This window comes from Sphaerisporangium sp. NPDC049002 (assembly GCF_040649355.1).
In the GTDB taxonomy this organism is placed as follows: Bacteria; Actinomycetota; Actinomycetes; order Streptosporangiales; family Streptosporangiaceae; genus Sphaerisporangium.
Map to the genome: position 1 here is coordinate 1 of NZ_JBEZFH010000007.1, position 56,076 is coordinate 56,076.

The following is a 56,076-nucleotide window of genomic DNA, read 5'->3' on the forward strand; positions in this document are numbered from 1 at the left end:
CGACACGCGGGGTGGTCCCATCACTGGCAACCGGGTGGTCCCATGCTCGTGGCAGAAAACCACCCTCGGTGGTCCCATAAGCCTGGCCGGCGACAACGAGCTGGCAGCGCATCTGGACACCGAAACGCGGCTTGAGAACCGAGCACCCTCGGCGCTGCGGTTCTAACAACCAAGATCACGTCGCGCGGATGGGCGAGGGTATAGCAGTCCGGTGCGACGGAGCCCCCCACGGGGAAGCACTGGGTGGGGGGCTCATCAATCTTTCGGCAAACGCCATGCAGGACCATAACCATGCTGCTCGGTGGGCTGGTGCTGAGGGACGAAGCGCCGGACCTCCGATCGCCCCCAACCCCGTACGTAGATCAGCCACCCTGTGGCGATCGTGAGGGCGTGGTGGTGGCTGCCTGACTGGTACAGGCTGTGTGCTGTCGGGGGCCGTCGCCTGAGGACGGCGCGCCCCCGGGACCGGCCCCAAGGCCGCATGCCCGGGGAGCGCTGGCCGCCCGCAGGGCGGCGGCCCCCGGCGAGCGAAGCGAGCCTTTAACCCTGTAGAGAAGATCCTCGCCGAAACGGCTCTGCCCTCGGCTGAGTTGTATGCGTTGTGCTCGGTGTCCGTGGGGATCGGGGCTGTGATGGCACCCGGCGCGAAGGCTCTCAAGTGTCCTGCCAGCACAGCAAGCCCCCTGTAAGCGGCCTGCAATTGGAGCTGTAAGCAGCCTGCAATGGGACGGGTTTTCACTGGTAGCACGAACCCCGGAGCAAGAGCCGGGGAGCACCCCTCAGTCTGGGAGATCCAAAATGCGTCGCTCCGTCCGCACCCTTCTCGGCATCGCCGCCGCCTCAACCGTCCTCGCCGTCGGCGTCCCTGCCTTCGCCTCCTCCGCGTCGGCGTCCACCCAAGGAACCGCGCGCAAAGTGTTGCTTGAGGACGACTTCTGGGGCTACAACTACTCCAAGTACTTCCACGGCTCGCCGGCCAAGGCCAAGGGCCACGTCTACGAAGAGAACGACGGCAGCTTCCACGTCGAGGGCAAGCTGTACGACAAGAACTCCCCGAACTGGCTGTGCGGCTACGTCCAGGTCAAGTTCGAGAACGAGGACGGCGACGAGTCGACGTACTGGGCGAAGAAGTGCGGCTCCAGCGGCTACCGCTACTTCCACTTCTACGAGGACGACGTCGACAACATCCAGGTCCGGGTCTGCTACTACGACAACAACCACGGCACGAAGAAGTACTGCGGCCGCTGGGACTACATCTACGAGGCAGACGAGCAGTAATCCTCAACGCCGAACGCGAGAGACCGATGGAAAACAGGGCAGCCCGCCCGGAAGCCACGAAGGCCTCCGGGCGGGCTGTCTGTTCCATGGGTTCATAGAAGGAACGGGGATCTCACGCCGCTTCCACGAGGCCGAGCCTCGCGTGCATCCGTTCTCGGACCTGCGGCCATTCGGTGCTGAGGATCGAGTAGTAGGCGGTATCTCGGACCGTGTCGTCGGCGCCTCGGCTGTCCGCCCGCCGCACCCCGTCGAGGTGTGCGCCGAGGGCCTCGATGGCGGCCCGGGAACGTACGTTGCGTACGTCCGCCTTCAGGGTGATGCGGTGGACCTGCCAGGTCTCGAAGGCGAGCGAGAGCATGAGGTACTTGCTCTCCCGGTTCACGCTGGTGCCCTGGGCCGATGCGGCCAGCCAGGTGTAACCGATGTCCGCCACGGACGGGACCTCGCCCACCACGCCACGCGCGCCGGGAGGCCAGGGCAGGGGGCCCTGCCAGTACTCCAGGTGCATCAGACGGGTGGCACCGACGATTCTGTCGGTGTGCAGCCACCGGATGGCGAAGGGCACAGTTCGGCCCTCCGCCTGCTCAGCCAGAGCCGCCTCGACGTACGAGGTCATCTCTTCCCGGCCAACGGGAACGCGAGTGAAGGCGTAGGTGGAGCGGTCTTCACTCGCCGCGGCGACCAGGTCGTCGACCACCGCGTGGCTGAGAGGTTCCAGGCGCACGGAGCGCCCGGACAGGGTGACAAAAGCGGGCATGAGCACATGATGGGGGCTCTCTTGTAGACGCTGCACCAAATCGGATGGAACATCTTGGGGGGCGTCCGCGAGAGCAGTGATCCGAAACAAGAAATCGCAGGTCAGGCGGGTGATCCCGGCCGTCGTCGGCAGGGGGTGAACAGTAAAAGTTCGGTAATGCAGATCACGGAGTCGCCGGGGCCAGCGAGCCGGGAATCCAGGCCACGAATCGCCTCCTTTCGCTGAACCCCGCGAGCGCCTCTTCCAGGTGCCCGAGAGAGGCCGCGACCCAGGGCAGATCGAGCGGCCGCTCGGCGTTCAGCGTGGCCAGCCGCTGCTCCTCGCCCTCGCCGTACAGCAGGCTCGTGGCGACCCGCACGCGGTGGTTCCCGGGCGCGTCGCCGAACGCCGAGCCCGGCAGCACGCCCACCCCGTGCCCGTCGAGCAGCGCGGAGGCGAGCTCGGCGGAGGTGGTGAACCGACGAAGGGGCGCGAGGTCGGGGTAGAGGTAGAACCCTCCCTGCGGGTACGTCAGGCGGGCGCCCGCCCTCGCGAAACGGTCGGCCACCGCCCGCGCCACGATGCCGTGGAGCCTCCTGCTCGCGGTGACGCGCTCGACGAGCTCGGGCGGCTCGGTGTACGCGTACGCCGCCGCGTGCTGCACCGGGGTGGCCGGGCTCGACCAGATCTCGGAGGCGACGGCGAGAAGCCTGTCGCGCAGGGGCGCCGACGTGAGCCGTGCCACCCCGATGCGCCACCCGCCGATCGCGAGGCTCTTGCTCAGCCCGCTGGTGACGACGGTCCGCTCGGGTGCGATGTCGGCCGGGCTCAGGAATGCCGCGCTCTCGTCGTGGACGAGGTCCCGGTAGATCTCGTCCGAGATGATCATCAGGTCCAGTTCACGGGCGACCTGGACGAGACGGGTGACGGTCTCCGGGGCCGCCAGCCTGCCCGTCGGGTTGTCGGGCAGGGTCAGCAGGACCGTGTTCACCGTACGGCCCTGAGCGCGCGCGTGCAGGACGGCGCCCGCCACCTGGTCGGGATCCGGCGTCCCCCCCTCGCCGGGGGGCGCGGGAACCAGGATCGGGCGGACGCCGGCGAGCTCGGCCTGGGCCGCGTAGCTCACCCAGCTCGGCATCGGCAGCACGATGTCGCCGCCGATCGCGAGCAGGAGCGCGTACAGCAGGGGCTTACTTCCGGGGCCGCAGACGACCAGTTCGGGATCGGTGGGCAGCCCGCGCCGGGCCCAGTAGCCCGCCGCCGCCTCGCGGAGGCCGTGGGCGCCGGCGACGGGTCCGTAGCAGTTCTCCTGCGAGGCCTCGGCGAGGCGATCGCGCAGTGCCGGGTGGACGGGAAGACCTGCCTCGCCGAAGGCGAGGTTGAGGACCCGCTGCCCGGCGCGGCGTCTTCGGGCAATGTCCTCATTAGCCGCCAGAGTGGCAGAAAGCGTGATGTTCACGGTCATAACCTCCTGGTACGGGGGAACGTCCCCAAGCTTGAGCGGGTACACCCATCAGTACAAGCGAGGCTTTTCGTGGGTGACCATAAGGAGAAGCGATGCTCGACGTCCGGCGCCTGGCGTTGCTCCGCGAGTTCGCGCGCAGAGGGAGCATCGCCGCGACCGCCGCCTCGCTCGGGTACAGCGCGTCGGCGGTCTCCCAGCAACTGGCGGCCCTGGAACGCGAGACGGGTTCGGTCCTGCTGGACCGTACGTCCCGGAGTGCCGAGCTCACGGACGCGGGGCACCGTCTCGTCGAGCACGCCGAGCGGATCCTCGCCATGGTGGAGGCGGCCGAGTCCGACCTGTCCGCCCACGCGGCCACTCCTTCTGGTCGCGTCGTCGTGACCGCCTTCCCGACGGGTGCGGTGGCGTTCGCCCCGGTGCTCGCGAGGTCACTGCGCCGCCACACGTCGCTGTCGCTCCGGCTACGCCAGAGTCGCTCCGGGCGTGGCATGCGGGAGGTACAGGCGGGCGAGGTTGACATCGCGCTCGTGGACGACTGGTACGGGAGCCTCCGCGCCCGCGACACCGAGGCGTTGCGCGTCATGCCGCTGCTGGTCGATCCGCTCGTGCTGGTGGTGCCCCGGCGGCACCGCATGGCCGACCCGTCGGTCCCCGTCGACCTGTGGGCGCTGCGCGACGAGCCGTGGATGGCCACCCCGGACGGCGAGCCCTCCCGCATGGCGGTGGACAGGCTGCTCTCCGATGTGGGCGGCGCCCACCCGGTGCCGTGGGAGTTCGAGGGCCTCGGGACCATCCTGAGCCTCGTGGCCAAGGGCATCGGCATCGCCGCCGTGCCCGCGCTGGCGCTCGCCGCCGGCGTCAGGGGCGTCGCGGTGCGGGAGTTCCCCGGCGACCCGGTCACCCGCGAGGTGCAGGCCGTGGTCAGGGCGTCGAGCGTGAACCGCCCGTCCGTGGCCGCGACACTGCGGGCCTTGCACGTGGCGGCGCGCTATCTGGCCGCCGATCTGGCACCGGTGCGGTCCTCCGCCGAGTAGGGCATACGGAAACCGGTACGGCCCCCGCCGTGGTGCCTGGCGGGAGCCGTACGGAGCGCGGTGCGTCAGCAGTCGACCAGGTCGGGCTGCTGGTTGAGGATCTGGGCGCGTGCGGTGACGAACTCCGCGTGCGCCTTCTCGGCCGTCGGGTCGAACACGGCGACACGGTGGCAGTTCTGGAAGGCGAGCCGCACGCCGAAGTGCCGCTCCAGCGCACCGCGCATCGAGTCACTGGCCAGGCACCGCAGGAGCTGGCCGCGCGCCGCCTCGTCCGGTGGTGGCGTGTGGTTGTCCGCGAACTCGGCGCCGCTCTCCTGGCGTTGCCGCACCAGTCCGGTGATCAGGGTCCAGGCGTACGGGAGGGAGTCGCGGACGCAGGCAAGGAACGCCTCGTCGTCGACGTCACCCGCGCGTGCCTGGTCGATGAGCTCGTTCGGAACGGTCAGCGACATGCTTGGTTCTCCTCTCGGGAGGGACGAACTCGACGTTAGGCGTCGCGTCGCCCCGGCTCCAGGTGGCGTTATGGGAACAGTCGCGTAAGCGGCCGCCCGTCATCCGGCTCCGACGGTCGGGCGCTCGCCGAAGACGAAGTCGTGGTCGATCTGCTGGAGAAGGTCCTCGCCGGTGGCCCGGTTGGCCCACGCCCGCGCGTTTCGCGTGTGGAACTCGATCGCCTGGCGGCCGAACCTCTCCCAGTCCTTCTTCTGGGCGCGCAGGTGGCTCATGAGCACCGTGAGAGCCTCCCGGTTGGCCGGTTCGAGGTCGTCGAGGGTGAACGCGTGGCCCTGCTCCATGGACCGGACGGCCGGCGAGTGCTCCAGGCACACCAGCAGGTCGTCTCCGACCTGCTCCCGGAGGAAGGCGACGTCGGCCTCGGAATGGGCCTTGTTGCCGACCACCGCGATCGGCACGTCGAAGTCGCGGGCGTGGTCGCGGTACTGGCGGTAGACGCTCACGCCCTGTCTCGTCGGCTCGGCGACCAGGAAGGTCATGTCGAACCGGGTGAACAGCCCGGAGGCGAAGGAGTCGCCGCCCGCCGTCATGTCGACGATGACGTGCTCCTCGGGCCCGTCGACGAGGTGGTTGAGGAAGAGCTCGACCGCGCCGACCTTGGAGTGGTAGCACGCCACGCCCAGGTCGTCCTCGCTGAAGGGGCCGGTGACCATCAGCTGGAACCCCTGGACGCCGGTGGCGAACCGCTCCATGAAGAAGGGATCGGTGACGCTCACCAGCCGCGACCCCCGGCCGGGCGGAGTGGTCTTGACCATGGACGAGGCGGAGGTGACCCGGGGGTTGCCGCCCCGCAGATACTCCTTGATCTCGCCGATATGGGCGCCCAGCGGCTGGGGCAGCGCCGACGGGTCGAGCCCGAGCACCAGCCCGAGGTGCTGGTTGATGTCGGCGTCGATGGCGACCACCTGGCCGCACTGCCGCGCTGCGTACCTGGCGAACAGGGACGAAAGCGTCGTCTTACCGCTCCCGCCCTTGCCGACGAAGGCAACTCTCATAGGTCGGATCCAATCTGATTATGAAAACCATTGCAAGTACCGAGTGGCTCATCATGCCACGTGCCTGGGCTTTCCTCAGCGGTTCATGACCAGGCGCGAGAAGTTCCTTGTCACGGTTGTCCACAGGTGGCAGGGGTTGGTCCCGCGGGCCCCGGCCGTTGAGTAGGGTTCCTGTCGTCCCGCGGCACTTACTAAGGGGTGACAAGGTGGGGGCCACTTCCACTCCACCGGCGGCCGACGAGCGCGCCGACGAGAAACTGCGTGCCTGGCTGCTGCACGGCCTGCTCCATTCCGACCGCAAGTCCGTCGGCCACCACGCCGAGCCTGCGGCCCATGAGCAGCACCGGTGGTGGCAGGTCATGTGCCTCACCGGTGTCGACTACTTCTCCACGCTCGGCTACCAGCCGGGCATCGCCGCGCTGGCCGCAGGGTCGCTCTCGCCCATCGCCACGCTGCTGCTCGTCGCGCTCACCCTGTTCGGCGCCCTGCCGACCTACCGCGCCGTGGCCGCGGAAAGCCCGAACGGCCTGGGCTCGCTGTCCATGCTCGAAGGCCTGCTGCCGGGGTGGCGGGGCAAGCTCCTCGTGCTGTTCCTGCTCGGGTTCGTCGCCACGGCGTTCGTGGTCACGATCACCCTGTCCGCGGCCGACGCCACGGCCCACGTCCTGCAGAACCCCTTCGTCCCCGACTTCTTGGAGGGGTGGAAGGTCCCGATCACGCTGCTGCTCATCGTGCTGCTCGGCGTGGTGTTCCTCGGCGGCTTCAGCGAGGCCATCGGCCTGGCCGTGATCCTCGTGGCGGTCTATCTCCTGTTCAACGTCGTGGTCGTGGTCACGTCCGTCGTGCAGGCCATCGCCCATCCGGCCATGGTGGGCGACTGGCAGCACGCGCTCACCACCGAGCATTCAGGGCCGCTCGCGATGATCGGCCTCTCGCTGTTCGTGATGCCCAAGCTCGCGCTCGGTCTGTCGGGGTTCGAGACCGGCGTCGCGGTGATGCCGCTGGTGAAGGGCGATCTTGAGCAGCGCGTCAAGGGCGCCAGGCGGCTGCTGACCGTCGCCGCGCTGATCATGAGCGTCTTCCTCATCGCCAGCAGCTTCGCGACCAGCGTGCTCATTCCGGCCGAGGAGTTCAAGGAGGGCGGCAAGGCCAGCGGGCGCGCCCTCGCCTACCTCGCCCACCAGTATCTCGGCGACCTGTTCGGCACGGCGTACGACATCAGCACGATCGCCATCCTGTGGTTCGCCGGCGCGTCGGCCATGGCGGGGCTGCTCAACATCGTGCCGCGCTACCTTCCCCGCTACGGCATGGCGCCCGACTGGACGCGGGCGGTGCGTCCCCTGGTGCTGGTGTTCACCGGCATCGCCTGCGCCATCACGCTCTTCTTCCACGCGGGTGTGGAGGAGCAGGGCGGGGCGTACGCCACGGGGGTGCTGGCGCTGATCCTTTCGGCCGCGGTCGCGGTCACCCTGTCCTCCTGGCAGCACGGCAGGCGCGGGCGGGCCGCCGCCTTCGGCGTGGTGGCGCTCATCCTCGCGTACACCGCCGTCGCGAACATCATCGAGCGGCCCGACGGTCTGAAGATCGCGTTCTTCTTCGTCGTCGCCATCGTCGTCACCTCGATCATCTCCCGGGCCACACGCTCCACCGAACTGCGCGTCAGCGCCATCGAGTTCGACGAGAAGGCGAAGAGCCTCATCGAGGTCCCTGGCAAGATCCGCATCATCGCCAACGAGCCCGACGCGCGCGACGAGCAGGAGTACGCCGACAAGGACCACGAGACGCGGCGCAACCACCACCTGCCCGACGACGAGCCCCTGCTCTTCCTGGAGATCACGGTGGGGGACGCCTCGGAGTTCCACTCCGAGCTGTGCGTGCGGGGCGAGGAGCGCCACGGATACAAGATCCTGCGGGTGGAGGGCGCCACGGTGCCCAACGCGATCGCGGCGGTTCTGCTGCACATCCGCGACGAGACGGGCAAGCTCCCGCACGTCTACTTCCACTGGTCCGAGGGCAACCCCATCGCCGCGCTCCTGCGCTACCTGGTCTTCGGCGGGGGCGACGTCGCGCCTCTCACCCGTGAGGTGCTCCGCCAGGCCGAGCCCGACGACACCCGCCGCCCCCCGGTCCACGTCGGCTGACCCGGCCTGTGACCCGGGCCTGGTCCTTACGCGGGGTCAGGTGGCGTCGCGCGGGGTCAGGTTGCGTCGGGTCAGGTTGCGTCGGGTCAGGTTGCGTCCGGTGGGGTGGCGTCGGGTGGGTTCGTGGCGTCCGGTGGGGTGGTGTTCGGGGGTGGTGGGGGGAGGAGGTCCTGGGGCGTGGAGATCTGGAAGCCCCAGGCGTCCGTCGCCAGGCCGTTGAAGGCGTCGGCGATGGCCAGGGCCACCGCCCCGGTGTCGGCGAGTGCCTCGTCGCCGGTCAGGGTGATCGTGCCCTCGGAGTCCTCGAAGGGGCGCACGTCCACCCTGACCACCTCGGAGGCGTACGGCATGACGGCGCGCACGGCCGAAGGGATCTCGGTCGTGGGGGTGAGGGACACCAGGATGTCGGCTCCGCCGTACATGGCGAAGCCTTCCTGGTACCGGTGGGCGATCCCGTCGAGGAGCTCGGCGGACCCCGCCTCCTCCCAGGACGGCTTCAGCGACTCGGCCGGGCGCAGGCGGTCGCTCAGCAGCGAGATCATCTCCTCGTGCGGCGGCATCTCGCCGAGGTACGCGACCGGCCCCACGGAGTCGTCGTCGGTGGGGTCGCTCATCTCGCCCCTGGTCATCGCCCAGCCGCCGAGGCGGTAGGCGATTCCCTCCGCCAGTCGCTTGTCGAGACCGTTAACGGGCAGCGGGCCGTCGGCGACGACCCGCTGAGCCCAGAGGTGGTCCTCGTCGGTGATCAGGAGCTTGCGGAGCTCCTCCTCCGTCAGTTCGAGGCCGGCCTTCACCCGGATCCCCGTGAGCACGATGTCGTCGCCGTCGGCGTGCGCGTCCGGATCGGCCAGCCGCAGGACCACGAGAAGCGCCGCCGGGCTCGGCTTGGCGGGCAGCAGAACGGTGGGTCCCGTGCGCAGATGGCCGAGAAGAAGACGCTTCGAGAGCCAGCTCATGCACATCTCCTCGTGATCGAGATACGACCGACCTTAGTAGGAATTCATCGAGCGGTGATGCCTTGTCGCCGGTTGGTGGGGCCGATTTCCTTCACCGGCGCCGCCGACTGGCAGCGAACCTACCGGGAAGGTCATCTGGGGGTGGTAAGTCCCGGAGGACGGTAGTACTTGAAGACGGCCTCCATGGTGGGGCCGAGGCGTTCCCATTCGGCCGTGGTGGTGACCCAGTCGATGACGCTGAGGCGGTCGCCCGTGACGATCATCCTCTGGATCTCGTGGTAGGGCACCCCCTTGACGGCCCAGGAATGGTAGCCGGGCCCGGTCCAGGTGCTCTCCCACTCGGCCACGACGTCGCGCTTCGCGGGGACCTTCTCAAGGCGGATCTTCCGGTACTTCCTGACCGAGCTGGAAAGGGACGTCTCGACCTCGCGCAGCAGGTCCAGCGGGTCCCTCCCGCGAGAGTCGATGACCTCCAGCCCCAGGTAGGCCGTGCCCGTACGGTCGGCCCAGGTGAAGTGGTCCTCCTGGATGCCGAGCCGCCAGCCTCGCGGCACTCCCGCCTTCCACCCCCGGCCCGCGTCGTACCACCTCAGCCTCAACCGGCTCGGGGAGGGAGTGGGCGTCGCGACCGGAGTCGCGGTCGGCGTCGTGCCGGACGCGGGAGCGGTCAGCGGAGACGCGCCGTCGCGACCGGCGCTCGCCGTGCCGGTCGGCCGCAGGACGGCCCACCCGCCGATCGCGCCCGCGACGATCACGACCGCCGCCACCCCGGCGAGGAGCTTCGTACGGCTCCCGCCCCGGGTGGGCGCGGGCGAGGGCGCCGGATCGCCGGGCGACACGATGGCGTCGAGCAGGCGCTGGGCCTCGGCGGCGCCCATCCGTTTGGCGGGATCCTTGGCGAGCAGCCCGGCCAGCACCGGGCGCAGCTCGGCGGGCGCCTTGGTCAGCTCGGCGTCCTGGGTGAGGAGCGAGGCCACCGGTCCCATGGTGCTGTCGAAGGGGGGCTTGCCGACGACCGTGGCGAAGAGGGTCGCGCCGAGCGACCAGAGGTCGGCGGAGGGCGCGGCGGGCGCCCCGGCCGCGCGTTCCGGCGCGAGGAAGCCGGGCGATCCGATCGTGCCGCTCCGCTGGGCCAAGGGGTCGCCGAGGGACGTGGCGATGCCGAAGTCGCTCAGCACCACGCGGCCGTCGTAGCCGATGAGGATGTTGGCCGGCTTCACGTCGCGGTGCACCACTCCGGCGGCGTGCGCGACGGACAGGGCGGTGAGGACGTCGCGCCCGATCGTCGCGGCGCGGGAGACGGAGAGCGGGCCCTCGCTGGCGATCACCCGGTCGAGGGAGCGCGACGGCACGAGCTCCATGATGATCCAGGGCCGCCCGTCCTCCTCGGCCACGTCGAAGACGCTGACGATGGTGCGGTGGTTGAGCCGCGCGGCCGTACGGGCCTCGCGGGAGGTCCGATGGACCATCTGGAGCTGCTGACGGGAGTCGAGCCTGTGCGGGACCAGCACTTCCTTGACCGCCACCGGCCGGTCGAGGAGCGTGTCGTGCCCCTCCCAGACCATGCCCATGCCGCCCTGACCGAGTGCTCTCACCAGCCGGTACCGCTTCACCACCAGCTGCCCAGGAGTTCCCATCCGAAAATGCCCCTTCGCGGGCGATAGATAGAGATGTCAGCAGATCGGCAGTCTTCCACAAACGCCGGCTTTGGCGCGCTCCAACCGAAGGGGTCGTACAAGACGTACGGGACGGGCCGGCATCAGGCGAGAGGCGGGAGGGAGCCGCTGGCGATGTGGGCCAGCGTGATCTCCGTCAGCGTCGTGTTCTCGAACGTCCGCAGCGCCGTCCACACCTCGGCGAGCGGCCCGGCGACCCCGGGGAACCGCTCGCTGTGGGAGGGTACGCCCTCGATCACGAGGATGATGTCGGCGAGAGTGATCTCGGTGGCCGGCCTCGCGAGCCAGTAGCCCCCCTCGGGGCCCCGCTGGCTCTCGATGAGCCCCGCGCGCCGCAGCTGGAGCAGGATGTTGTCCAGGAATCTGCGGGGGATGTCCTGGGAGCTCGCTATCCGCTCCGCGGGCACGGGGCCCGGAGGAGCGGCGGCCAGCTCCGCGGCGGCGCGCAGGGCGTACTGTGTCCTGGCGGAGATCCGCATCAGCCTACGCGCTGGTCGAGCCCCCAGCGGCGCCGGAGAGCGTTGTCGGCCGCGCCGAAACACATGTCCACGACGATGCCGATGACGAGGATCACGATCATCGTGGCCAGCAGGCCCGGGGCGTCGGAGAGCTCCCTGGCGTTGTCGAGCTGCTCGCCGATCGACGTCTGGTTGGCGATGATCACCAGGAGCTCACCCGCCATCAGCGACCGCCACGCGAACGCCCACCCCTGCTTGAGCCCCGAGAGGAACGACGGCAGCGAGGCGGGCAGGATGACGTGCCGGTAGAGCGCCAGCCGCCGCAGCCCGAGGATGTGCCCGGCCCTGAGCAGGATCGGCGGGGTGTAGTCCACGCCCGCGATCAGCCCGTTCGCGATGGACGGCGCCGCGCCGAGGACGACCACGAAGAGGATCGCGCTCTCGCTCAGCTTGAACAGCAGGATCGCCAGCGGGAACCACGCGATGGAGGGCATGGTCTGCAGGCCCGTGATCAGGGAGCCGAACGCCGCCCGCAGGGGACGCACGCGCGACACGGCCGCGCCGACGATCAGCCCGACCAGCACCGCGACCGCGAACCCGGTGACGGCGCGGCGCATCGTCACGGCCACGGCCGTGTAGAACTCGGGGTCGCCGAGGCGGGTCCAGAGGTCTCCGAGGACGGCGACGGGGCCCGGGAAGACGTACTCGGGACGCCACCCGCTGAGTACGACCAGTTCCCAGATCACCAAGACCAGCACAACGGCGGAGATCATCGGCCAGGCGCGCGACCAGACCCTCGCGGCGACGCCGCGCTGCTCCCGGTGGGACAGCTCCAGCGCGTCCAGACCGGCGATCTGTTGGGAGATATCAGCAGTCATGACGCACCATCACTTCTCAGCGCCGGCGCCGACGGGCTGCTGCGCCGGCCGGGCGTGACGCAGCACCTCCTGACGAAGCCTGTCGGTGATGCTCCCGGCAAGCTCGGCCACCTCGCCGGAGTCCGTACGGCGCGGCCGGGGGAGCGTGACGGGGAACTCCTCGATCACCGTGCCCGGCCTGCTGCTCAGCAGCACCACCCGGTCACCCAGCCGCACGGCCTCGCGCACGTTGTGGGTCACGAACAGGACGGACAGCTCGCGCTCCCGCCAGATGCGCTCCAGTTCGTCGTGGAGCAGGTCGCGGGTCATGGCGTCCAGCGCGCCGAAGGGCTCGTCCATGAGCAGCACGTCGGCGTCCTGGGCCAGGGCCCTGGCGAGCGCGACGCGCTGGCGCATGCCGCCGGACAGCTCGTGCGGGCGCTTGGCGCCGAAGCCGCCCAGGTGGACGATCTCCAGCAGCTCCTCCGCCCGCGCGCGGCGCTCCTTCTTCGACGTGCTCCTGGACGAGCTCTTCACCCGGAGCGCCAGCTCGATGTTGGCCGAGACGGTGAGCCACGGGAACAGGGCGGGCTCCTGGAACATCATCGCGATGCGCCCGCCCTTGGTGTCGATCTCCCCGGCCGTGGGGCGGTCGAGCCCGGCGACCAGGTTGAGCATCGTGCTCTTGCCGCAGCCCGAGGCTCCGAGCAGGCAGACGAACTCGCCCTTGTCCACCGACAGCGTCACCCGGTCGAGGGCGAGGAGCTCCCGGCCGTACACCTTGGAAACCGCGTCCAGCCGGACCGCGGGCTCACGCCCGTCGGCCCGGCTGGGGCGCAGCTCCTGAATCGGAGCTGTCACTTCGACTCCTCACCCAGCGGCTCGCCGGCCCGTGACCGGGAGCGCCGCGTCGGCTCTTGTGGGGTGCAGTGCTTGGTCACTTGTCGCTCACCGCCTGCTGGCCCTTGGCGGCCAGCACCTCGTTGAGGATCGTGAGGTCGTAGATGCCGTTCAGGTCCACCGGGTCGAGCAGGCCGACCTGCTGGGCGTGCTCGGCGCTGGTCACCAGGGAGGAGGCGATCGGGTCGTTGGTGAAGGTGATGTTCTTGAAGGCGCTGTCCAGCACCTCGGTCTTGAGGGGCTTGCCGGACAGGTCCTGCAGCTCCGCGTTGATCGCTTCCTTGGCGCCGGCCGGGTCCGACTGGATGTAGGCGTTGGACTCGACGTGCGCCTCGATCAGCTTCTTCACCAGGTCAGGGTGCTCCTTGAGGAACTGCTGCCTGACGATGAGGTGCGTGATCACGAACTGCTTGTTCGGCCAGAGGTCGGCCTCGGTGACGAGGATCTTGCCCTTGCTCTCCTGGATCATGCGGCTCGCGAAGGGCTCGGGGACCCAGGCGCCGTCGATGTCGCCGGTGGCGAAGGTCTGCAGGGTCTGCGCGTTCTCCTGGGGGACGATCGAGACGTCGCCGCCGCCCTTGGTGTCGGTCTTCAGGCCCTGGTCCTTGAGCCAGAAGCGCAGCGCGACGTCCTGCGTGTTGCCGAGCTGCGGCGTCGCGATCTTCTTGCCCTTGAGGTCGGCGGCGCTGTTGATGGTCGGCTTGACGACGAGGTAGACGCCGCCCGACGCCGATCCGGCGACGATCTTGATGGCCTGGCCCTTGGACTTCGACCAGGCGTTGATCGCGGGGTTCGGTCCGATGTACGTCGCGTCGATGGCGTCGGAGAAGATCGCCTCGGTGGCCGCGGGGCCGGCGTTGAAGGTGGCGGTCTTCAGCGTCGCGTCGCTGCCCAGCGCCTTGGCGAAGAACCCCTTCTTGACCCCGACCAGCGCCGTGGAGTGCGTGATGTTGGGGAAGAAGCCGAGGCGGACCTCGGTCTTGGCCGCGCCGCCGCCGGAGGCGGAAGTGTCGCCTCCGCCGCAGGCCGCCGCGAGGGCGGTCACGGCGACCGCGGCCAGTGCTGCCGCCATCCCCCGGAGCCTGCGAACCTTCATGGACTACTCCTTAATTCCTACTTAATAAGTCGGGTAGGTGTATAAGACGATATGGCGCTCCTTCTGTCAAGCCGTGGTGACGGCACGGGCACGCGTTGTTACCGGTTCGTGTCCCGTGGAGTGACGCCATCGCCATTCTTTATGCGGATATATGGCGTTATGTCTGTTTCTGGAGGGTGCGGCTTCTTGAGGGCTCAGCCGACGGTGATCCGGTACGCGTTTCCGGTGGTCGCCTGGAACGCGGCCGTGTCGTCCTCGACGGCGCAGGGCACATGGGTGCGGCAGCCGCTCAGGAACGCGGGATTGCGCAGCCGTACCTCGCCGTCGGTGCCCGAGACGACGCGCACCTCGACGACCTCGCCCTCCTGCCAGGTGGCGCCGACCGTGTGGCCGCCCCGGGCGCGCAGGCCGTCGAAGGAGCCGTACGGCCACGCGGACGGCAGCGCGGGAAGCACGTCGATCACGCCCGCGTGGCTCTGCAGGAGCATCTCGGCGATCCCCGCCGTGGTCCCGAGGTTGCCGTCGATCTGGAACGGGGGATGCGTGCTCCACAGGTTGGGCAGGACGCCGTGCCTGAGCTGCTCGCGGAGCAGGTGGTGCGCGCGGTCGCCGTCGAGCAGGCGGGCCCAGAGGTTCATCTTCCAGGCCCTGCTCCAGCCGGGGCCGTCGTCACCGCGATGGTCCAGCGTGACCCGCGCGGCGTCGCCGTACTCGGTGCAGGGACGGATGCGGCGGCCCGGGTGCAGCGCGAAGAGGTGGGAGACGTGGCGGTGCGTGTCGTCCGGGTCGTCCCAGTCCTCCCGCCACTCCTGGAGCTGCCCGAACGATCCGACCCGCAGCCCCTCGTCCAGCTCGCCGAGGGCCTTGAGCACGTGGTAGCCGGGATCGACCCCGAGGTAGTCCGCGGCCTCGACGGTGTTCGCCAGCAGGTCCCACACGATCTGCTGCGACATCGCGGCGCCGGCCGAGAAGGGCCCGTGCTCGGGCGAGTGGCTGGGGGAGACGACGAGGCCCCGCTCCTCGGTCAGGTGGTCGAGCCAGAAGCCGGCCGTCTCGCGGAGCAGGGGGTACGCGTGGTCGCGCAGGTAGCGGAGGTCGCCGCTGAACAGGTAGCGCTCGTAGACGTGCTGGGCCAGCCAGGCGTTCGCCTCGGGGAACCAGAACGACGTCGGCCAGTCGTGCACCCCGGTGAACCCGAACGGGTTGGTGTTCTGGTGGACCACCCAGCCGGACGCGCCGAACATGGTCCTGGCGGTGATCCCCCCTGGAGCGCGCAGCCCGTCGACGAAACGCAGCAGCGGCGGCACGCACTCGCTCAGCCCGGTGACCTCGGCCGGCCAGTAGTTCATCTGGACGTTGATGTTGGTGTGCCAGTCGCCGTCCCACGGAGGCGTGGTGCTGTCGTTCCACAGGCCCTGGAGGTTGGCCGGCAGCGGGGAGTCCGACCGCGACGAGGCGATCAGCAGGTAGCGGCCGTAGGCGAACAGCAGCGTTTCGAGCGCCCGGTCGCGGGGGCCGCCGTCGCCGTACGCCGCGAGCGCCTGGTCCGTCGGTACCGCGTCCTGCGTCGCTGTCGCGAAATATCCGCCTATGTTGAGTTGGACGCGGTCGAAGAGGTCCCGGTGGTCGGCGACGTGCTCGGCCCTCAGTTCCGCGTAGCTCCGGGCGCACGCGTGGTCGACGCGCGAGGTGACCGTGACGTGCGGGTCGTCTCCGCGATAGCCCGGGTGCGCGTCCGCGTAGTCGGTGCCCGCCGAGAACACCACGGTCACGGCGTCGGCGCCGCGCACCGCCACCGCGCCTCCCTCGTCCGTACGGCTGCCACCCTCGGCCAGCACGCGGACCTGTCCCTCGAAGCGGAGCCCGTTGTCCTCCAGCGCTCCCCGGAGTGTCAGACGGCCTTCCCGCGCCCGTACCGGCGGGCAGAGCGGTGCGGCGGCGGCCGGCCGTACCGTGACGGACACCTGGCCGGGACGGTCGGCGGTGAGCCGTATGACGACCACCTGGGCCGGGTTGCTGGCGAAGTGCTCACGCGTGAAACGGACGCCGCCCGCCGAGTAGAGCACCGACGCGATCGCGGTCGAGAGGTCGAGCTCGCGGCGGTAGTCCGAGACGCCGTCCGGCGTACCGAAGTCGAGGAGAAGGTCGCCGAAGGGCTGGTAGGCGCCGAACCCGGGGATGTGACCGTCCATCCCGGCGAGGTTTCCGAGCAGGCGGGCCGCCTCGCAGGGCTCGACGCGCCCGTCCTCGGCGATCCGCCGCCTGACCTCGTCCAGCGCGCCCGGCCGGGGAGAGGGCCAGTCGCCGAAGCCGTACCCGTGCTCGGCGTCCTTCGAGCCAGGCCCGCCGGTCCACACTGTGCTCTCGTTCAGGGCGACACGCTCGGTTCCGAGCCGTCCGAACACCATCGCGCCGAGCCTGCCGTTGCCGATCGGCAGTGCGAGCCGTTCCCACGCGTCGTGCTCATCTGACTCGTCCGCGGGACGGTCGTACCACAGGGTCAGCATTTCTCCCCGATCAGCATAATGATCAAACTAAATCTTAACGGGGCGAATCAGAATTGGTTACAAGACGCGTTAAGTGTGGATTGTGGCTATTTGTCGGGGCACGGCGGCGGGACCGCGACACGCCTCGGCAGGGTCTCGCGGTTCCGCGGTCGTGCGGCGGGTCAGCTCACCAGGTGACGGGAAGCTCGACGAAACCGCCGGTCAGACGGCCGGTGCGGGTGCGCAGCCGATGCAGGGGCTCGGCCAGCTCCAGCGTGGGGAACCGCTGGAGCAGCGTGCCGAACACCACCCGGAGCTCGACCCGCGCGAGGTTCGCCCCGATGCAGTAATGCTGGGCGTATCCGAACGCGATATGAGGATCCGCGGCCTCTCGGCCGATGTCGAACACGTCGGGCGCGTCGAAGACGTTCTCGTCGCGGTTCGCCGCCGAGGTGAGGATGAGCACCGCCTCGCCCGCGCGGATCGTCACGCCGCCGACCTCGATGTCGGCCTTGGCGTACCGCACGAGCCCGTGGTCGGACGGCGCGGCCATGCGCAGGACCTCCTCCACCACGGCGGGCGCGAGTGAGGGGTCGGCGGCCAGCGCGTCGCGCTGGGCCAGGTCGCTGAGGAGGAACACGACGCCGTAGTCGATGCGGTTGACGGTCGTCTCGTGCCCCGCGAACAGCAGCCCGGCCCCGAGGTCGGAGATCTCCTTGTCGTCGGCGTCCATGTTGGCCATGTCGGACAGGACATCCTCTGCCGGGTGCCTGCGCTTCTCCAGCACCAGCCCGTGGATGTAGTCGCTGAGCTCGTCCATCGCCATGGAGGCCGCCACCGGGTCGGTCATGTTCGTCATGCCGTCGGCCAGCGCTCGGAACCGGTCGCGGTCCTCGAACGGCACGCCGAGCAGCTCGCAGATGACCAGCACGGGAAGCGGGAAGGAGAAGTGCTCGTGCAGGTCGACCGGCGGCGTCTTGGTGGCCATGCGGTCGAGGAGGTCGTCGACCAGGTCCTGCACGTGGTCGGTCAGGGCCTTCATCCGCCGGGCGGAGAACGCGGGAGCGAGGAGCTTGCGCATCCTCTCGTGCTCCTGCTTCTCGGTCGAGTAGTCGCCTCTCGGGCCGCCGAGGATCACCGAGCTGGAGATCCGCGGCGCGGCGTCGGGATCGGGGTGGGAGCGGCCGAGCCGGTCGTCGGCGAGGATCCGCCGCACCTCTTCGTAACCCGTGACGAGCCAGGCCTCGTCGCCCGCCTGGGTCCGCACCCGGCTGATGGGCGACTGCTTGCGCAGCTCGCGGTATGTCGGTGGCACATCCAGCTGGTTGCGTCGCGGAAACGGCAACTGGGGGAGATCGGACACGATGGGCGCCTTTCTCTCGCCGGCTCACGCCCTCAAGACGCGACCCGGATCGGCTGCTACACCGGATTAGCGTTCCCCGTAACCACTCTTGTCAAGACATGTCATGAGAACTGTGGTGAACCTGCACGGCCCGCACCTCAGATTTCCGGTCCCACGGACATGGATGGCTTCGCTGCCGAGGTCGAGGTGGCACAGATCACGAGGCGCATCGGCGGTCAGATCCGGTAGGCATCTGACCGGTGGCGGATGGACTCCACCGAGACAGTGCCGAGGCACCGATGCTCACCGGGGCATTTCCCTGTGTGCCTGCCGTCGTGGATGCGATAGAGGACCCGCCAAGTCGACCGGCGAGCTGACATCACGCCATCGAAGGGCTCCCGGAGTTCCTTACCCACACGTCGGGGATTCTGAGCCAGCGCGACTTCGAGGAAAGTGAGCACAGCGTCCGCGACAAAGAGGGGAAGCTGCTCGGCGATGGCGCGCAGAGCTGCGGGCCTCAGCTCGATTTCGAACCGTGGAGCATCGTCTGCATCGCTCACGCGGAGGCTCGCCGCGCGGCCAGTGCGGCCCGCGCCTCGTCTAGCGTGTACCCCTCGCCCCTGCGCTGGGCCTCGGCGGACTCGTGAAGGTCGGCAACCGCCGCCGCATCGGACAGGACCGAGAGGGTTTCCTGAGTGGCCTCCCATTCGGCGATGGAGACCACGACGACGTAGGGGCGGCCGTTGCGGGTCACAGTGAAATGATCCTGTGCTTCGGAAGCCTGCGCAGCCAGTTCGGTGAACCGGTTCTTAGCCTCTGTGATCGAAAGTGGCTCCATGGCTACAATTCTAGCTAGACACGTCGGGAAGGGCCAGTCACCAGGTGAAGGCGCCGGTGAAGGATGTGGGTGCCGGGCGGTAGCCGAGGTGGGTTCTGGCGGCGGTGATGTCGAGTGTGCGTTCCACGGACAGGTGGCCTACGGCGTACCGGGTGAGGCGGGGTGGTTCCGGGCGGCGGAGCAGGTGGAACGCGGTCTCGGCGACGGCTGCCACCGGGGTGACCAGGGCGGCGGGCAGATAGGCGGGTTGTGCGTCGATGCTTCTTTCCCGCAGGATCCAGCGGAGTGCGTCGTCGAGCATCACAGGCTCGGCGTCCGTCACGTTGAAGACGCCCGTCTCCACCGGGCCCGCGGCGGCGAGTAGGCAGGCCTGCGCCAGGTTGTCCACAGAGGTCAGGCTGATCCGCTGACGTCCGTCGCCCACCGCCCACAGGCGGCGTCCGCGCACCGCGCCGAGCACCCGGGGAAGCAGCGTCGTGTCCCCCCTGCCGTACACGGCGTGCGGCCTGAGTATCACCGCCGTGTCGCGCACCACGTGCTCGGCCAGCGCCTTCGACGCCCCGTAGGCGTTGACGTACCGGCCGGCCGGGGGCTCGTCCTCGCGTGCCATCACGGTGGGCCGGAACGGGTCGTACACGCTCGCGGTGCTGACGTGGACGAACCGGGCACCGGGGAAGGCCCGCCGGACCTGCGTCGTGCCGCCCAGGTTGACCTCGACGATCTTCCGTCTGGGTCCCCAGTCGGTCACGCTGCCCGCGCAGTGGATCACCGCGTCCACCTCGGGCAGGTCATCGGGCACCGGCCCGGTGATGTCCCACGAGCGGTACGACGCGCGCGGGCCGCCAAGATGGTCACGACCGAGGTCCGCCTCGGGGCGGCGGCCGAAGGCGTACACCTGCCAGCCCCGCGCCGCCGCGGCCCTGGACACCGCGCCCCCGACGAACCCCGACGTCCCCGTCACCGCCACCCTCATCGCGAACCTCTCGCCGGGAAGAAGCTCATCGCGAACCTCTCGCCGGGAAGAAGCTCATCGCGAAGGCCTCATCGCGGCGAGGGTGGCGCGGAGCCTGGCGCGGTCGAGTTTGTCGGTGCGCCCGCCGCGCGGGAACGTGTCGACGACCTCGATCCGGTCGGGAAGGGCGCCCACGTCCACGATCCGCGGGAGGCTCCCGCGCAGCCGGGCCGGGTCGAAGTCCGGGTCGGCGATCACGGCGAGCACGACCTCCTCGTCACCGGTCTCCGGGTCGGGGATTCCGATGACGGCGGCCTCGGCCACGCCGGGAAGCGCCGCCACGGCCGGCTCGTAGAGGCCGGGGTAGATGTTCACCCCGTCCCTGAGGATCATGTCCTTCTTCCGGCCCAGCAGGACCAGGCGGCCGTGCTCGTCCAAACGGGCCAGGTCGCCCGTGGCCACCTCCGTCAGCGGCGGCTCGCCGAGGTACCCCCGGGCGAGCTGGGGTCCCGAGACGAACAGCTCGCCGTCGTCGCCGATACGGACGGCCACGCCGGGCAGCGGCGTCCCGAGCAGGTCCCCCTCCGGGTTGGCGAGCTTCTCCTCCGCCGAGGCGACGGCGATCGGCAGGGCCTCGGTCATGGCGTACACGGACCAGATCTCGGCGTGAGGAGCCGCCGCACGGGCGCGCCGCAGTACGGCGGGCGGCGAGGGGGCGGTGCCGAGAAGCAGGCAGCGCAGCGTGCCGGGAAGCGCCGGGGTCTCACGGAGGATCGTGTCCAGCCGTACGGGCACGCAGAATGCGTGGGTGGCCCCGCGCGCGGCCAGCTCCTCCGCGTACGGCCGCGAGCCTGGCAGCGACCACGTGGCGCCCGCCATCAGCGCCGGCAGGCCCAGCATGAGCTGGTCGGTGTGGACGACGTCACCGGGACCCAGCGGGATCGCGGCCCGGAAGATCGCCGAGCTCTCCGCGAGCGATCCACGGGTGTGGACGACCCCGCGCGGCCTTCCGGTCGTCCCCGAAGTGAACGCGACGACGGCCGCCTGATCCGGCCGCTCGGCGCGCTGCCCGGGGACGGGCCTCCCAGGCTGCCCGACGACGGGCATGCCGGGTTCGGCGACGGGCCCGCCGGCCCGCGCGGCGTTCGCGGGCCGGCCGCGTTCCAGGGTGCGCAGCCGTACGGCTCCCCGGGGAACGCCCGGCAGCCACGGGCCCGAGTACAGGTGGCGCACGGGACGGCCCGGCAGGGGATCGCGCAGGTGCGGGAGGGTCAGCCCGCGACGCCGGGCGATCGCGCGCAGCGGCCCGCTCAGGGCGTACACCAGCGAGTCGGCGACCACCCAGGCGGGCTCCGTCACGGCGATCCGGGCGGCGGCGACGTCGGGCGCGAGGCCCGGGTCGGCGAGGACGAGCATCCCTCCGGCGGCGACGGCCCCGAGGGCCAGCGTGACGGCGTCCGGGCCGGGCCGTACCGCGAAGAGCACCCCGTCGCCGGGACGCAGGCCCGTCATGGCACCCGCGACGGCCTCGACGCGGCGGCGCAGCTCCCCGTACGTCAGCTCCCGGCAGTGCCCGTCGATGATCGCGACGCTGTGCGGCTCGCGCTCGGCGGCGTCCAGGACACCGGTGACGAGATCACTCATCGGCTCCCGACCTCCTCCGCGCATGTGATCCCTCTCCGCCGCGGCGGGCTCCAGAAGTTATCCACAGGTGTGCATAAGTAGGGATGAGCACTCCTCGGGCCGCCACGCGCCGTACGACGCGCACGTCATGGGACAGCACGACCCCGGCGACCGCGCGGATCTCGGCCAGCGCCAGCGGGTACCCGATGCAGAAGTGCGGCCCCGCGCCGAACCACAGCCGCCGCAGCTCGGGAGGATGCGCCGTCGCCAGGTCGAAGGGACCGTACGCGCGGGCGCAGTTGTGGGTCACGATCAGGATCCGGTCGCCGGGCCGTACGGCGACGGGCCCGACGCGCGCGGGGGCGGCCACCGAGCGCAGCATCACCGGCGTCGGGGTGGTGACCCGCATGGCCTCCTCGATCGCCCGGTCGAGATCGCCGGGGCCGTCCACCCGCGACCCGGTGTCGTGCAGCAGCGCGACCAGCCTCGGGACGAACGTGGCCACCGTCTCGGTGCCGGTCAGGAAGAACGCCCCCGCCGCCCCGCGCGCCTCGGCGGCGGACAGGCCGAGGGCCCGCATGCGTCCCATGACCGTGGAGTCCTCACCCCGCTCGTACGCCGCCACCGCGATGTCGCCGATCCGGTCCAGGACCAGGCGGGCGGCCGTGATCTGCCGCTCGGAGAGCCGGCGGGAGCGCAGCGACACCATGGACACGATGCGCTCGCCCTCGGCGAACAGCGACCGCGCGTCCTCGGGCGCCACCTCGCCCATGCCGATCAACCGGCAGATCACCGCGCCCGCCATGAGCCGCATCTCGTCCACGAGGTCGACCGTCTCGCCGCGCGCCAGCCGTGCCGAGAGGCCGGCCAGCGGGGACTCCAGCACGCCGGACACCAGTGAGGCGACCTGGGCCGGGGTGAACAGGGGGGCCAGCTTGCGCCGCAGCGCGGCGTGGGCCTCGCCTTCCATGTTGAGCAGCACGGACGGCCCGAGCACGGGGGTCCAGAGGTCGCCGGGCGAGCCGGGGCCGTCCTTGCGGAAGCGCTCGTCCATGAGCACCTCGCGGGCGGTGGCGGCGTCGTTGACCACCACCCCGACGCCGGGCACCCGTACGACCGGGCCGAGCCGGGCGAGCAGCCGCATCAGCGGATACACGAACGGATGGGCGGCCAGGTAGAGCCGGGTCTCGTGGTCCAGGAACCCGTGTCTCGTGCGGGCGGCGAGGCCGGGGCGGGTCGTGTGGCGCGTCGTACGGGGGGCGGCCGGGGGCCTCGTCCCGTCGGCCCGGAGGCGCGCGGTCATCGGACGTCGACGACGTCGGGACGGTAGTGGTGGTCGGCGTACCAGGCCAGCGTGCCCGCCAGCCCGTACGCGCGCAGCCGCCGCACGGAGCCGTAGACGACCACGTCCCGGCGCGAGGCGTACGCGGGGGTGAGCTTGCGCACCCGGTTGACCAGGGCGCGGTCCTCGTGGACCTCCTCGATCGCCGTGCGCGGGAACCCGCCCGCCCGCTCGTACAGCGCGGAGGTGATCCCCACGGTCGCGCCCGGCATCATGACGTACGGCCCGAGGTAGGCGGCGTCGCGGTTGCCCGGCCGGAAGCGTCCGAACGCCGCCGCCACGCCGACGACGAACGGGATGAGCCGGCGCTCCCACAGCTTGAGCCGGAACTCGTCAGTACGCGGCCGGAGCCGGCCGCCGACCATCTCCAGGCCGTCGCCGAAGCCCCGCTTCATCCCCCGCACCCAGTCGCGGCGCGGCACACAGTCGGCGTCCGTCCTGGCGAGGTGGGTGCCCCCCCGGGCGATGGCATGCCGCATCCCGGTGTCGGAGGCGGCGCCCGTGCCCTTGTGCGACTCCTGGATGACCTCGATCGTCATGGGCGAGGTCCTGGCGTAGGCCCTCACGACGTCGGCGGTCCCGTCCGTGCTCATGTTGTCGACGACCACCAGCGTGAAGCCGGGGTCGTCCTGGGCCTCCAGGGCGCGGAGCGTCGCCTCGATGCCCCCGGCCTCGTTGTAGGCGGGGACGATCACCCACAGGTCCATGCCGCCGCCCGTCACAGATCCGCTCACAGATCCGCTCACAGGTCCGCGAACAGCACGCCGAGGCTGATGCCGCCGCCCAGGCCGAGCAGGGCCACCCGGTCGCCCGGCCCGGCGCCCGAGGCGGCGAGTTGGAGGGGCAGGGTCGCCGAGGCGCAGTTCCCGTGCTCGGGCAGCGTCACGACCAGGCGGTCCTCGGGGATGCCGAGGATCCTCGTCAACGCCTCCAGGTACGGCAGCGCCACCTGGTGTACGGCCACGAGTTTGAAGTCGTCCCAGGTCAGGCCGGTGCGCTTGAGCGCGTCCAGGAAGATGTCCGGGCCGACCAGCTCGAAGGCCTCCCTCAGCCGCTGCCCGTCGCCGCGGAAGTAGGAGTACTCGGGGTCGCGCGGGTGGGCGGAGCCGCCGCCGGGCAGGGTGCCGATCGCCCACGCCGTCGAGTCCGCCGAGAAGTCGCGGTAGAAGATGCCGCGGTGCGGGTCGGCGGTGACCAGCACCGCAGCCCCCGCGTCCGAGAGCGTGTATCCCGCGAAGGCGTCCACGAACTGCGCGCGGCCCGCCACCCGCCACCGTACGGCGCGCGAGGGGACCTCTCCCGTGCAGACCAGCACCTTGCGGTGGCAGCCGGTGCGGACCAGCGCCTCGGCGACCTGGATCCCGTTGAGCATGCTGTTGCAGGCGTTCTTGACGTCGAACACCGGGCACGACATCCCGAGCTTCGCGGCGACGATGTGCGCGGTCGCCGGCTCGACCATGTCCTGCGACGCCGACGCGAAGATGAGCAGGTCGGCGTCGCCGATGTCGAGCTTGCGCGCCGCCGCGACCGCGAGGTCGGAAGCCTGCTGGTCGTCCGCCGCGACGTGCCGCCGCACAATCCCCGTCATGCGCTCGATGACGCCGCGGTAAGGGACATAGCCCTGGATCCGCGCCTCCACCTCGCCACTGGTCAAAGTGCTTTCGGGCAAGTACGTCGCGACGCCCGAGATACGGGCCTTCATCGCGCCCCTCCGTGTTGTCTAAGAATCGCCCCCGCTGTCGGTAATCTACCGAACTTTTCCTGCTGTCCCTCAATTCCGGCGGGCCGTCCCGGCGGTTTTGAGCGCCTAAATCATGAAAAATCGAAGTTGAGCGTGCTCGACGGGTGGGGGAAGCCGATAATCCCGGAGAAGGTCGAACGCCCAGGAGGACGTCTGTGACCGAACCGCGCCTTGAGCACGCCCACGACATCCGGCGGAGGCCCGTGCTCGTCCGTGTACTGACGGGTCCACCCGGTGCGTCACTGCTCGGCGCCACGGCCCTCACCGGGTTGCTGACCCTGTACGCCTTCAGCGTGCCCGGAGGCTACTTCCTTGCGACGCTGGCCGCGATGGCGGGCACATGTGTGCTCGGGATCGTCTGGATTCCCCGCTTCGTGGTCGCGGCGCTGCGGCGGGACGGCCGGCCGGGGCTCCGCCGGCACTGGGCCAGGTGGATCGCGGTGCCGGTCATCGGCGCGGTGGTCGTGGGCCTTGTCATGCTCGACCTGCCGTTCCGGGCACGGTTCGTGGTCTCCCAGCCGCATCTCACGCGACTGGCCCAGGCGGTGAACTCGGGAACGGAGCCCGAGCGGCAGGGCGGGAGACGGGTCGGGCTGTTCCCGGTGGACAACGTGCAGCGGTTCGGGGGAGGAATCCTGTTCGACATCGAGGGCGCCGGCTTCCTCGACTCTCACGGGATCGCCTGGAGTCCCCGAGGCGAGCCGGGGCCGGGCGAGGACGGCTACGACCGCATCCAGTGCGAGCACCTCACAGGACCCTGGTACACGTGGGAGGAACCGTGGTGAGCGGTAGGAAGATCCTCCAGTCGCCGGCATTCTGGGTGGCGCTCACGGTGCCGCTCGTCTTCGGGGTGCTGGTGTTGCCCTGGAAGTACGCCCTGGTGCCGCCGTTCGTCACGATGACCGCCGCCGTCGTCGCCGCGTACGGCGCGTCGGCTCGCGACGCGGCGACGGCGGAGGAGGTCGCGGCGGAGGACGCTAGTTCGCCGGGATGAGGCCGAGGCTGACGGCGATGATGACGAGTGCGCCGAGGAGCACCCGGTACACGATGAACGGGGTGAAGCGGTGCGTGCTGATGTACCGCAGGAACCAGGCGATGGCCGCGTACCCCACGGCGAACGACACGATCGTGGCGAGGATCGTCGGCCCCCAGTCGGGCGCCTGGTCGTCGCCGATCTTGAACAGCTCCAGCACGCCCGACATCAGCACGGCCGGGATCGCCAGCAGGAACGAGTACTCCGCGGCCTCCTCACGCCGGTAGCCGAGCAGGAGACCGGCGCCGGTCGTACCGCCGGACCGGGAGACGCCGGGGATGAGGGCCAGCGCCTGGGCCAGGCCGTACGTCAGGGCGTGCGGCAGGTTCAGGTCCTTGTCCAGGGTCAGCTCGTTGCGTGCCACGCGGTCGGCGACGGCGAGCAGCAGGCCGAAGACGATCAGGCAGGCGCCGATCAGGCGCAGGTCGCGCACGGTGGTCTCGATCTGGTCCTTGAACGCGAGGCCCAGCACGCCGATGGGGATGCTGCCCGCGATGACGTACCACCCCATGCGCGCGGCCGGCTCCTGCCGGAGGTCCGGGGTCCAGAGCGAGCGCGTCCAGGTGGAGACGATGTCCCAGATGCGCTTGCGGAAGTAGATCAGGACGGCGGTCTCCGTGCCCAGCTGGATGACGGCGGTGAAGGCGGCTCCCGGGTCCTTCCAGCCGAAGAAGGCGGAGACCACTCTGATGTGGGCGCTGGAGGAGATCGGCAGGAACTCCGTCAGCCCCTGCACCAGGCCCAGCACTAACGCCTCGAACCAGCCGATCAATGAACGCACCTTCCGGGGAGAGGCCGCGTGGGCGCGGTGAGACCAGGCCGCGCGGCCGCGTTGGCGGGGACCTGCGAGGCTAGCCGAATTCGGGCACCAGAGTGCTCGGCCAGGCGGGGCCGGTGACGCGGGCTCAAGGGGGGCCGGTGACGCGGGCTCAAGGGGGGCCGGTGACGCGGGCTCAAGGGGGGCCGGTGACGCGGGCTCAAGGGGGGCCGGTGATCGCGGGCTCAGACGGGGGTCAGGGAGCCCGTCAGCTCGCGGGCCAGCTCATGCATGCCGCACTGGCGGACGCCGTCGATCATCATGCGGAGGTCCTTGGTGACGCGGGTGGAGCATACGCCCTCGGCCAGCATGACCGCGCGACGGGCCTGCTCGGTGCCGGTGTCGCGGTCGCCCTCGCGGATGCGGAGCACCGCGAGCCGGGTGAGGCAGCGCAGCCCCGTGCGCGTACGGCTCTCGCCGAGCCTGTCGAGCGCCGCGGCCAGGCGCTCGCGCGCTCGCGCGTCGTCGCCGAGCTGGAACAGCGCGAGCCCGAGCGCGCTGTCGTGATGGCCGGGGGAGACGGTGATGTGGTGTGCCCAGTCGGGTGCGACCGCGGGCTCCTCGCGGGCCAGGGCCTCCTCCGCCAGGCCGATGTGCCGGAGGCCGCCCGGCCGGTCGCCCGCCGAGGCGCAGTGGCGGGCGGCGACGGCGTGCACGTTGGCGCGCTCGGCGCTGGAGATGCGCTCGTCCCCGAGCGCGAGGCGGAGGATCTCGACGCCGTCGCGGGGCCTGCCCATGTCGGCGAAGGCGACGGACAGATCGAGCATGGTGTGCGCCCGCAGGTCTCGGTCGGCCCCGCGCGCCGCCGCGTCGAGGGCGAAGGTGAGGAGCCGTGCCGCCCGCTCCATCTGGCCCTGGTCGTACGTCGCCCACCCGACCCGGTCGGCCAGCAGCCCGACTGCCGAACAGAGCCGCTCGCGCGTGGGCTCGGTCATGCGACGGTCTTGTAACTTCACCGCCCATTCGAGCGACCCCCGTGCCATGGCGATCGCCGCGGTGCCCCCGCGGGCGAGGTCCATGCGCATGTAGAGGTCGGCGGCGGCCTCGACGGCCTGCACCTCGGGTAAGCCGACATGGGTCGGCGGCTCGGTGCCGAGGCCTTCGAGTAGACGGGTAAGAGGCTCACCCGTGGCGACCCCCACGGACGCCGCCGCGATGACTGAGAGTAGGCCTCGCCGCTTCATGTCATCGACGGTACCCACTTCGGGGGGGCAGGCATCCGGCGTTCCTGTTGCGGCAAAAGGAACGGTCATGGTGCCCAGAGCGGCCTCGTAATGCCGAATTAACATGGGGGTGATCTCGCGGTCACCCCTCTCGGCCCGGCTGAGGTGACCTGCGGAAACACCCGATATCAGTGCGAGCTGGCCCAAGCTGAGGCCCGCACGCTGACGGGCGGCGCGCAGATCCTCACCAATGGTCATGGTCACTCCACGTGTTGCGGCAACGACGGTGCGGCACCACGGCAACGGTGACACCGAGTCATCAGGACCTAACACTGACCGTAGCGCGGAAGTAACTCGCGCAGACCGATGACGCCATAACTGGCGGACCCACAAGGGCGGTTCGTGTGCCTTGCGGGTCCTTTTGAGATTCGGAAACCGAGGTCCGGTCAGTGCGCGAGCCCACAGCATTTCCCGTCAGCCGGTACGCCGGCTCACCTCCGCCGTTATCCGGGCACCGTCAGCAGGAGGCACGATGAACCCCGCTCAGCTGGACGCGACCGGATGGACGGTCTTCCAGTCGGACACCGGACGCTTCTGGGCCACCCGGCTACGGTTCGACGACGAGATCGAGGCCGCGGGAGTGTGGCGGACGGTGGACGCCGACGACGAGACCGGCCTCGCCGAGCTGATCGCCGAGCAGGAGCAGCGCGCCCGGTCGGCGTCCTGAGCCGCCCGCCTCCGCCTCCGCCCGCCTCAGTCTCAGCCGGCCTCAGTCTCCGGACGGCCGGCGGCGCGGGCCGCGTCCCATCTCGTGACGACGGTCCGCATCTTGCGGCGTCAGAGGTCGGTGCGGGTCTCGGGGTGGCCGGTGAGCTCCCATTGGGTGTGGTAGACGCCCTCGCTGTCGACCTTGCGGTAGGTGTGGGCGCCGAAGTAGTCGCGTTGCGCCTGGATCAGTGCCGCGGGGAGCCGCTCGGCGCGCAGCCCGTCGTAGTACGCGAGCGAGCCGGCGAAGCCGGGGGCGGGGATGCCCCGTCTGACCGCGGCGACGACCACGTCGCGCCACCCGTCCTGGGCCTCGCCCATCTCGGCCGCGAAGTGGACGTCGGACAGCAGCGTGGGAGCGTTCGGGTCCGCCTCGTAGGCCGCGCGGATGCGGTCGAGGAAGCGTGCCCGGATGATGCAGCCACCCCGCCAGATGGTCGCCATCGCGCCGAGGTCGATGTTCCAGCCGTACTCCGCGCTTCCGGCCTGGATCTCGTTGAAGCCCTGCGCGTAGGCGACGACCTTCGAGGCGTACAGCGCCTGTTCCACGTCGTCGGCGAAGGAGGACGGGAGGTCGTCACCGGTGGGGCCGGGCAGGACGCGCGCGGCCTTCCGCATGTCGACGTGGCCGGAGAGGGAACGGGCGAAGACGGCCTCGGCGATGCCGGTGACCGGAACCCCGAGGTCGAGGGCCGCCTGCACGGTCCAGCGGCCGGTGCCCTTCTGCTCCGCCTGGTCGAGCACCACGTCGACGAACGGCTTGCCGGTGGTGCGGTCCATGTGCGACAGCGTCTCGGCGGTGATCTCGATGAGGTACGACTCCAGCCGGCCGGTGTTCCAGGTGCGGAACGCCTGCGCGATCTCGGCGGGCGTCATCCGCACGCCCTTGCGGAGCAGGTCGTACGCCTCCGCGATGAGCTGCATGTCGGCGTACTCGATGCCGTTATGCACCATTTTCACGAAATGTCCGGCACCGTCGGGGCCGACGTACGTGCAGCACGGCACGCCGTCCACCTTGGCCGCGATGTCCTCCAGGATCGGGCCCAGCGACTTGTACGCCTCGGGCGAACCGCCGGGCATGATGCTCGGGCCTTCGAGCGCGCCCTGCTCGCCGCCCGAGATGCCGACGCCGACGAAGTGGATGCCGAGCTCCTTGAGCGCCTGCTCGCGGCGCCGGGTGTCGAGGAAGTGGGCGTTGCCCCCGTCGACCATGATGTCGCCGGGTTCGAGCAGGGGCGCGTACTCCTCGATCACCGCGTCGGTCGACGCGCCCGCCTTCACCATGATCACCATCTTGCGCGGACGCGCCAGCGAGGCCACGAAGGCCTCCGGCGTCTCCGCGGGGATGAATTCACCCTCGTGGCCGAACTCCTCGATCAGCGCCTTGGTCTTCGCGCTCGTCCGGTTGTGCACGGCGACCGTGTATCCGTGCCTGGCGAAGTTGCGCGCCAGGTTGCGGCCCATGACCCCGAGTCCCGTGACGCCGATGACCGCCTGCTGTGCCATGTCCGATCACTCTCCTTCCGATCTAGCAATACGCCGTGGACGGCCGCCGGGTTCGATGGACGTCGGGACGGGCGCGGCATCGTGCCTTCGTGGTCGTTCCGGCTCCCGGGGTCGTCCTGCCGCGTCAGCTCAGGAGCCGGCCGATCGGCGTCTCGTCCAGGTGGCACAGAAGGTCCAGGCAGTCCTTGTACACGACCTCGGCTCCCGCCTCCAGAAGTGATCCGGTGTCGATGCCGCCGGACCGGAGGGCGACGCATCCGACCTTCGCCGCGCGGGCGGCCAGCGCGTCCCACACGCTGTCCCCCACCATGATCGCATTATTCGGTGGAAGGCCCGCCTTGTCGAGCGCCTGCCGTACCGGCTCGGGGTGGGGCTTGGACTTGTCGACGTCGCCCGCGTGCACGAGGGCCGAGACGGCGTCCTGCGCCCCCGTGACGCCTATCAGGCGCTCGGCCTGGTCCTTCGGGGCGCTGGTCGCCGCCACCACGAGCAGGCCGCGATCGGAGAGGGCCTGGAGCAGTTCGCCCGCCCCCGGCACGGGCCGTACCTCGTCGATGCGCGGCTTGTACAGCTCCGCGTGCGTGTCGGAGATGGCCTGGGCCTCCTCGTCCGACACGTCAGGAAGCAGGTAGTCGATCAGATCCCGATCAGCCCGGCCGATGGCTCCATGGATGTCCACCATGAGGACGTCACGACCCTGCCGCCTGAAGCCTTCCCACCACGCGGTCACGTGCAGGTAGTTCGTGTCGACCAGGGTGCCGTCGATATCGAAGATCACTCCGTGTCGCATAGTTCACCATCCCTGAGGTGCCCGGACACTCGCTTCGTCCCCCGTGCCGTTCTGGGGGATCCCGCCGGTCCACCGGCGGGATCGGGCCCTTCACCGAGGGCTTGACCCCACAACAGAGAGCAAGTGACACATGTCCGGATCCGTACCCCGGAGGGCGCGGATGCAACAAGGACGCCTGAGGAGCCGGGAAGGCGATGACGAGCGGGTCACTCGGCCGAGCAGGAGTCCTGCGTCGCGTCGATCCCCTTGAGCTCGTCCTCGGAGACGGGGGCGGCCTTCAGGCCCTTCCAGTCGGAGCCGATGACCAGTGCGAGCCTGGTCGTCGTGACGTTCTTGACCGGGAGGTTGCGCGAGACCAGCAGGTCACCGGCCAGCGTCGGCACCCGGCTCTGCCCGTCCGCGGCGTAAAGGATCGTCGTCTTGGGATACGGCTTGCGCTTCGTGTCGCCGACCTTCACGACGGTGTAGCCGCGCTGCTCCAAGGCGGCGGCGACCTGCGTGCCGAGGCCACCGCGGGTGGTGCCGTTCTGCACCGAGATCTCGATCTTGGACTTCGCGATCTTGCCCTGGCGGCCCGTCTTGATGTGCGAGCCCTCGATCTTCGTGTCGGTAGCCACGAGCTGGAAGAGCCGCTTGGCCTGCGGCTGCACCCACTCGACCCGGCCGGGCTGGGTGAGGGAGTAGCGCCATGGCGTGGTGACGAAGCGGATGTCCCCTGCGGCCAGGCCCTGCGCGCTCCCCGCCAGGTCCTTCATGACTCCCACGGTCAGCCCGGGGTCGGTCGTGACGGACTTGGTGGCCGCGTCGAGGAAGCTGAACAGCTTGGCGGGGTCGCTCAGCGTCGCCCCGCTCATCGCCTTCTTGATCATTGAGGCGAGGAACATCTGCTGCCGCTGGATGCGGCCGATGTCGGAGCCGTCGCCCAGGCTGTAGCGGGCGCGGACGTACCCGAGCGCCTGCTCGCCCTTGACGGTCTGCTTGCCGGCGGGCAGGTGCAGCATCGCCTTCTTGTCGTCGATCGCCTTCGGCACGCAGATGTCGACGCCCCCGAGGGCGTTCACCATGCTCTTGAAGCCGGTGAAGTCCACCTTGGCGTAGTGGTCGATGCGGATGCCGGTGAGCGACTCGATCGTCTTGTAGGTGCAGCCGATGCCGCCGAAGTTGAACGACTCGTTGATCATGCCGAGGTGGGCGCGCTGCCCCAGAAGCCCCAGCTTGGGCTTGGGCGCGCAGGCGGGCAGCTGGACCAGCGAGTCACGCGGGAAGCTGATGAGCAGGGCGTTGTCGTGGTTGGGCGACACGTGGGCCAGGATGATCGTGTCGGTGCGCTCGCCGACCTCCCTGTGGCCGTACTTCACGTTGGCGCCCGCACGCGTGTCGGAGCCCACGATCAGGATGTTCAGGGCCTTGCTGAGCTTGGCCGGGCGCGTGCCCAGATCCTTGGCGTCGACCTCGATGTGTTTGATGTTGCCGCTCAGCTTCGTGTAGGCGCCGACCAGCGTGGCGCCCCCCGCCACCGAAACGCCCGTGACCGCCGCGACCAGGCACCACAGCCACGCCAGGAAGGGCCGCTTCGCCCTGTCGGCCGGACTGTCCGCGGACTCGTCCACGGGCTGGTCAGGGCGCACATCGACAAGCCCGCCGTTCATTGTCCCCACGGAATGGCCAGGGCTGGTGGCCCGAGGCCACGCGCCGACTCCAGGCGCCGGATCCGTCTGCCCGGCAAGCCGCGAGCAAGTCTAGCCATGCCGGTGATATTTGTGGTCCCCTGTCGCGGAATTCGCAGGAAGTCCGCATTTTCCCTGCTGCATCACCGGTAAGAGGGCTCACTCGCCGCGCGGGCGAGACGATGACCCATCCGCTGGGCCGGTCTCTCGACGAAGCGGTAGCTCAGCGCGGCACAGCCGATCACGCTCGTGAAGAACACCGCCTCCCAGACCAGCCGCGTCATGAGCGGGATCCCCGACGGATCGGTGGTCAGACTCCTGATGACCTGCAGGACCAGGGGGTGCAGCAGGTAGATGGAATAACTGGCCAGGCCGAGCCAGACCAGCACAGGTGAGACCGTACGGTGGCGAAGGGCGAGCCCGGCGGCGAAGGTGAGCCAGGCCGCGACGACCGCGGTGGACCAGCTCCACTTGAACGCCTGCTGCCCGGCCTCCGACATGCCCCACCCCGGCCCGAGCCACACCGCCGCCGCGACCGACAGGACGGGCACGAGGCCGATCATCCAGCGTGACCGCGCCCAGGCGACCGGCGAACGCTCCAGGCGGTAGATGGCGGTCCCGCCGAACATCGTCGCCAGGATGATGAGGCTCTGCCACGCGCCCACCCTGCTGTTGAAGGTGAGGAGCACGACGGCGAGCACGGCGATGACCGCCGCGCCTTGGAGCCGTACGTCGCGCTTCGCGCTGAGGACGGCGGCGATCCCGCCGAGGAGCACGACGGCCGCGATCCCGACCACGCTCGCGCCCAGGGCGTGGGACAGCCACCCGGCCGGTACGAGCGCGCCGGCGACGAGCGCGCACACGGCGAAGGTCAGCGAGGTCCCGGCGCTCGCCCGGTGGACGCCGAACACGAACATGGCGGTGACCAGGAGGTAGAACGCCATCTCGTACGAGAGGGTCCAGAAGACGTTGACGACGCTGGGCACCTGGAGCAGGTCCTGCAGCATCGTCACGTGGGCCAGCGTGGAGCTCCATGGCCGCCCGGAGGTCTGCGCGGGGAGGGTGGAGTACACGCCGACGACGGCGAACACGGTGCCGATCGCCGCCACCAGCGCCCACAGGGGGTAAAGGCGGAAGAACCGGGTGATCCAGAAACCCCGCACACTGCCCCGCCGTTCCAGTGAGAGCGGAATGACATACCCGCTGACCAGGAAGAACACCAGCACGCCGTACTGCCCGAAGTCGAACCACGGGCTGATCGAGCCGCGGACCTCCGGCAGGAGGGCGTCCAGCGAGTGCTCGAAGACGACGATCAGCGCCGCGATCCCGCGCAGGGCGTCCAGCCACGACTGTCGGCCGCCTTGCGACGACGGTGACGAGGCCGGCGAGGGTGACGAACGGGTCGCGACATGCATTTGTCCTGTGCTGCCCCAGATGTCCGCGCTCTTAACCACCGGGTCACGCTATTAGTCGAATCTGGATGAAAGATGACAATAGCCGCACTGGAACCTGACAGGACTAGCTCGGGGTCTCCTGGCTGGCGTGGTGGAGGAGGCCCGTGAGCACGTCCTCCAGGGTGACGACCCCGGCCACGGCGCCGCCGTCGTCGACGATCGCGGCGAGCTGGGCGCGGCGCTTGCGCATCGTCGCGAGCACGTCGGCCAGGGTGGTCCTGCGGTGTACGTGGGGCAGGGCGCGGGCCGGCAGGGGTTCGTGCGCCGCGTGGCCGTTGAGGGCGTCGAGGACGTGGAGGTACCCCGACAGCTCGCCCGGCCCGGCGCCGCGTACGGGAAATCGTGAGTGGCCGTAGCGTCCGGCGTTCTCCTGCAGCTCCGCGGCGCGGGTCGTGGCGGGCAGGCTGACGACCTCGCCGATCGGCACCATGACCGACTCCACCGGACGGGCGTGCAGGGCGAGCGTCGCGATCATGCGATCGTGCTCGTCCTGGTCCAGCAGCCGGTGCCTGCGCGACTCCTGGATGAGGGCGGGCATCTCGTCGGAGGTGTAGACCGAGCGGATCTCCTCGGTCGGCGGGATCCTCAGCACCCATAGGACGGCCGCGGCGAGGGCGTTGACCCCGACCAGCACCGGGCGGGTGGCGCGCGCGACGAGGCGCAGGGGCGGCACGAGCCACAGGGCCGCCTGGTCGGGGCTGGACAGGGACAGGTTCTTCGGCACCATCTCGCCGATGATCACGTGTGCGGAGACGACGAGGAGCAGGGCGAGGGTGAAGGCGGTCGGATGGACCAGGCCCACGGGGAGCCCGAGGGCCGCGAACAGCGGCTCCAGGGCGTGGGCGATGACCGGCTCGCCGACGGCCCCGAGCGCCAGCGAGGCGAGGGTCACGCCGAGCTGGGCGGCGGCGAGCATCAGGGGAACGGAGTCCATGGCCGCGAGCACCGCCCCGGCCTTCCGGGAGCCCTCCTTGGCCAGGGGCTCTATCTGCGTGCGGCGGGCGGAGATCAGCGCGAACTCCGCTCCCACGAAGAACCCGTTCGCCGCGAGCAGCAGCACGATGGCGAGCACGTCGAGCAGGCTCATCGGCCCTCCTCGCCTTCCGGGGCGGTGAGCGTGATGAGCTCGATGCGGTGGCGTCGCATGGTGTCGACTCTGAGGGTCCAGCCGTCCACGACCACGCTGTCCCCTGCGTCCGGTATGCGGCCGAGACGGCTGATCAGCAACCCCGCGAGGGTCTCGTACGGTCCTTCGGGCATCTGGAACCCGGTGCGCTCCTCGGCTTCGTGGGCGCGCAGGAGCGCGGGCACGGCCACGGAGGCGCCGGGGGCGAGGAGGGCGTGCTCCGGCTCGGCCGAGCCCTCCTCGGGCAGGTCGTACTCGTCGGCGATGTCGCCGATCAGCTCCTCCGCCAGGTCCTCGACGGTCACGATGCCGGCGAAGCCGCCGTACTCGTCCACCACGACCGCCATCTCCGCCCTGGCCGTGAACAGGCGCTCCTGCAGGGTCGCGAGGTCGAGCGACTCGGGGACCAGCACGGGGGGACGCCGGATCTTCTCCACCCGGGTCTCCTCGCGCAGGGACTCGGGCACGGCGAAGGCGTCCACCACGGAGGCGACGCCCACGATGTCGTCCATCTCGCCACCGGAGACGGGGAGCCGCAGGTGGCGCTCCCGCCTGGCCAGGGTGAGGAACTCGGCGACGGTGTCCCCGTCCGTCACGGTCACGCAGTCCATGCGCGGGGTCATCGCCTCGGCGGCGGTCATGTCGCCGAAGCGCAGAGCGCGGCGGAGCATGGCGGCGGTGCCCGTGGGAAGGGTGCCGGCCTCGGCCGACAGGCTCATCAGCAGGCTCAGCTCGTCGGGGGACCGGGCGGAGGCCAGCTCGTCCTGCGGCTCGGCCCCGAGCGCCCGGACGATGGCGTTCGCGGTCGCGTTGGAGGCCTTGATGAGCGGCGCGAACACCGCCGAGAAGATCCGCTGTGGGGGCGTGGAGAGCCGCGCGACGGCCATCGGGCGCGACAGGGCGGCGTTCTTCGGGACCAGCTCGCCGAGCACCATCTGGCTCACCGTGGCGATGAGGAGGCCAAGCAGCGCGGACACGCTCTCGGTCGCCCCGCCCGGCAGGCCCGGGATCCACTCCACGGCGGGATGGAGCAGCCCGGAGATGGCGGGCTCGGCCACGACGCCGAGCAGGAGCGAGGTGATCGTGATGCCCAGTTGTGCCCCGGAGAGCTGGAACGACAGCCGCCTGATCGCCGCCTGGATGCCCTGGGCCCCACGGTCGCCGGCGGAGGCGAGCCGCTGCACCTCGCTCCGCTCGACGGTGACCAGGGAGAACTCGGCCGCGACGAAGACGCCGTTCGCGATGACCAGGGCCAGCGCGCCCAGCAGGAAGACCAGCTCGACGATCACGGTGTCGTCCTTCCGCGAAGCCCGCGACATCAGTAGATCAGACCGTGCGACATGTTCGGTTCTCCGCCCGAACCGTATCGGCACGGCCATTCCAGGGGGAATGCCGCTCCAGATACCCCTGCGGAGGGCGCCGAACCCTCGCCGCGCGACGAGGCCCACTTGACGCGCAAGGTACTGTAGGGGGGTATGGTTCCAGGACATAAGGGCAGGCTGCGATTGGCGCCCGCGACTTGGGGTCACGCACTATGGGAGACGAACGGGAGGAGACGCCATGACGTCCGTCACCAGGAGGCCGTCCGCCGGGGGCGGCCAGATCGAGCTGGCCATCGGCGGCATGACCTGTGCCTCGTGCGCCTCCCGCGTCGAGCGCAAGCTGAACAAGATCGACGGCGTGACCGCGACGGTCAACTACGCCACCGAGAAGGCCAAGGTCGTCTACGACGGCGAGGTCCGGCCGGAGGACCTGGTCGCCGAGGTCGAGAAGGCCGGTTACTCGGCCGAGCTGCCGAGCGCCGAGCCCGTGACCGAGGAACGCGACGAGCCGGCTCCGCTGAGGCGGCGGCTGATCGTGTCGATCGCGCTCACCGTCCCCGTGATCGCGATGGCCATGATCCCCCCGCTGCAGTTCGACAACTGGCAGTGGCTGTCGCTCACCCTCGCCGCCCCGGTCGTGGTGTACGGCGGCCTGCCGTTCCACAGGGCGGCGCTGACCAACCTGCGGCACGGCACCGCCACCATGGACACGCTGGTCTCGATGGGCACGCTGGCGGCGTTCGGCTGGTCGCTGTGGGCGCTCTTCTTCGGCATGGCCGGCATGCCCGGCATGCGGCACGGGTTCGAGTTCACGCTCAGCCGGGGGAGCGGCGCCGGGAACGTCTACTTCGAGGCCGCCGCCGGGGTGGTCACCTTCATCCTGGCGGGTCGCTACTTCGAGGCCAGGTCCAAGCGCCGGGCGGGCAGCGCGTTGCGGGCCCTGCTGGAGATGGGCGCCAAGGACGTCGCCGTCCTGCGCGCCGGCCGCGAGGAGCGCGTCCCGGTCGAGCGCCTTGCCGTGGGCGACACCTTCGTCGTACGGCCCGGCGAGAAGATCGCCACCGACGGGGTCGTGGAGGAGGGCGCCTCGGCGGTCGACGCGTCCATGCTCACCGGGGAGTCCGTCCCCGTCGAGGTACGGCCCGGCGACACCGTGACCGGCGCGACCGTCAACGCGGGAGGCCGCCTGGTCGTCCGCGCCACCCGTGTCGGAGGCGACACCCAGCTCGCCCAGATGGCCCGGCTCGTCGAGGACGCGCAGAACGGCAAGGCCGAGGTCCAGCGGCTGGCCGACCGCATCTCCGCCTTCTTCGTGCCCATCGTCATCGCCCTCTCGCTCGGCACCCTCGGGTTCTGGCTCGGCACGGGGAACGGCGCCGCGGCGGCCTTCACCGCGGCGGTGGCCGTGCTGATCATCGCCTGCCCGTGCGCGCTCGGGCTGGCCACGCCCACGGCGCTGATGGTCGGCACCGGGCGCGGGGCGCAGCTCGGCATCCTGATCAAGGGCCCCGAGGTGCTGGAGTCCACCCGGCGCGTGGACACGATCGTCCTCGACAAGACGGGCACCGTGACCGCCGGCCAGATGACCCTGGTCGACGTGGTGACCGCACCGGGAGTCGAGCGCGACGAGGTGCTGCGGCTCGCGGGATCGCTGGAAGCCGCCTCCGAGCACCCGATCGCCCAGGCGGTGGCCAGGGCGGCGCTCGCCGGCCGGGAAGACGGCGCGGGGCTGGCCCCGGTGGAGGGCTTCGCGAACATCGAGGGTCTCGGCGTGCGAGGGGTCGTCGACGGCCACGCCGTGCTGGTGGGCAGGCCGCGACTGCTGGGCGGGCACTCGGGCGACCTGCCGGTCGAGCATCGGCGAGGAGAGCCGGCCGAGAGCTCGCAGGGGTTGCCGGCCGATCTGGAGCGTGCCGTCACCGATGCGCGGGCGCGTGGTGAGACCGCCGTCGCCGTCGGCTGGGACGGGCGGGCGCGTGCCGTGCTGACCGTCGCCGACGTGGTCAAGCCGACGTCGGCCGAGGCGATCTCACGGCTGAAGGAGCTCGGGCTGCGTCCCGTGCTGCTCACCGGGGACAACCAGGCGGTGGCGGAGACCGTCGCGGCGTCGGTCGGCGTACCCGTCGGGGACGTGATCGCCGACGTGCTGCCCGCGGGGAAGGTCGACGTGATCAAGCGCCTTCAGTCCGAGGGCCGGGTCGTGGCCATGGTGGGAGACGGTGTCAACGACGCGGCCGCGCTTGCCCAGGCCGACCTCGGCATGGCGATGGGCACCGGCGCCGACGTGGCCATCGAGGCGTCCGATCTGACCCTGGCACGCGGGGACCTGCGGGTGGCCGCGGACGCGATCAGGCTCTCCCGCCGCACGCTCCGCACGATCAAGGGCAATCTGTTCTGGGCCTTCGCCTACAACGTGGCCGCGATCCCGCTGGCGGCGTCGGGGCTGCTCTCCCCGATGATCGCGGGTGCCGCGATGGCGTTCTCGTCGGTCTTCGTGGTCAGCAACAGCCTCCGGCTGCGCCGGTTCGCCCCGCTGTCCTGACCTCGTCGCCGCGCGCCCGCCCGCGCGTGGCCGGTCCCGATGGCCGGGTGAGGGGCGGGCGCGCCGGCCGCGCTCAGGCGTTGTGGATCACGTGCTCGGGGGTGACGCGTACGGTGATGCGCTGCTCGTCCGGGGTCCTGAAGGGGTAGGAGTCGGCGTCGAGGTACTTCTTGGCCAGGCGGTCGATGACCTCGTCGGCGCCCTCCAGCTCGAACTCGGCCTTGCCCGAGACGCTGACCAGGTGGAAAGCGTTGTCGGGGTCGAGCAGGCTGACCGACACCCGGGGGTCCTCGCGCAGGTAGCGCTCCTTGGCCCGCCCTACCGCGGTGTTGAAGATGACGTCGTCCCCGTCGACGTCGACCCAGACCACCGTGCTGTGCAGCGATCCGTCGGGTCGGTGCGCGGTGACCCAGGCGTGCACGGGCCGCGCGAGCAGGGCCTTGGCGTCGTCGTTCAGCTTGCTCATCTGTGATGCTCCTCAAGGTTCGGCGGTTCGCCTCGCCACTGACGAACACGTCCGGCGGCTGGACCATTCCATCCGGCGCGATCGGCACCGGACGCATGCCACGGCCCCCGAAGTCGATGGCCAAAATGGGGATGTGTCCTACTTTGCTCGGTAGGGCCAAACCGTGGAGGTCTGATGGATCGGCTCGGCGACTCCGAAGCGCCGGACGGCTCCGGCCGCCTCAGGAACAGGAGCACCTCGGCGAGCGTCGAGGAGTTCGCCTCGGCCCTGAACGACCTGGCACTCGGCGGCGACGGCTGGCGCTCGATCCTGCGGCGGATCGCGGACGAGACCGGCAGGGCCGCCCGGCTGGTCGGCGTGCACGGCGGCGTCTTCCACGCCACCGACGGTGGCGACGCCACGATGAGCCCCGCCGAGGTGCGCCGCGTGTTCGCCGAACCGGACCCCGTGCGGGTCGTCTGCCCGGACGGATGGGAGGCGCGCGCCCTGGCCGTACGGGCCGGTCAGCGCCGGGTCGGCCTGTTGCTGCTGGCCGAGCCGCTGCCCGACCACGTGCTTCCGTACCTGCGGGCCGCCTCCACGGCCGTGGCGATCGAGGCCGTACGCCGGGACGCCTCGGCCGTGGTCAAGTCGGAGACCGCCAGCAGGCTCATCGACGAGCTGCGCTTCGGAGCGCTGCGGGGCACCGAGGAGGTGACGCGGACGGCGGCGAGGTTCGGGGTCCACCTCGACCAGCCCCACGCCGCCGCCGTCTTCGCCTACGACGGCTCCAACCGGCACACCTGGTCCACGGCCCTGTCCTGGCTGGAGATGCCGGTCCGGCAGAACGGCGTGGAGGGCTGGACCGTGCTCACCGGTGACATCCCCCGTGAGGTGAGCAGGATCCGCGACCGCCTGCAGGGAATGGTGGGAGAGGGGACCGTGCTCGCGGCCACGGGGCCGGTGGTGTCGGGCCCCGCGCGGACGCCGCGCTCCTTCAGGGACGCGGAGACCGTGCTCGGCCTGCTCAGACGGCGTCCAGGGGAGACCGAGCTTCTGCACTCGTCGCTCGGGCTGGCGCAGTTGCTGCTGGCCGTACCGCCCGACCGGCTCCAGGCGTTCGTCGACCAGCACCTCGGCCCGCTCCTGGACCGCCCCGAGCTGATCCTCACGCTCGACGCGTGGCTCTCCACCCGAGGCAGCCGGGCGGCGGTCGCCGACCTGCTGCACCTGCACCGCAACTCGGTGGGCTACCGGATCGGGCAGATCCGGCAGCTCCTCGGCGGCGACCCCCTGGACTCTCCCATGGCGCACCACCTGCACACCGCGCTCACCGCCCGCGAACTGCTCCAGGTGCTCTCTGAGAACAGTGGTGTCACGTGAAACATGCGCGACCCCGTCCGAATGGTGTCACGTGAAACATTCCTCATCAGATCGGGCACGGTAGCGGCCGGAAACCCGATCTTTGGGCTGTGAGCACATGGAGGGCACGCGGACCACGGACGTACCGTCCGAGACGTCGCCCTCAACGCCAAGCTGCCTGGGAGGGAAGGCCCGGCACACGACCGGCACCTGACGCGGCCCGACCGGCGAGGATGCGACGCCGCTCGCGCCGGAGGGTTCGAGGGCCCGCCGACCACGATTGGGGGAAGGAACAAGGAGGAGCTGAAGACCCGACAGGCCTGACGACCCAGGCTGAACGGCTGAAGGAGGCACTGTGCTCGGCAAGAAGCTCACCGAGGCGCGCTGGACGCACATCGCGCTGCCAAGCTGCGACCTCGACAAGGCCATCGAGTTCTACACGACCATGACTCCTCTGGTGGTGGTGTCGACCCACGAGGACAAGGACGGGCGCAACGCCTGGCTCTCCAACGACAAGCAGGTGGCGACGCCTTTCGTGCTGGTGCTCGTGGAGTTCGCCAAGGACAGGGGCACGCCGCAGCCGCAGCTCTCGCCGTTCGCCCATCTCGGCATGGAAGTGCCCCACCGCGAGGACGTGGACGAGATCGCTCGGCGCGCCCGGGAGCTGGGCTGCCTGCACTGGGACCCGATGGAGCTGCCGCCGCCGGTCGGCTACATCTGCGCCCTCAAGGATCCCGACGGCAACGTCGTCGAGATCTCCCACAACCAGAAGGTCTTCGAAGAGGTCCGCACCCTCTGGGGGGAGTGATTTCTCACGGGTGGACGCCCATCGAGCCGAACGCCGGATTCACGAACGGCGCAGGCGACCCGGTCCACCACTCCACTTGATCTCAAATCATCTCGAATTTGTATTTCCCGGATCTTTCACGCAGCGTCAAGCATCAGAGTGAACGTCACGTTCCACATGCGGCACCGGGACGGCCGTTCCGAGGCAAAGGGAGAGGAAGTACCGTGCAGCACACCTCCGCCACGGGATTCGCCGTCCGTCTCACAGATCCGAGCCCTGTCACCGGTCCGGGGCTCGGACGATGAGCCGACCGTTCCGCACCGACGGCTCGTCACCGGGGGCCGGCCTCCGCTGTACCCCAGTCGGCAAGATCCGGAAATTTCTCCATAAGAGGTGATCGATACCGTGGTTCCGCCTACCACCGCGATCGCGGACGTTCTGCAACTGCGCGGGCTCACCGGCTGGCTCAGCCCGCCGCTGCGCCCGATCCACCGATCGCTGGGCCTGCTCGGCAGGGCCCGCACCGTACGGCTCGCGCCGGGGCCGGGGGACAACGGCCTCGCGCCCCTGCACTGGTTGATGGACGAGGACCTGGAGGACCGGGTGGTCGTCGTCGCGGGAGCCCGGGCGGCGGCCGGAGCGGTGTGGGGCGAGATCCTCACCCGCGCCGCCCTCGCGCGGGGAGTGTCGGGCCTGCTGGTGGAGGGCGGGGTCCGCGACGTCAACGCTTTCCGCGACCTCGGCCTGCCCGTGTGGGCGCTGTACGAGGCCACGGCCGGGCCGGGGCCGGAGGTACACGTGGCGTCGGTCGGACGCCCGGTGGAGATCGCCGGCGTGATGGTGGACGAGAGCACCTCCATCGTCATGGACGGCGCCGGGGTGGTCGCCCTTCCTTCGACGGACGTCTTCGCCGACTCCTATATGTACGCGGACGCCGAGGAGGACGTCGTCACGGCGCTGCGCGAGGGGGCCACGCTGGCCGAGGCGCACCGCTACAAGGAGGACATGGTGGCCAAGCTCCGCCGATCCCTGTAAGGCCACCGGCGACCTCGGCCACATCGCGGCGCGACAGCGGCGGAGGCCCTGTGGCATCCGGGGGCTCCGCCGCTGTCGCGGTCGTCTTCTGGCCGGTCCGGCGCCACCTCGGCCCCGCAGGTGTTCGGCAGGCGGGCCTTCGGGCGGCGTCGGCGCTCGGCGGGCGTCAGTGCTTGAAGGCGTTCTTGACGTTCTTGGCGGCGTCCTTCACCCGCTCGCCGGCCTGCTTCACATGGCCCTTGGCCTCGTCGGCCTCTCCCTCGGCGCGCAGCTCGTCGTCGCCCGTGACGTCGCCCACACCCTTCTTGACCTTGCCCTTGAGCTCTTCGGCCTTGTTCGAGATCTTGTCGTCGGCGCCCATGATCTGTCCCCCTTCGGCAGTAGGTCTGTCCGATATTGCCCCTGTCCGGTGCGGGGGTCGGTAAACGCGATCCGGACCTCTCCGGTGCATCAAGATCTGCCATGGTCGTACAAAAGGCCAGGTGGGGGCGGGCTTGCGGCGCGTTGGGACCGCCGGCGCACGCGCCGCTGGAATGGCCTGTTTCAGGGGGGTCAGGGGTGTTCTCGTGGGAAAGGTGATTCCGCTTCCGAAAGGCTCTCGCCCCTGCCGTTGAATGCGGAGATACTCGATCACAGGCGATCAACTGTGCTTTGTGCGGTCCTGGAACATCGTGTGGTCCCGAAACGAGGAAGCAGGAGAATGACCTCTCCCCGGTTGCGCTCGGCCGTGTTCGTGCTCGTCGGCGTCGCGGCGCTCGCCGTGCTCGTGCTGGCGATGTGGTTCGGCGGCGGCTGGCCGAGGGAGGAGATCCCCGGCCTGCCCTCTCCAGGCGTCCTCACCACCCTGGGACTCCCCGTCGTCAGGGTCGTCCACGACGTCTGCGCGGTCGCGACGGTGGGAACCCTGCTGTCGGCCGTGGCGCTGGCGGGCGACGCGGCCTCCAGGCGGGAGATCACCCGCGTCGCCGGGCACTGGGCGCTCGCGTGGGCCGCCAGCGCGGCGGCCACGCAGATCCTCACCCTCTCGGACCTGCTGGGACTTCCGGTCGGGGAGGCGCTGCAGTCGGGTTTCCTGCTCACCTTCAGCATGGAGGTCCCCCAGGGACAGGCGTTCCTGCTGGTGACGCTGCTGGCTCTGGTGATCGCGGGGGCCTCCACGCTGCCGCTCGGCCTGTGGGGCCGTGGCCTGCTGCTCGCCGTCGCGATCTTCGCTGTGCTGCCCCCCGCGTACGTCGGCCACTCCGCCTCGGCCGCGGATCACAACATCGCCGTCTCCAGCCTGATGCTGCACATCGCCGGGGTGGCCGTCTGGGTGGGCGGCCTGTTCGGGGTCGTCGCCTACCTGCGCCGGTCGGACACCCTCGCCCCGGCCGTACGGAGGTTCAGCGCCCTCGCGCTCTGCTGTTTCGTCGCCGTCGGTGTCTCGGGCCTGGTCAACGCCTGGATCCGCCTCGGCTCGCCGGCCCAGCTCTGGGAGTCGCGCTACGGACTGCTGGTTCTCGGCAAGCTGATCGCGCTCGTGGTGCTGGGATGGTTCGGCCTGCGGCACCGCCGCACCACGATCGCGGCCATGGAGACCCCGGGCCCGTCCGGTTCCCGGCCCTTCCTGCGGCTCGCGGCCGGTGAGGTCGGCGTGATGGCCTGTACGATCGCGCTGGCGGTGGGCCTGTCGCGCACCCCGCCTCCGCGCGGGAGCGGGGCCCACGACCAGCACGAACTGCTCGGCTACTCCCTGCCCCCGTTCAGCCCCTGGCGCCTTGTGACCGAGACGCGGCCCGACCCCCTGCTGATCCTCGCCGTGGTGGGCCTCGCGGTGGCGTACCTCGTCGGCGTGCGGCGGCTCGCCCGGCGCGGCGAGTCCTGGCCGGCCGGCCGTACGGTCGCCGCGATGGCGGGCCTCCTCGTCCTGCTGTACGCCGCGGCCGGAGGCGTGTCCGCGTACGGACCGGCGATGTTCTCCATGCACGCGTTCCAGTACGCGCTCCTGGGCACCGTCGGCCCGGCCCTGCTCGCCCTCGGTGCTCCACTGACGCCTTCGCGGGAGGCCCTGCCCCTCCTCGGGCAGGCGGGCGGCGACGCCACGGCGCTCAGGCTGACCCAGCCCCTGGCCGCGATGGCCGCCTACGCCGTGCCCTATCTGCTCCTCTACGTCACCGGGCTGTTCGAGCCCGCCCAGTCGAGCCTCGCGGTGCGCCTCGTCGCCGAGGTCGTCGTGGTGGTGACCGGGACGTGGTTCTTCTGCGTGGCCCTGGGCCTCGATCCGCTGCCCAGGGCCATCAGCTCGGCCGTACGTACGCGCATGCTGATGGGCGCGCTCGCCGTGCAGGCGTGGATGGCCCTGGTGTTCCTGGCCGGGCCGACCCAGGGGCAGGGCTGGTACGACATCCTGGCCATCCCGTGGGCTCCCGGCCGAGCCGCCGACCAGCGGTCCGGCGCCGCGCTGGGGATCGGCCTGTCGGCCCTCACCATCGTGGCGCTGCTGGCGCTCATGGTGATCTGGCGGCGCGGCGCCCGGCGGCGGATGTCGTCCAAGGACACCTCCGTACAGGCGTCCGGTGGGTGGTCGCGTCAGCACGTAGAGTGATCACATGGCGCCGCCACCGCTTCCGGGTCCTCTGGCCCATCTGGCCCCGCTGCTCGACCGGTACGGTTACCTGGTCGTCGGCGCGCTGGTCTTCCTTGAGGACTTCGGGATCCCCGTGCCGGGTGAGACCATCCTGATCGCCGCGTCCGTCTACGCGGGGGCGGGGCGGCTCAACGTCGTGGGCGTCGCCGTCGTCGCCCTGGTCGCCGCCGTCGTGGGCGACAACCTCGGCTACCTCATCGGCCGCAGCGGTGGTCGTGCGCTGATCCACCGCTACGGGCGCTACGTCTTCCTCCCCGAGCGGCGGTTCCAGGCGGCCGAGGCGTTCTTCCGCCGCCACGGCGCCCCGATCATCACCGTCGCCCGCTTCATCGACGGCTTCCGCCAATTCAACGGCATCGTCGCCGGCACCACCGGGGTCGAGTGGCGCCGCTTCCTCACCTTCAACGTCCTCGGCGCGTTCCTGTGGGTCGGGTTGTGGACGACCCTGGGCTACCTGGCGGGCACCAACATCAACAAGATCTACGAAGATGTGGTCCGCTACGAGACCTACGTGCTGTTCGCCGTGCTCGCCCTCATCGTCCTGGCCATAGCCCGCCACCTGATCCGCCGCGCCCGCCACGACCGCGCGGCCCGATGACGCGCCCGTACGGGCTCGTGCGGCGCCGCAGAGAGGGGCCGGTCGTCAAAAGAGCCAGTCGAGGAGGCCGCCGTTCTTGGTCTGGGTGGGGCTCGGGGCGGGCTGGGGCGCCTCGGTGGTCGGCGGGGGCGTCGGCGACGGGCTGGGCTCCGTGGTCGGCTCGTCGTCCTGGATACGCGGGTCTTCCGGCTGCTGTGTCCGGGTGCTGGCCCTCGGCGTCGGCTGGGCGGAGTGGGTCCGCGTGCGCGTCGGCGAGGGGCGGGACGTGGGCTCCTGGGGGGTCTGTGCCCGGGAGGTCGTCGGTGTCGGGGTGGGCGTCTGGCTGGGCTCCGCCGTCGTCTTCTCCGGGGTGACGGCCGGATCGGCCGACGGGGCGGCGCTGGGGTCGGCCGCCGGGTCGTCGGTCAGCTCGGGGTCCAGCTGACCGGCCGGGGAGCAGCCGGCGGCGGACGAGCACGCGGCCTCGGGCTTCGAGCCCACCGAGGACGACACGATCCAGCCGCCCGCGACCGCGAGCACGACGATCGCGATCATGGCGAGGACGAGCCGCTTGTTCTGGCTGCTCTTCTCTTCCTCTTCCAGGTCCTCGCCGGTCCAGCCGGATCCGAGGAAGCCGCGGCGCTCTTCCGCGTCCGGGTCGTGCTCCCCGTCAGGGTCGAAGCCCGCGTCGTCCGGCCGCGCGTATCCATCGGGTCGCTCGTAGTCGTCGGGTCCTTCGAACCTCTCGGGACGGTCGTAGCCCTCGGAACGGTCGTAGCCCTGGGCCCGCTCGTGGTCTGGCCGGTCGAGCTCCCGCGAGTCGTCGCTCTGGTGGGGGTGAGAGGGTTCGTGGCCGGGGGTCCATCCGTCGGACAGCACGTCGCCGTCGGCGCGCTCCGGTTCGCTGGTCCACGCGATGCCCAAAGGACCGGTCTGCTTCAGAGGGTCCTCTTCGAAGGGTCTCGGGGTGCCGTCGCGGTCCATGCCGAACCTCTCTGCTCAGAATCCTGGCCGCGCAAATTCTTAGCAGTTCCGACAGTGGCCTGTCCGGAAACTTCACAGTATTCCCGAAGATTCGTAATCTTCCCATGAGGCACACGCGTCCCAGACCCTGCTGGGCCGCGAAGCCAGAACGATCACCACGCAGGCTCCGTCGAGCCCGCCGGCCGGGCAAAGGTTGTTTCGCCGTTTCCGCGTGCTTGCCGCTCACGCGGGCGGAGGCGCCGTTTCTTGACTCGGGGTTTACAGGGGTGCTCCTGGCGGGCCGGAAGCCTCCGGTCTCGACGGGCCGGGATACCGCACGGGCCGACATCGTCGTACGTTAGTCATGTGTGGTCACGATGCGTGTGAAGGCGCAGGTGGCGGGCAGGGCCGAACGTCCCGCGGGGAGGCGTCGTAAGACCCTGTCGGGTGGCATCGGGCGTACCCGACTCTGGATGAAGATTCCCTGACAGGGAGGTTCACCATGCGATCCTTGGCCAGGTGGACGACAAGGTGTGTTCGCCGGTACCGGTTCGACCGCAACCCGCTGCGTCGGCGCTCTGACCGGATCGAAACCGTCGTGGTGCTTCTCACCCTGCTGGCCCTGTTGGTCTGTGTGTGGCCCGCTGTCCTCGCCGCCCGCGCCGTCTACGGCCGGGGTGTCGTGGCCGAGCGTGTCGAGCCCGGCCAGCGCAAGGCGGTCACGGCCGTACTGCTGGAGGACGCGGCCAGTACGAGCGCGGTCTCCTCCCAGGGGGCCGTCCTCGGCATCAAGGCCAAGGCGCGGTGGTACACGCCCGACGGCCGGGTGCGTACGGACGTGGTGACCGTGCCCGCGCACGCCAAGGCGGGGTCCGCGCTGGAGATGTGGATCGACTCGTCAGGACGTCCGACGGCGCCCCCGCGGACGCACTCCCAGACGGTCGCCGACGCGGTGGTGGCCGGGTTCGGCGTCGAGACCGGGGCGGCGGGCCTGCTGTTCCTGAACCTCGCGCTCGTCCGGTGGATGCTCGACCGCCGTCGCTACGACGACTGGGACAAGGCATGGACCTCCGCTCACGACCGGTGGCGGCGCCCGAGGCAGCCGTGACGAGGAGCACCATGAACGGACACGTTGTCGTGGGCGTCGACGGCTCACAGGGCGCGCTGGACGCCGTCCGGTGGGCCGCGGACGACGCCGTACGTCGTGACCGTGAACTGCGCGTCGTCCACGTCACCGAGCCGTGGATCTTCGACCAGTCGCTGGGCACGCCGCCCGGGTTCAAGGACTCCCTGTCACGGCAGTCGAGGGGCGTGCTCGCCGAGGCCACCAAGGCGGCCCACGAGCGGGTCCCCGGGCTTCTGGTCGAGTCGGCGTCGCGCACGGGCAAGGTGCGCACGGAACTGCTGAACGAGGCGCGCGACGCCCACGAGCTGGTGGTCGGCACCCGGGGCCTGGGCGGGTTCATGGGGCTGGTGCTCGGCTCGGTCTCGATCGGCGTGGCCGGCCACACCGAGTGTCCGGTCGTCGTCGCCGGTCACCCGCAGGAGACCGTCCACGGGGAGGTCGCCGTGGGTCACGACGGGTCGCCGGAGTCGGAGGGCGCGCTGGAGTACGCCTTCGAGGAGGCCTACCTGCGGGGAGCCCGGCTGCGCGCCGTCTACGCATGGCAGATGTCCGTCTATCTCCCGATGTTCGCCAGTTACACCCCTGACCTCGAAAGGGTCTACGACATGGGCAAGCTCGCGGCGAAGGAGCAGCTTGCCCCGTGGCGTGACAAGTATCCGCAGGTGGAGGTGAACGACGCGACGGTTCGCACTCACCCTGTCGAGGCCCTGTCCGAGGCGTCGTCGATGGCCGACCTCGTGGTGGTCGGCTCGCGGGGAAGGGGCGCCATCGGCTCGGCCGTACTCGGTTCGGTCAGCCATGGAGTGCTCCACCATTCGTACTGCCCGGTCGCCGTCGTGCGATCACGGCACTCCCCCTCGGCGCCCGGCGGCCAGGGGAGCGCGGGCGCATGAAACAGAGCCTGCGTCTCGGCCATGTGGCGGGCATCCCCGTGGGAGCCCACTGGTCCACGGTGATGATCGTCGTCCTGATCGGGGGGGTGCTGGCGACCACGGTGCTGCCGCAGGCGGTCAGGGACCAGCCTCCGGCCCGGTACTGGATGATCGCCGCCGCCGCTTCGGTCCTGTTCCTCGGCTCGCTCCTGGCGCACGAGCTCGCTCACGCGCTCGTCGCCCGCCGAAGGGGCGTGCCGGTCAAGTCGATAACGCTGTGGCTGCTCGGCGGCGTGACCGAGTTCGCGGGGGAGACCAAGACGCCGAAGGACGAGTTCCAGGTGTCGGTCGTGGGCCCGCTGGTGAGCTTGGCCCTGTCGGGCGTCTTCTACCTGGCGGTCCTGTTCCTCCACGGTCCCGAGCTGGTCGTCGCCGCCGTACGGTGGCTCGCCCTGATGAACGCCGTGCTGGCCGTCTTCAACATGCTTCCCGGCTCCCCTCTTGACGGGGGACGCGTGCTGCACGCGGCCCTGTGGCACATGCACGGCGACCGGGTGCGCGCCGACCGTTCGGCGGCCAAGGCCGGGCAGGTGCTCGGCATGTCACTGATCGCGCTCGGCGGCATGGAGCTCATCCTGCTGGCGTCGACCGGGGGGCTGTGGCTGATGCTGATCGGCTGGTTCCTGGTCGGCGCCGCCCGGAGCGAGGGCCTGGTGCGGGCCGCTCACGAAGGGCTCAAGGGCTGGCGGGTGCGCGACGTGATGACCACCTCGCCCGATGTGGCCCCGGCCTGGCAGGACATCGATGACTTCATCACGGGCGTGGCGGTGCGCTCCCATCAGACCGTGTTCCCCGTCGTGGACTTCGGCGGGCATTCGGCGGGGACCATCTCCCTGGAGGCCCTCACGGCGATCCCGCCCGACCAGCGGCAGGACAGGCGGATCGCGACGGTGGCGCGGCCGCTGCCCCCCGGCCACCTGCTCTCCCCCGACGACGACGCCGCCCGCATCCTGGAGCCGACGGCCGTCACCGGCGAGCTGATGGCCGTGGTCGCGGAGGCGGGGCACGTCGTGGGCATGGTCACCACCGCCGACCTGACCCGAGCCCTCCAGCAGGCGGTCCTGCGCACCACCACCTCACGCCAGGACATCCAGCGGGACGCCGAGCAGCCCGGCGACACCCAGCAGGACGCCGAGCAGCCGGGCGACACCCAGCAGGACGCCGAGCAGCCGGGCGACACCCAGCAGGACCACCCGGGCCAGGCCCTGCACGGTCCGGGAGCCTGACTTCACCCGCGCCGTAGGCCGGGCATGGTGGGGATCCGCTTCCCGCCTCGGGGCGATCGCGTCAGGCTTCAGTCTTCACGGCACCGGAGCAACAGCATGGCCGCGTCGTCGTGCAGCGGCGCGTCGACGTGGGCGACCAGATCGAGCCGGAGCGCTTCGAGGGCCGCCTCGGGGTCGTCGTCCTTCAGCAGGAAGGCACGGTCGGTGAGCGGGTAGAACCGGCCCGAGCGGTCACGCGCCTCGATCACCCCGTCGGTGTACAGCAGGATCTGGTCGCCGGGGCCGAAAGCGACCTGGTGCGGGTTGGGCCCCTCGACCTCCAGCACGGCAAGGCCGAGCGGCGGCGCCGTGTCCGCCGGCTCCGCGAGCGTGATCTTGCCGTCGGCATGGAGGATCAGCGGCGGGGGATGGCCGTAGTTCAGCAGCGTGAGCTTCCCGCCGGGATCGGCGTCGAGGAGGATCGCCGTGACGAACTCCTCGCCAGACAGCCGCCGGTTGAGGGCCTTCTCAAGCCGTCCGCTGACGGCGCGCAGGTCGGGCTCGTCGTGGGCCGCCTCGCGGAACGCGCCGAGGACCAGCGCCGCAGTCTCGACCGCCTCCAGGCCCTTGCCCTGCACGTCTCCGACGATCGCGCGGACCCCGGTGGGGCCGGTGACGACCTCGTACAGGTCGCCGCCGATGCGCGCCTCCGCGTTCGCCGAGGTGTAGGACACGGCCGCGCGCAGGTGGCCCGCACGCCGGGGAACCGGCCGCAGCAGCACCCGCTGCGCCACCTCGGCCACGGACCGCACGGTGGCCAGCTCGCGCTCGCGCCGCTGCCGCCCGACGGTGGCGAGGATGCTCGCCGCCGTGACCCCGACGATCGAGACCAGGCTCATGTTGCTCTGCCTGTCTCCGAGGATGTGGTTGTACAGGGCCAGCAGCAACGACAGCACCAGCGCGACGACGCCGATCACCACGGTGCGGCGCACACCGCCCACCAGGCTGGCGAACGCCGGGCCGACGGCCAGCAGGGAGAGGTAGCCGAGGTCGGGGCCGGTCATGAGGTCGACTACGGCCACGATGCCCAGCGAGGCGAAGGGCAGCGACCCTATGAGCCGCCGCGCTCCGCGGTTGACCGCACTCATAGGCGCTCCGCGGCCGTGACGGTGGATATACGACCGGGTTCGCTCGTCACAGGGTGCCTCCCGTCCGCTCACCACAAAAATCATCGACGACCATAAAAGGGGATAATTTAGACCAGTCCCCGCCTACGCGAGTAAGCACCTCGACGACCTCACAGCACGAACGAACTGGACGCTCTCAGCGCCTGAAAGCCGGACCGAGCCTGCCCGAGCGCGATTCGAGCCGGGAGGTCTCTGAAGGCCTCATGAATCGAACCTTACTCTGGGATGGCCCAACTGGGACCGATTCGATATAGGTCTTCGACTTTCCCGCTTTCGGTCGCGCTCGTAAAACCCCGAATTACCCAAAAAAGCGAAATATCGTGATTAGGTGGGAAATTAAGGCGGGCTGAGGTCGGGTCATATCTCTGATCGCCGGCGGACGACGTGCTTCAGCTGGAGCTCGTCGAGAAGGTCCTGGGTCGCCACGGCGATGACGTCCACGGCCCGTTCGAAGGCCTCCGCGTTACGCGCGGACGGGGACCGAAAACCCGAGATCTTGCGAACGTACTGCAGCGCGGCGGCCCGTACGTCGTCATCGGTGACGTCGCTGGTGTAGGGCTCACGAAGGGTCTTGATACTCCGGCACATGACAGGACGGTACGTCATGCCGCCGGGGGACGCGCGCACGTGGTGGCGGAGCCAGGGGTGACCCCAGCGAGCGCGGGCCCGCGTCGCCGCGGAAGGGTGGTCATGCGCCCGTACGGCGCGCATGACCACCCTCGGACGGATCAGAGGGCCGGACGTCCGTGAGCGTCGGCACCGGACGGCGGTGCCGCGACGCGCGCCGCGACCGTCGCGCGGGTGTCAGGACCGGGCAGGTCACGGCTGAACCCGTAGACCACGGCCGCCGTCGCGATGGCCCCGGTGTTCAGGGCGAGCGCCTTGTCGTTGATGTTGGCGATCGTGTCGCACGCCTGGTGGTAGCAGGAGTCGTAGGCCTTCCCGGCGGTGCCGCCGAAGAGCGCCTGCTCCGCGGGGGTCTTGATGCCCTCGGCGCCGGTGAACACGCCACCGGAGGGGATCCCCGCGTCGATGAACGGGCCGTAGTCGGAGCGGCCGTCGAAGTCGGTGCCCGCATGGCCCTGGCGGAGGGTGTCGAAGTACTTCTCGAAGAGCTTCTCGATCTCGTCGGATCCGGGCGGCCCGGCAGGCGCTCCCGTGGCGTCGGAGTCGTCGCCGTCGTAGATCTTGATCGCGTAGTTCGGCGAGGCCACCATGTCGAAGTTGAGGTACAGCTTGGTCTTCGCCCGCTCGTCGGCCGACAGGCTGCCGACGTAGTGCTCAGAGCCGAGCAGGCCGAGCTCCTCGGCGCTCCAGAAGGAGTAGCGCAGCTTGTTCCTGGTGGGGATCTTGGCGAGCTTCGTCGCCACCTCCAGGATCGCCGCGGTGCCCGAGCCGTTGTCGTTGATGCCGGGCCCGGCCGGGACGCTGTCCAGGTGGGCGCCCAGCTGGACGACCTTGCTCGCGTCGCCCCACCTGGAATCGGCGATGACGTTCTGGGTGACACGCAGCTCGCTGGTGGTGTCGGTCCTCAGCCGTACGACCGTGCCGGCCGGGCTGGACAGCTCCTGTCCGACGGCGAAGCTGGTGCCGACCACCGGGATCGTGACGGTGGGTTCCCCGAGGCTGCCCTGCAGCGTGTCGGTGCGGCCCGGCTGCCCCTCGTTGAAGAGGATCACCCCGGCCGCGCCCGCTGTCTGCGCGTTCTCCGCCTTCACCTGGAAGGTGCAGGTGCCGCGCTGGAGGAGGGCGATGTTCCCCGGCGTGAAGCCGGCGAAGTCGCTCGCCTCGCACCCCGAGGTGGAGCCCGGCGCCGGGGCCGGCGGCAGGGTCAGGTCGACGTTCTGGACGGGCGCCGTGACGTCGCCGGAGCCGGAGTAGGTCATGGTGGCGAACTCGCCGACCGTGCTTCCGTCGGCCGGGGTCGGGGCGTAGATCTTCGGTTCGGGGGAGATCTGCTGCAACAGCGCGGTGGAGTGCTCCTGGAAGTACGGGAACTCGAACGGCTGGATCGTCACCTTGTAGCCGGCCTTCCTGAGCTGGCCGGCGACGTAGTCACGCGAGGCGCTGAAGCCCGGCGTCCCCGCCGCCCGCGTGCCGCCGTTGGCGTCCGCGATCTGCTGGAGCTGCCGGAGGTGCTGCTTGACCCCTGGCGCGGTGACCGTGCGGGCCAGCTGGGTGAGGTCGGGGTCGGCGCCGACCGGTAGGGCCGTGACCAGGGGGAGTATCAGGGCGGCTGTCGCGGTGGCGATGCCCGCCCCCTTGCGGAGGGTGAAGCGCATTCAGCTTCTCCTTCAGATCCAATGGATGAGTCCCCGAATTGCCGCTGACGCATGAACGTAGCCGGAGTTGACCAATTCGTGAAGGGGTGCCGCCTCATGTAACGGTATTTCGTGAAAAAACGCCAAATGATCGTTTAGGCGGTTTCATGGCTGCCAAGCGCGATGGCTCTCCAGGTATCGGGGTGCGGGCCGCAGGCAAAGTCCCCGCCAAGCGGCGTTACCGGGCACGAAGGGCAGGGGATGGGCCATACGTTCCTGACTCACGGAGGGCGCTATGGCGCAGAACACGACCACTGTCCCGGATGGCAGATCATCAGGTCAGACGGTGAAGGCCCGGCGTCCGGCCGCGTCGAACGGCTCGGCGGGCGAAACGCGGCGGACCGCCGCCTCGCGGCCGTCCGCCACCGCGAGCAAAGCCGGCAAGCGGCCGTCCACCGCCGAGGGCAAAGCCGGCAAGCGGCCGTCCACCGCCGAGGGCAAAGCCGGCAAGCGGCCGTCCACCGCCGCGAGCAAGGCCGGCAAGCGGCCGTCCGCCTCCGAGGGCAAGGCCGAGAAGGCGCGGAAGCCCGCCGCCACCGGAGCTCGGGCGGAGAGCACGCGGCGGTCCACCCCGTCGGCACGTACCGTGATCGCCCAAGCCGAGGCGAGCAAGCCGTCGGTCACCCTGCCGCTGGTCGGCAGGGTGACCATGCCGCCGCCGAACCGGCTCGCCTTCTACGCGGCGCTTGGCCTGCTCACGGCCTTGGAGATCATCGAGTGGCCCATCGCGGTGGTCATCGGGGTCGGCCACTTCCTCGCCGAACAGCACGTCTCCCGCGCGCTCCAAGGAGTCGGGGAGGCCGCGGAAGCGGTGTAGGGATAGGAACGTGAAAGGTGGCGCGCATGGGGAGATCGGCCTTCTGCCGCTACATCGTGGCCGGCGCTCTGGCGGGAGCGGCGGGTACGGCGGCTCTCTACGTGGTGACCTACCTTGACCAGGCGGTACGCGGCCGGCCGTCCAGCGGCCTGCCCGCTCAGACCGCGGGAAAGCTCGCGGAGACTGCCGGGCTGTATCTCGGGGAGGGGCACCGGGCCGAGAGCCGCAAGGAGGGGATCGGCGCCCTGCTCGGGCTCGGGACGGGAGTGGGGCTGGGCGCGGCCTACGGGGCGCTTCGCATCCGCGTCCACGACGTGTCCGTCCCGGTGGCGGGCGTCGGCGTCGGGCTCGCGGCGACGGTGGCGGCCAATGTGCCGATGACGGCCCTGGGCCTGACCGACCCGCGCACCTGGGGCACGGTGGGCTGGCTGTCCGACCTGATCCCCCACCTGATCTACGGCCTGGTCACGGTGTACGGCTTCGAGATGATGGCCGGCCAGGCCGGACCCCGGAAGAGAAGCTCCTGACGTGCCAGAAGGCCGGCAGCCGATGGCTGCCGGCCCGCTCGGTGGTTACTTGGTGCTGTCGGCCAGGTCGACCAGCGCGGTGGCGGTACGGAAGAACTTGTTGCGCCCCATGTCGCCGACCGTGTTGATCCGGAAGGCCTCCTTGAGGAGCTTCGCGTCGCCCTCGCTCACCCCGGCCAGCGCGGACACAGGGGCCTTGACAAGTTCCGTGAGGCTCTTGTCCTCGTATTCTTTGTCGAGCAGTTTGGACAAATCTGCGATAGTCGGCATATATCCCCCAGTGATGGCACCGCCCGGCTGGAGCGTCGGGCACTGAAGACTTTCCCCGTCGAAATGCATGGCACGGACATCTACCGACATGACCCAGCAAAGACGCGGAGATGACGGGGGGTACGGCCGCGCGGGCCGTACCCCCTCGTACCCCCTCGTGCGCCCTTACGTCAGGGAGCGGTGCAGGTGTAGGCCGACGGCACCTGGGTGTTGCCGTTCGGGCGGCTCGCCTGGAAGCCGAAGGACGTGGACGCGCTGGGCGCCAGCGACCCGTTGTGGCCGGCGTTCCGCGCGGTCACCTTCTGCCCGCTGATCGTGAAGGTCGCGTTCCAGGATCCCGTGACCGTGTGGCCGGCCGGGAGGGTGAAGGTCACCGTCCAGCCGGTGATGGCGGCGGTGCCGGTGTTGGTGACGGTCACCGGCTGGATGACGTAGCCGTTGTCCCACTGGCTCTGGGTGGTGGCGGCGACCCCGCACCCCGTGGTGCCCCCGCCCCCGCCGCTGGTCGTGGTGAAGGTGACCAGGCCGGAGTTGCCGGAGAGGTTCCCCGCGCCGTCGCGGGCGCGCACGTACACCTGGTACTGCGTGCTGGGGGACAAGCCGGTCAGGGTGATCGAGTTGGTGGTGGACTGGCCGAGCTGCGGGTCGGTGGCGCCCTGCTCGCGGTAGACGTTGTACCCGGCCAGGCCGGACCCGCCCGCGTCGGTGGAGGCGGTCCACGACAGGGTGGCGCCGGTGGAGGTGATCGCGGACGCCGCCGGGGTGCCCGGGGTGGTGGGCGGCGTCGTGTCCGTGGTGCCGCCGGTGTAGATGGCCGCCTGCTTGGACGTCGACGCGATGCCGTTCGCGCCGTTGAAGATCCGCGTGCCCCATGACGTGAGGCTGCTCGTGTTGAAGTTGTTCACCATGTCGAGATAGGCGACGTCACTGCTGTTGCCGCTCCACGACCAGCCGATATAGCCGACCCCGCGCGCCTGCGCCTGGGCCATGATCGTGTCCTCGTCCGGGTTGCCGTCGGAGTGGTTGAACCCGAACTCGCCGATGACCAGCGGCAGCCCGGCCGTCTGGAAGCTGTCCAGGTAGCTGTTGATCTCCGCCGCCGTGTCGAAGACGCCGTACATGTGGATGGAGAACACGGTGTTGCGCTGCGGGTCGGCGTTGAACACGCTCGCCGCGGTGTCCCGCATGGTGAAGGCCCAGTCCTGTCCCCAGTTGGGCGCGTCGACCATGAGCAGGTGCTGGAACCCGGCGTTGCGCATGCGGGTGATCGCGCTGGTGGTGG

General features: G+C 70.4%; 52 protein-coding genes and 1 pseudogene (1 of these 53 only partly in view). 17 read left to right on the forward strand and 36 right to left on the reverse strand.

The window, feature by feature from the left end; translation table 11 throughout:
- The first annotated feature begins 798 nt into the window (after window positions 1-798).
- Complete coding sequence (locus AB0B89_RS02890) at window positions 799-1,278, forward strand: hypothetical protein (RefSeq protein WP_358547176.1); 480 nt, start codon at window positions 799-801, stop codon at window positions 1,276-1,278.
- 112 nt (window positions 1,279-1,390) lie between these two features.
- Here the strand turns inward: AB0B89_RS02890 and AB0B89_RS02895 are convergent, their stop codons facing one another.
- Complete coding sequence (locus AB0B89_RS02895) at window positions 1,391-2,035, reverse strand: GNAT family protein (protein WP_358547178.1); 645 nt, start codon at window positions 2,033-2,035, stop codon at window positions 1,391-1,393.
- Between the two features lie 163 nt (window positions 2,036-2,198).
- Window positions 2,199-3,473 carry a pyridoxal phosphate-dependent aminotransferase gene (locus AB0B89_RS02900; protein WP_358547361.1) on the reverse strand — a complete coding sequence of 425 codons (1,275 nt, stop codon included), beginning with the start codon at window positions 3,471-3,473 and terminating at the stop codon, window positions 2,199-2,201.
- A 98-nt stretch (window positions 3,474-3,571) separates the two neighbouring features.
- Here AB0B89_RS02900 and AB0B89_RS02905 point away from each other — a divergent pair, with 98 nt between their 5' ends.
- Window positions 3,572-4,513, forward strand: coding sequence for a LysR family transcriptional regulator (locus tag AB0B89_RS02905; RefSeq protein WP_358547180.1), 942 nt, complete (start codon window positions 3,572-3,574; stop codon window positions 4,511-4,513).
- A 65-nt stretch (window positions 4,514-4,578) separates the two neighbouring features.
- Here the strand turns inward: AB0B89_RS02905 and AB0B89_RS02910 are convergent, their stop codons facing one another.
- A complete protein-coding gene (locus AB0B89_RS02910; protein ID WP_358547182.1) occupies window positions 4,579-4,965 on the reverse strand; it encodes an SCO5389 family protein in 387 nt (128 codons plus the stop codon).
- A gap of 99 nt (window positions 4,966-5,064) precedes the next feature.
- The gene (locus AB0B89_RS02915; protein WP_358547185.1) at window positions 5,065-6,021 is read right to left on the reverse strand and encodes an ATP-binding protein; all 957 of its coding nucleotides are present in this window, start codon (window positions 6,019-6,021) and stop codon (window positions 5,065-5,067) included.
- Window positions 6,022-6,227: 206 nt separating this feature from the next.
- On the opposite strand from AB0B89_RS02915, the gene AB0B89_RS02920 reads away from it, so the two are divergent.
- Window positions 6,228-8,162, forward strand: coding sequence for an amino acid transporter (locus AB0B89_RS02920; protein WP_358547187.1), 1,935 nt, complete (start codon window positions 6,228-6,230; stop codon window positions 8,160-8,162).
- Between the two features lie 86 nt (window positions 8,163-8,248).
- Here the strand turns inward: AB0B89_RS02920 and AB0B89_RS02925 are convergent, their stop codons facing one another.
- The 15 genes from AB0B89_RS02925 to AB0B89_RS02995 form a co-directional block, all read right to left on the reverse strand.
- Window positions 8,249-9,118: a hypothetical protein gene (locus AB0B89_RS02925; protein WP_358547190.1), complete on the reverse strand. Its 870-nt coding sequence runs from the start codon at window positions 9,116-9,118 to the stop codon at window positions 8,249-8,251.
- Between the two features lie 131 nt (window positions 9,119-9,249).
- Entirely contained in the window at window positions 9,250-10,755 is a 1,506-nt protein-coding gene (locus AB0B89_RS02930; RefSeq protein WP_358547193.1) for a serine/threonine-protein kinase, read from the reverse strand.
- A gap of 122 nt (window positions 10,756-10,877) precedes the next feature.
- The gene (locus tag AB0B89_RS02935) at window positions 10,878-11,273 is read right to left on the reverse strand and encodes an Rrf2 family transcriptional regulator (protein ID WP_358547195.1); all 396 of its coding nucleotides are present in this window, start codon (window positions 11,271-11,273) and stop codon (window positions 10,878-10,880) included.
- Window positions 11,273-12,130, reverse strand: coding sequence for an ABC transporter permease (locus AB0B89_RS02940; protein WP_358547197.1), 858 nt, complete (start codon window positions 12,128-12,130; stop codon window positions 11,273-11,275). The genes AB0B89_RS02935 and AB0B89_RS02940 overlap by 1 nt, the downstream gene beginning before the upstream one ends.
- A gap of 9 nt (window positions 12,131-12,139) precedes the next feature.
- Entirely contained in the window at window positions 12,140-12,970 is an 831-nt protein-coding gene (locus tag AB0B89_RS02945) for an ABC transporter ATP-binding protein (protein WP_358547199.1), read from the reverse strand.
- Between the two features lie 76 nt (window positions 12,971-13,046).
- Entirely contained in the window at window positions 13,047-14,105 is a 1,059-nt protein-coding gene (locus AB0B89_RS02950) for an ABC transporter substrate-binding protein (RefSeq protein ID WP_358547202.1), read from the reverse strand.
- A 194-nt stretch (window positions 14,106-14,299) separates the two neighbouring features.
- Window positions 14,300-16,612, reverse strand: coding sequence for a glycoside hydrolase family 95 protein (locus AB0B89_RS02955; protein ID WP_358547204.1), 2,313 nt, complete (start codon window positions 16,610-16,612; stop codon window positions 14,300-14,302).
- A 166-nt stretch (window positions 16,613-16,778) separates the two neighbouring features.
- Complete coding sequence (locus tag AB0B89_RS02960) at window positions 16,779-17,954, reverse strand: cytochrome P450 (RefSeq protein ID WP_358547207.1); 1,176 nt, start codon at window positions 17,952-17,954, stop codon at window positions 16,779-16,781.
- 215 nt (window positions 17,955-18,169) lie between these two features.
- Window positions 18,170-18,493 (reverse strand): type II toxin-antitoxin system RelE/ParE family toxin, encoded by a 324-nt coding sequence (locus tag AB0B89_RS02965; protein WP_358547210.1) that lies wholly within the window; start codon window positions 18,491-18,493, stop codon window positions 18,170-18,172.
- Window positions 18,490-18,771 carry a type II toxin-antitoxin system Phd/YefM family antitoxin gene (locus AB0B89_RS02970; RefSeq protein ID WP_358547211.1) on the reverse strand — a complete coding sequence of 94 codons (282 nt, stop codon included), beginning with the start codon at window positions 18,769-18,771 and terminating at the stop codon, window positions 18,490-18,492. The genes AB0B89_RS02965 and AB0B89_RS02970 overlap by 4 nt, the downstream gene beginning before the upstream one ends.
- Before the next feature lie 37 nt (window positions 18,772-18,808).
- A complete protein-coding gene (locus tag AB0B89_RS02975; RefSeq protein WP_358547213.1) occupies window positions 18,809-19,732 on the reverse strand; it encodes an NAD-dependent epimerase/dehydratase family protein in 924 nt (307 codons plus the stop codon).
- A 66-nt stretch (window positions 19,733-19,798) separates the two neighbouring features.
- Window positions 19,799-21,367: a class I adenylate-forming enzyme family protein gene (locus AB0B89_RS02980; RefSeq protein WP_358547216.1), complete on the reverse strand. Its 1,569-nt coding sequence runs from the start codon at window positions 21,365-21,367 to the stop codon at window positions 19,799-19,801.
- Window positions 21,360-22,649: a cytochrome P450 gene (locus AB0B89_RS02985; protein WP_358547220.1), complete on the reverse strand. Its 1,290-nt coding sequence runs from the start codon at window positions 22,647-22,649 to the stop codon at window positions 21,360-21,362. The genes AB0B89_RS02980 and AB0B89_RS02985 overlap by 8 nt, the downstream gene beginning before the upstream one ends.
- A complete protein-coding gene (locus AB0B89_RS02990; RefSeq protein ID WP_358547222.1) occupies window positions 22,646-23,422 on the reverse strand; it encodes a glycosyltransferase in 777 nt (258 codons plus the stop codon). The genes AB0B89_RS02985 and AB0B89_RS02990 overlap by 4 nt, the downstream gene beginning before the upstream one ends.
- Window positions 23,423-23,430: 8 nt before the next feature.
- On the reverse strand, window positions 23,431-24,390 hold the full coding sequence (locus tag AB0B89_RS02995) for a ketoacyl-ACP synthase III (RefSeq protein ID WP_358547224.1): 960 nt from the start codon (window positions 24,388-24,390) through the stop codon (window positions 23,431-23,433).
- A 194-nt stretch (window positions 24,391-24,584) separates the two neighbouring features.
- On the opposite strand from AB0B89_RS02995, the gene AB0B89_RS03000 reads away from it, so the two are divergent.
- On the forward strand, window positions 24,585-25,214 hold the full coding sequence (locus tag AB0B89_RS03000; protein ID WP_358547226.1) for a hypothetical protein: 630 nt from the start codon (window positions 24,585-24,587) through the stop codon (window positions 25,212-25,214).
- A complete protein-coding gene (locus AB0B89_RS03005) occupies window positions 25,211-25,423 on the forward strand; it encodes a hypothetical protein (protein ID WP_358547229.1) in 213 nt (70 codons plus the stop codon). Before AB0B89_RS03000 ends, AB0B89_RS03005 begins: the two co-directional genes overlap by 4 nt.
- On the opposite strand, the gene AB0B89_RS03010 is transcribed toward AB0B89_RS03005, so the two are convergent.
- The 3 genes and pseudogenes from AB0B89_RS03010 to AB0B89_RS03020 all read right to left on the reverse strand — a co-directional run.
- A complete protein-coding gene (locus tag AB0B89_RS03010; RefSeq protein WP_358547232.1) occupies window positions 25,407-26,243 on the reverse strand; it encodes an undecaprenyl-diphosphate phosphatase in 837 nt (278 codons plus the stop codon). The genes AB0B89_RS03005 and AB0B89_RS03010 overlap by 17 nt on opposite strands.
- Window positions 26,244-26,464: 221 nt before the next feature.
- Window positions 26,465-27,463 carry a hypothetical protein gene (locus AB0B89_RS03015; RefSeq protein ID WP_358547367.1) on the reverse strand — a complete coding sequence of 333 codons (999 nt, stop codon included), beginning with the start codon at window positions 27,461-27,463 and terminating at the stop codon, window positions 26,465-26,467.
- An 81-nt stretch (window positions 27,464-27,544) separates the two neighbouring features.
- Window positions 27,545-27,910 (reverse strand): annotated as a pseudogene (locus AB0B89_RS03020) (helix-turn-helix transcriptional regulator); the annotation flags it as partial.
- Between the two features lie 64 nt (window positions 27,911-27,974).
- On the opposite strand from AB0B89_RS03020, the gene AB0B89_RS03025 reads away from it, so the two are divergent.
- Window positions 27,975-28,169, forward strand: a complete 195-nt coding sequence (locus tag AB0B89_RS03025; protein WP_358547235.1) for a hypothetical protein — start codon at window positions 27,975-27,977, stop codon at window positions 28,167-28,169.
- 110 nt (window positions 28,170-28,279) lie between these two features.
- Here the strand turns inward: AB0B89_RS03025 and gndA are convergent, their stop codons facing one another.
- The 6 genes from gndA to AB0B89_RS03055 form a co-directional block, all read right to left on the reverse strand.
- Window positions 28,280-29,713 carry an NADP-dependent phosphogluconate dehydrogenase gene (gndA, locus tag AB0B89_RS03030; RefSeq protein ID WP_358547238.1) on the reverse strand — a complete coding sequence of 478 codons (1,434 nt, stop codon included), beginning with the start codon at window positions 29,711-29,713 and terminating at the stop codon, window positions 28,280-28,282.
- Between the two features lie 124 nt (window positions 29,714-29,837).
- Entirely contained in the window at window positions 29,838-30,503 is a 666-nt protein-coding gene (locus AB0B89_RS03035) for an HAD family hydrolase (RefSeq protein WP_358547241.1), read from the reverse strand.
- A 206-nt stretch (window positions 30,504-30,709) separates the two neighbouring features.
- The gene (locus AB0B89_RS03040) at window positions 30,710-32,152 is read right to left on the reverse strand and encodes an LCP family protein (protein ID WP_358547244.1); all 1,443 of its coding nucleotides are present in this window, start codon (window positions 32,150-32,152) and stop codon (window positions 30,710-30,712) included.
- A 161-nt stretch (window positions 32,153-32,313) separates the two neighbouring features.
- Window positions 32,314-33,624, reverse strand: a complete 1,311-nt coding sequence (locus tag AB0B89_RS03045; RefSeq protein ID WP_358547247.1) for an acyltransferase — start codon at window positions 33,622-33,624, stop codon at window positions 32,314-32,316.
- A gap of 64 nt (window positions 33,625-33,688) precedes the next feature.
- A complete protein-coding gene (locus tag AB0B89_RS03050; protein WP_358547250.1) occupies window positions 33,689-34,711 on the reverse strand; it encodes a hemolysin family protein in 1,023 nt (340 codons plus the stop codon).
- Window positions 34,708-36,069, reverse strand: a complete 1,362-nt coding sequence (locus AB0B89_RS03055; RefSeq protein ID WP_358547253.1) for a hemolysin family protein — start codon at window positions 36,067-36,069, stop codon at window positions 34,708-34,710. The genes AB0B89_RS03050 and AB0B89_RS03055 overlap by 4 nt, the downstream gene beginning before the upstream one ends.
- Before the next feature lie 241 nt (window positions 36,070-36,310).
- Between AB0B89_RS03055 and AB0B89_RS03060 the strand changes: the two genes are divergently transcribed.
- Entirely contained in the window at window positions 36,311-38,614 is a 2,304-nt protein-coding gene (locus AB0B89_RS03060) for a heavy metal translocating P-type ATPase (RefSeq protein WP_358547256.1), read from the forward strand.
- A 73-nt stretch (window positions 38,615-38,687) separates the two neighbouring features.
- Here the strand turns inward: AB0B89_RS03060 and AB0B89_RS03065 are convergent, their stop codons facing one another.
- Complete coding sequence (locus tag AB0B89_RS03065) at window positions 38,688-39,080, reverse strand: TIGR03618 family F420-dependent PPOX class oxidoreductase (protein WP_358547259.1); 393 nt, start codon at window positions 39,078-39,080, stop codon at window positions 38,688-38,690.
- 174 nt (window positions 39,081-39,254) lie between these two features.
- Between AB0B89_RS03065 and AB0B89_RS03070 the strand changes: the two genes are divergently transcribed.
- The 3 genes from AB0B89_RS03070 (at window position 39,255) to AB0B89_RS03080 (ending at window position 42,243) form a co-directional block, all read left to right on the forward strand.
- Entirely contained in the window at window positions 39,255-40,442 is a 1,188-nt protein-coding gene (locus AB0B89_RS03070) for a helix-turn-helix domain-containing protein (RefSeq protein ID WP_358547262.1), read from the forward strand.
- A 334-nt stretch (window positions 40,443-40,776) separates the two neighbouring features.
- Window positions 40,777-41,229 (forward strand): VOC family protein, encoded by a 453-nt coding sequence (locus AB0B89_RS03075; protein ID WP_358547265.1) that lies wholly within the window; start codon window positions 40,777-40,779, stop codon window positions 41,227-41,229.
- Window positions 41,230-41,613: 384 nt separating this feature from the next.
- Window positions 41,614-42,243, forward strand: coding sequence for an RraA family protein (locus AB0B89_RS03080; protein WP_358547268.1), 630 nt, complete (start codon window positions 41,614-41,616; stop codon window positions 42,241-42,243).
- A 166-nt stretch (window positions 42,244-42,409) separates the two neighbouring features.
- Here AB0B89_RS03080 and AB0B89_RS03085 read toward each other — a convergent pair whose 3' ends face one another.
- Window positions 42,410-42,604, reverse strand: a complete 195-nt coding sequence (locus tag AB0B89_RS03085) for a CsbD family protein (RefSeq protein ID WP_358547271.1) — start codon at window positions 42,602-42,604, stop codon at window positions 42,410-42,412.
- A 339-nt stretch (window positions 42,605-42,943) separates the two neighbouring features.
- Between AB0B89_RS03085 and AB0B89_RS03090 the strand changes: the two genes are divergently transcribed.
- Both AB0B89_RS03090 and AB0B89_RS03095 read left to right on the forward strand, forming a co-directional pair.
- Entirely contained in the window at window positions 42,944-44,827 is a 1,884-nt protein-coding gene (locus AB0B89_RS03090; RefSeq protein ID WP_358547274.1) for a cytochrome c oxidase assembly protein, read from the forward strand.
- A gap of 4 nt (window positions 44,828-44,831) precedes the next feature.
- The gene (locus AB0B89_RS03095) at window positions 44,832-45,467 is read left to right on the forward strand and encodes a DedA family protein (protein WP_358547277.1); all 636 of its coding nucleotides are present in this window, start codon (window positions 44,832-44,834) and stop codon (window positions 45,465-45,467) included.
- A gap of 45 nt (window positions 45,468-45,512) precedes the next feature.
- On the opposite strand, the gene AB0B89_RS03100 is transcribed toward AB0B89_RS03095, so the two are convergent.
- On the reverse strand, window positions 45,513-46,430 hold the full coding sequence (locus tag AB0B89_RS03100) for a hypothetical protein (protein WP_358547280.1): 918 nt from the start codon (window positions 46,428-46,430) through the stop codon (window positions 45,513-45,515).
- A gap of 577 nt (window positions 46,431-47,007) precedes the next feature.
- Here AB0B89_RS03100 and AB0B89_RS03105 point away from each other — a divergent pair.
- The 3 genes from AB0B89_RS03105 to AB0B89_RS03115 are packed head-to-tail and all read left to right on the forward strand — an operon-like array spanning window position 47,008 to window position 49,693.
- On the forward strand, window positions 47,008-47,517 hold the full coding sequence (locus AB0B89_RS03105; RefSeq protein WP_358547283.1) for a hypothetical protein: 510 nt from the start codon (window positions 47,008-47,010) through the stop codon (window positions 47,515-47,517).
- 11 nt (window positions 47,518-47,528) lie between these two features.
- Window positions 47,529-48,428 (forward strand): universal stress protein, encoded by a 900-nt coding sequence (locus AB0B89_RS03110; RefSeq protein WP_358547286.1) that lies wholly within the window; start codon window positions 47,529-47,531, stop codon window positions 48,426-48,428.
- A complete protein-coding gene (locus AB0B89_RS03115) occupies window positions 48,425-49,693 on the forward strand; it encodes a site-2 protease family protein (protein WP_358547289.1) in 1,269 nt (422 codons plus the stop codon). Before AB0B89_RS03110 ends, AB0B89_RS03115 begins: the two co-directional genes overlap by 4 nt.
- Window positions 49,694-49,761: 68 nt before the next feature.
- On the opposite strand, the gene AB0B89_RS03120 is transcribed toward AB0B89_RS03115, so the two are convergent.
- From AB0B89_RS03120 to AB0B89_RS03130, 3 genes are all read right to left on the reverse strand, one after another.
- Window positions 49,762-50,820, reverse strand: a complete 1,059-nt coding sequence (locus tag AB0B89_RS03120) for a PP2C family protein-serine/threonine phosphatase (protein WP_358547292.1) — start codon at window positions 50,818-50,820, stop codon at window positions 49,762-49,764.
- A gap of 396 nt (window positions 50,821-51,216) precedes the next feature.
- Entirely contained in the window at window positions 51,217-51,447 is a 231-nt protein-coding gene (locus AB0B89_RS03125) for a DUF2277 domain-containing protein (protein ID WP_358547295.1), read from the reverse strand.
- Between the two features lie 140 nt (window positions 51,448-51,587).
- Complete coding sequence (locus tag AB0B89_RS03130) at window positions 51,588-53,141, reverse strand: M28 family metallopeptidase (protein WP_358547298.1); 1,554 nt, start codon at window positions 53,139-53,141, stop codon at window positions 51,588-51,590.
- A gap of 274 nt (window positions 53,142-53,415) precedes the next feature.
- Here AB0B89_RS03130 and AB0B89_RS03135 point away from each other — a divergent pair, with 274 nt between their 5' ends.
- Together AB0B89_RS03135 and AB0B89_RS03140 are read left to right on the forward strand one after the other, a co-directional pair.
- A complete protein-coding gene (locus AB0B89_RS03135) occupies window positions 53,416-53,997 on the forward strand; it encodes a hypothetical protein (protein WP_358547301.1) in 582 nt (193 codons plus the stop codon).
- Between the two features lie 26 nt (window positions 53,998-54,023).
- Window positions 54,024-54,524: a hypothetical protein gene (locus AB0B89_RS03140; RefSeq protein ID WP_358547304.1), complete on the forward strand. Its 501-nt coding sequence runs from the start codon at window positions 54,024-54,026 to the stop codon at window positions 54,522-54,524.
- 45 nt (window positions 54,525-54,569) lie between these two features.
- Here AB0B89_RS03140 and AB0B89_RS03145 read toward each other — a convergent pair whose 3' ends face one another.
- Window positions 54,570-54,794 carry a hypothetical protein gene (locus AB0B89_RS03145; protein ID WP_358547307.1) on the reverse strand — a complete coding sequence of 75 codons (225 nt, stop codon included), beginning with the start codon at window positions 54,792-54,794 and terminating at the stop codon, window positions 54,570-54,572.
- A gap of 170 nt (window positions 54,795-54,964) precedes the next feature.
- Window positions 54,965-56,076, reverse strand: partial view of a cellulase family glycosylhydrolase gene (locus tag AB0B89_RS03150; RefSeq protein ID WP_358547310.1) — the 3' portion only. Its footprint extends 517 nt past the window's final position; 1,112 of the gene's 1,629 nt are visible here — the last part of the coding sequence; its start codon lies beyond the right edge, outside the window — the gene reads right to left on this strand; its stop codon occupies window positions 54,965-54,967.

Bases quoted from the DNA above. Each gene is read 5' to 3' on its own strand.
- AB0B89_RS03055 (WP_358547253.1), bottom strand. From the start codon at position 36,069: ATGTCGCGGGCTTCGCGGAAGGACGACACCGTGATCGTCGAGCTGGTC.
- AB0B89_RS03050 (WP_358547250.1), bottom strand. From the start codon at position 34,711: ATGAGCCTGCTCGACGTGCTCGCCATCGTGCTGCTGCTCGCGGCGAAC.
- AB0B89_RS02905 (WP_358547180.1), top strand. From the start codon at position 3,572: ATGCTCGACGTCCGGCGCCTGGCGTTGCTCCGCGAGTTCGCGCGCAGA.
- AB0B89_RS03145 (WP_358547307.1), bottom strand. From the start codon at position 54,794: ATGCCGACTATCGCAGATTTGTCCAAACTGCTCGACAAAGAATACGAG.
- AB0B89_RS02910 (WP_358547182.1), bottom strand. From the start codon at position 4,965: ATGTCGCTGACCGTTCCGAACGAGCTCATCGACCAGGCACGCGCGGGT.
- AB0B89_RS03130 (WP_358547298.1), bottom strand. From the start codon at position 53,141: ATGCGCTTCACCCTCCGCAAGGGGGCGGGCATCGCCACCGCGACAGCC.
- AB0B89_RS03140 (WP_358547304.1), top strand. From the start codon at position 54,024: ATGGGGAGATCGGCCTTCTGCCGCTACATCGTGGCCGGCGCTCTGGCG.
- AB0B89_RS02915 (WP_358547185.1), bottom strand. From the start codon at position 6,021: ATGAGAGTTGCCTTCGTCGGCAAGGGCGGGAGCGGTAAGACGACGCTT.
- AB0B89_RS02995 (WP_358547224.1), bottom strand. From the start codon at position 24,390: ATGAAGGCCCGTATCTCGGGCGTCGCGACGTACTTGCCCGAAAGCACT.
- AB0B89_RS02890 (WP_358547176.1), top strand. From the start codon at position 799: ATGCGTCGCTCCGTCCGCACCCTTCTCGGCATCGCCGCCGCCTCAACC.
- AB0B89_RS03025 (WP_358547235.1), top strand. From the start codon at position 27,975: ATGAACCCCGCTCAGCTGGACGCGACCGGATGGACGGTCTTCCAGTCG.
- AB0B89_RS02935 (WP_358547195.1), bottom strand. From the start codon at position 11,273: ATGCGGATCTCCGCCAGGACACAGTACGCCCTGCGCGCCGCCGCGGAG.
- AB0B89_RS03090 (WP_358547274.1), top strand. From the start codon at position 42,944: ATGACCTCTCCCCGGTTGCGCTCGGCCGTGTTCGTGCTCGTCGGCGTC.
- AB0B89_RS03060 (WP_358547256.1), top strand. From the start codon at position 36,311: ATGACGTCCGTCACCAGGAGGCCGTCCGCCGGGGGCGGCCAGATCGAG.
- AB0B89_RS03100 (WP_358547280.1), bottom strand. From the start codon at position 46,430: ATGGACCGCGACGGCACCCCGAGACCCTTCGAAGAGGACCCTCTGAAG.
- AB0B89_RS03085 (WP_358547271.1), bottom strand. From the start codon at position 42,604: ATGGGCGCCGACGACAAGATCTCGAACAAGGCCGAAGAGCTCAAGGGC.
- AB0B89_RS03065 (WP_358547259.1), bottom strand. From the start codon at position 39,080: ATGAGCAAGCTGAACGACGACGCCAAGGCCCTGCTCGCGCGGCCCGTG.
- AB0B89_RS03120 (WP_358547292.1), bottom strand. From the start codon at position 50,820: ATGAGTGCGGTCAACCGCGGAGCGCGGCGGCTCATAGGGTCGCTGCCC.
- AB0B89_RS03015 (WP_358547367.1), bottom strand. From the start codon at position 27,463: ATGAAGCGGCGAGGCCTACTCTCAGTCATCGCGGCGGCGTCCGTGGGG.
- AB0B89_RS02930 (WP_358547193.1), bottom strand. From the start codon at position 10,755: ATGGGAACTCCTGGGCAGCTGGTGGTGAAGCGGTACCGGCTGGTGAGA.
- AB0B89_RS03125 (WP_358547295.1), bottom strand. From the start codon at position 51,447: ATGTGCCGGAGTATCAAGACCCTTCGTGAGCCCTACACCAGCGACGTC.
- AB0B89_RS03110 (WP_358547286.1), top strand. From the start codon at position 47,529: ATGAACGGACACGTTGTCGTGGGCGTCGACGGCTCACAGGGCGCGCTG.
- AB0B89_RS03115 (WP_358547289.1), top strand. From the start codon at position 48,425: ATGAAACAGAGCCTGCGTCTCGGCCATGTGGCGGGCATCCCCGTGGGA.
- AB0B89_RS02980 (WP_358547216.1), bottom strand. From the start codon at position 21,367: ATGAGTGATCTCGTCACCGGTGTCCTGGACGCCGCCGAGCGCGAGCCG.
- AB0B89_RS03135 (WP_358547301.1), top strand. From the start codon at position 53,416: ATGGCGCAGAACACGACCACTGTCCCGGATGGCAGATCATCAGGTCAG.
- AB0B89_RS02895 (WP_358547178.1), bottom strand. From the start codon at position 2,035: ATGCCCGCTTTTGTCACCCTGTCCGGGCGCTCCGTGCGCCTGGAACCT.
- gndA (WP_358547238.1), bottom strand. From the start codon at position 29,713: ATGGCACAGCAGGCGGTCATCGGCGTCACGGGACTCGGGGTCATGGGC.
- AB0B89_RS02925 (WP_358547190.1), bottom strand. From the start codon at position 9,118: ATGAGCTGGCTCTCGAAGCGTCTTCTTCTCGGCCATCTGCGCACGGGA.
- AB0B89_RS02955 (WP_358547204.1), bottom strand. From the start codon at position 16,612: ATGCTGACCCTGTGGTACGACCGTCCCGCGGACGAGTCAGATGAGCAC.
- AB0B89_RS02950 (WP_358547202.1), bottom strand. From the start codon at position 14,105: ATGAAGGTTCGCAGGCTCCGGGGGATGGCGGCAGCACTGGCCGCGGTC.
- AB0B89_RS03040 (WP_358547244.1), bottom strand. From the start codon at position 32,152: ATGAACGGCGGGCTTGTCGATGTGCGCCCTGACCAGCCCGTGGACGAG.
- AB0B89_RS02985 (WP_358547220.1), bottom strand. From the start codon at position 22,649: ATGACCGCGCGCCTCCGGGCCGACGGGACGAGGCCCCCGGCCGCCCCC.
- AB0B89_RS03095 (WP_358547277.1), top strand. From the start codon at position 44,832: ATGGCGCCGCCACCGCTTCCGGGTCCTCTGGCCCATCTGGCCCCGCTG.
- AB0B89_RS02970 (WP_358547211.1), bottom strand. From the start codon at position 18,771: ATGGAGCCACTTTCGATCACAGAGGCTAAGAACCGGTTCACCGAACTG.
- AB0B89_RS02940 (WP_358547197.1), bottom strand. From the start codon at position 12,130: ATGACTGCTGATATCTCCCAACAGATCGCCGGTCTGGACGCGCTGGAG.
- AB0B89_RS03035 (WP_358547241.1), bottom strand. From the start codon at position 30,503: ATGCGACACGGAGTGATCTTCGATATCGACGGCACCCTGGTCGACACG.
- AB0B89_RS03070 (WP_358547262.1), top strand. From the start codon at position 39,255: ATGGATCGGCTCGGCGACTCCGAAGCGCCGGACGGCTCCGGCCGCCTC.